This is a genomic window from Enterobacter nematophilus (assembly GCF_026344075.1).
GTDB lineage: Bacteria > Pseudomonadota > Gammaproteobacteria > Enterobacterales > Enterobacteriaceae > Enterobacter > Enterobacter nematophilus.
The window spans coordinates 57,672-115,342 of the sequence record NZ_JAPKNE010000004.1 but is presented as its reverse complement, the minus strand read 5'-3'; the positions used below and the strand labels follow the sequence as shown (position 1 = coordinate 115,342).

Sequence of the window (57,671 nt, the reverse complement as noted above, 5' to 3'; positions counted from 1 at the left end):
TGCGGTGCTGGAACATCCCGAGCGCGTCGAGCGCCTGGGTGTGCGTCGCGGCAAAATAGATGTACCACTTGCCGTCGATATAATGCAGTTCCGGCGCCCAGATTAGCTGGCTCATCGGGCCGGTCTCGGGTTTGCGCCAGACCACCACCTCATCAGCGTCGCGTAGCCCTTCCAGCGAGTCCGCGCGGCGGATAGCCAGCCTGTCGTACTGCGGCACGGAGGCAATAAAATAGTACTGCCCCTCATGGCGTAAAATGTACGGGTCGGCGCGTTGTTCGATAAACGGGTTTGGCCAGTTATGCATTCGGCGTTCCTTATTTAGTCTCAGCGGCTCTAAGTTCCTGATAGTCGTTCAGCTCGCGGTAGTTGGCGCGACGCTTTTCCAGATCGGACTGGATCTGCTTCATGGTCTCACGGTCCACTTTCAGCAGACGCACCACCCCAGCGGTAATTAAGTATCCAATGCCCGGAATGACGGTAAAGAGCAGCACGATCCCGTTAATGGCGTCCGCGCTTTGCGCTTTTGCACCCGCGTCATAACCGTACCAGGAGAGCAGGAAGCCGACCATCGCCCCGGCAATCGCCAGGCCCAGTTTCAGGAAGAAGATGTTGCCGGAGAAGCTGATCCCGGTGATGCGCTTACCGGTCTTCCATTCGCCGTAGTCGTCCACGTCAGCCATCAGCGACCAGTGCAGCGGAGATGGGATCTGGTGCAGGATGTTCAGCAGGAAGTAGAGCACCACGATGGGAACGGTGGCTTTCGGGTCGAAGAAATAGAAGGCGCAGGAAAATACCGCCAGCACGATGTTGGTCCAGAAGAAGACCTTCAGCTTGCACCAGCGGTCGGTCAGCACTTTCGCCAGCACGCTGCCGAGCATCATGCCGACAACGCCCAGGCTGATAAACAGCGTGGCGAAGTGGGTGCTCTGGCCCATCACCCAGGTGACGTAATACATCGTTGCCGCCATACGGATAAAGCCCGGGCAGACGTTGCACAGCGTCAGCAGCAGAATGCGCACCCACTGATCGTTTTTCCACACGTCTTTCAGGTCGTTTTTCAGCTCGTCGTTGGTTTGCACCGCCGGACGCACGCGCTCGCGCACGGTGGCGAAGCAGAACAGGAACATACAGGTGCCAATCAGCGCCAGGACGGTCATCGCCATCTGGTAACCTTTGGCTTTGTTATCCCCGCCAAACCAGTCGGCCATCGGCAGCAGCGTCAGAGACAGCAGCAGCGTGGCGATGCCGACCAGCACGAAACGATACGACTGGCAGGCCACGCGCTCTTTCGGATCGTTGGTGATCACTCCACCTAACGAGCAGTAAGGGATGTTGATGGCCGTATAGGTTAACGAGAGCAGGAAGTAGGTGACAAACGCATAGATAACTTTGCTGTTATAGCTCCACTCCGGGGTGGTGAACATCAGGATGCTAAACAGCGCGTAGGGGAACGCAATCCACAGCAGCCATGGACGAAACCGGCCATATTTACTGCGGGTACGGTCGGCAATCGCCCCCATGATCGGGTCCGTTACGGCGTCAATCACGCGGACGGACAGCAGCAGCACGCCGACCAGCGCAGGCGCGAGGCCAAAAATATCCGTATAGAAATAGTTAACAAACAACATGATGGCGCCGAAGATGATGTTGCATCCCGCGTCGCCCATTCCATAGCCGATCTTTTCTTTTACTGACAGTTTGTTGTTATCCATCGACAGCTCTCCGGTTTACGGTATGGAGAGAATTATTTGCTGGCAAAGGAATATATGCGTTGCAGTATCAGGGCGGTGATATGGATAAATGTGCTGTGGGCGTGAAAGTGTGAAGGAGGTAACAACGCGCGGCACCCGCAAAAGCAGGTGCCGCGGCGGGAGGCTTAGTGCGCCTTCATAGCATTACGGCTTTTCTGGCTGAAGAGGTAGCCAACGCCAAGGATCGCAATCCAGACCGGGATCAGGTAGACGGAAATCGCCATACCCGGCGTGATCAGCATGATCACCAGCACGCCCGCCATAAACAGCAGGCAAATCCAGTTACCCAGCGGATAGAGCAGGGCAGGGAAGCGCGTGGTGACGCCCTGCTGCTGCTTCGCGCGGCGGAACTTCATGTGCGCCAGGCTGATCATCGCCCAGTTGATGACCAGGGCAGAGACTACCAGCGCCATCAGCAGGCCAAACGCCGATTCCGGTGCCATGTAGTTAATCAGCACGCACAGCGCGGTCACGATGGCTGAAACAATGATGGTATTGACCGGCACGCCGCGTTTATCAACGTTGAGCAGCATCTTAGGCGCGTTGCCCTGCTGGGCCAGGCCGAACAGCATGCGGCTGTTGCAGTATACGCAGCTGTTATAAACGGAGAGCGCTGCTGTCAGCACCACGATGTTCAGGGCGTTTGCGACAAAGGTATCGCCCAGCTCGTGGAAGATGAGAACAAACGGGCTGGTGTCAGCGGTCACGCGCGTCCACGGCAGCAGGGAGAGCAGCACGGCCAGCGAGCCCACATAGAAGATCAGGATGCGGTAGATAACCTGGTTAGTGGCTTTAGGAATGCTCTGCTCCGGATTGTCGGCTTCCGCGGCGGTGATGCCCACCAGCTCCAGGCCGCCGAAGGAGAACATAATGATCGCCATCATCATCACCAGACCGGTCATGCCGTGAGGCAGGAAGCCGCCCTGTTCCCAGAGGTTACGCACGGTGGCCTGCGGGCCGCCGTTGCCGCTGAACAGCAGCCAGCCGCCAAAGATGATCATCGCCACAACGGCAATGACTTTGATAATGGCAAACCAGAACTCCATCTCGCCGAACACTTTTACGTTGGTCAGGTTAATGGCGTTGATAATGACGAAGAAGGCTGCAGCAGACGCCCAGGTGGGGATCTCGGGATACCAGAACTGAATGTACTTCCCGACGGCGGTAAGCTCGGCCATAGCAACCAGAACGTACAGCACCCAATAGTTCCAGCCGGAGGCAAAACCTGCGAAGCTGCCCCAGTATTTATAGGCAAAGTGGCTAAACGAGCCTGCGACCGGCTCTTCAACGACCATTTCGCCAAGCTGGCGCATGATCAGAAAAGCGATGAAACCCGCAATCGCGTAACCCAAAATAATACCCGGACCGGCTGACTGGATAACGGATGCGCTGCCCAGAAACAGGCCGGTACCAATCGCACCGCCCAGTGCGATGAGCTGTATATGGCGGTTTTTAAGTCCGCGCTTTAGCTGATCGCCGTGCTGTTGAGCTTCCATTTGAAACCTCGTGTGTGGTTGTTATGTTCACGCTGTGCGTGTGTAATTATGAAAGTCCATATTCTGTATTTATTTCTTTACGGTTAAACAAACCGAAAAAAGCGGAGATGACTTCCGTACGCGCAAGAATAGTGGTAAGCGCCTGCGAATGCACCTGCTTTATGAAGGGATGCTGACCACTTGAATAAAAAGAAAGCATTTGTAAATCGGCCCGCTTATTCTTCCTAACCCAACCTATAGAATAGAAATGCTTATTAAGTGGGCGAATTTTCATTATTTGCCATGTTGAATCGCTTCAGATTGCAAAACCCCTCGTTTCATTATGGTTAAAACTCCCTCTTTGGGAGTAATCAACTCATTTGTGCAAAGTTACATTTCTGAAACGTTATTTCTGTAAGGTTGTTAAAATGTGCAGGGTTTACTGATTTCAATCAAAACCAATATGGACAGAAGGTGAATACTTTGTTACTTTAGCGATACGAACTAGAAATTGGTAAGACCAATTGACTCCGGGCAAAAAGGCGTAAGACAGGGAATATGGCCTACAGCAAAATTCGCCAACCAAAACTATCTGATGTGATTGAGCAGCAGCTGGAGTTTTTAATCCTCGAAGGGACTCTGCGCCCGGGTGAGAAACTTCCGCCAGAACGCGAGCTGGCAAAACAGTTCGACGTTTCACGTCCCTCTCTGCGTGAGGCGATTCAACGCCTCGAAGCAAAGGGCTTGCTGCTTCGTCGCCAGGGCGGCGGAACCTTTGTGCAAAACAGCCTGTGGCAGAGCTTCAGCGATCCGCTGGTAGAACTTCTCTCTGACCACCCAGAATCCCAGTTTGACCTGCTTGAGACCCGTCACGCGCTTGAAGGTATTGCGGCCTATTACGCCGCCCTTCGCAGCACTGATGAAGATCGTGTGCGTATCCGCGAACTGCATCAGGCCATTGAACGGGCACAGCAGTCCGGCGATTTAGACGCCGAGTCCAGCGCCGTCGTCCAGTATCAAATCGCCGTCACCGAAGCAGCACACAACGTGGTGCTCCTCCATCTGCTACGCTGCATGGAGCCGATGCTGGCCCAGAACGTTCGTCAGAATTTTGAATTGTTGTATGCCCGTCGGGAGATGCTCCCACTGGTAAGCAACCATCGCACCCGAATATTCGAGGCGATAATGGCCGGGGAGCCGGAGCAGGCGCGCGAAGCGTCGCACCGTCACCTGGCTTTCATTGAGGAAATCTTGCTGGACCGCAGCCGTGAACAATCGCGTCGCGAACGTTCATTACGCCGCATACAGCAACGAAAGGATTAAGCGCCAGGTACTTTTAGAGCGCGGCAACTAAACGCAGAACCTGTCTTATTGTGTTCTTGCCCAAGAGCACAATGGGACAGGTTCCAGACAAATCAACGTATTAGATAGATAAGGAATACCCCCATGTCAGAACGTCTCCAAAATGACGTGGATCCGATCGAAACTCGCGACTGGCTACAGGCGATCGAATCGGTCATCCGTGAAGAAGGTGTTGAGCGCGCTCAGTATCTGATTGATCAGCTGCTTTCTGAAGCCCGCAAAGGCGGCGTGAAGGTTGCTTCAGGTGCAGGGGCTAGCAACTACGTAAACACGATTGCCGTTGAAGACGAACCGGAATACCCGGGCAATCTGGATCTGGAACGTCGTATCCGTTCTGCAATCCGCTGGAACGCCATCATGACCGTTCTGCGCGCGTCCAAGAAAGACCTGGAGCTGGGTGGCCACATGGCGTCCTTCCAGTCTTCTGCAACCGTTTACGAAGTGTGCTTCAACCACTTCTTCCGTGCAGCGAACGAGAAAGACGGCGGCGATCTGGTGTACTTCCAGGGCCACATCTCTCCGGGCATCTATGCACGTGCATTCCTGGAAGGTCGTCTGACTGAAGAGCAGATGAACAACTTCCGTCAGGAAGTTCACGGTAAAGGTCTGTCTTCTTATCCGCACCCTAAACTGATGCCTGAATTCTGGCAGTTCCCGACCGTATCTATGGGTCTGGGTCCAATCGGTGCGATCTACCAGGCTAAATTCCTGAAGTACCTGGAACACCGTGGTCTGAAAGACACCTCTGAGCAGACCGTTTACGCCTTCCTGGGCGACGGCGAAATGGATGAGCCAGAATCTAAAGGTGCGATCACCATCGCGACCCGTGAGAAGCTGGACAACCTGTGCTTCATCATCAACTGTAACCTGCAGCGTCTGGATGGTCCGGTAACCGGTAACGGCAAGATCATCAACGAACTGGAAGGCATCTTCGCGGGTGCTGGCTGGAACGTAATCAAAGTGATGTGGGGCGGTCGTTGGGATGAGCTGCTGCGTAAAGACACCAGCGGTAAACTGATCCAGCTGATGAACGAAACCGTTGACGGCGACTACCAGACCTTCAAATCCAAAGACGGTGCCTACGTGCGTGAGCACTTCTTCGGCAAATATCCTGAAACCGCCGCGCTGGTTGCAGACTGGACTGATGAGCAGATCTGGGCCCTGAACCGCGGTGGTCACGATCCGAAGAAAGTCTACGCTGCACTGAAAAAAGCGCAGGAAACCAAAGGTAAAGCGACTGTAATCCTGGCCCACACCATCAAAGGTTACGGCATGGGTGATACCGCAGAAGGTAAAAACATCGCTCACCAGGTTAAGAAAATGAACATGGACGGCGTGCGTTACATCCGCGACCGTTTCAACGTTCCAGTGACCGATGAGCAGGTAGAAAACCTGTCTTACATCACCTTCCCGGAAGGTTCTGAAGAGCACAAGTACCTGCACGAACGTCGTCAGGCGCTGAAAGGCTACCTGCCTGCTCGTCAGCCTAACTTCACCGAGAAGCTGGAACTGCCAGCGCTGGAAGACTTCTCCCAGCTGCTGGAAGAGCAGAACAAAGAGATCTCTACCACTATCGCTTTCGTTCGTGCCCTGAACGTGATGCTGAAGAACAAGTCGATCAAAGATCGTCTGGTTCCAATCATTGCCGACGAAGCGCGTACTTTCGGTATGGAAGGTCTGTTCCGTCAGATCGGTATCTACAGCCCGAACGGCCAGCAGTACACCCCGCAGGACCGTGAGCAGGTTGCATACTACAAAGAAGACGAGAAAGGTCAGATTCTGCAGGAAGGTATCAACGAGCTGGGCGCAGGCGCATCCTGGCTGGCTGCTGCGACCTCTTACAGCACCAACAACCTGCCGATGATCCCGTTCTACATTTACTACTCCATGTTCGGGTTCCAGCGTATCGGTGACCTGTGCTGGCAGGCAGGCGACCAGCAGGCTCGCGGCTTCCTGATCGGTGGTACTTCTGGTCGTACGACTCTGAACGGTGAAGGTCTGCAGCACGAAGATGGCCACAGCCACATTCAGTCTCTGACTATCCCTAACTGTATCTCTTACGACCCGTCTTACGCGTACGAAGTGGCGGTCATCATGCATGACGGTCTGCAGCGCATGTACGGTGAAGCGCAAGAGAACATTTACTACTACATCACCACCCTGAACGAAAACTACCACATGCCGGCAATGCCGGAAGGTGCCGAGGAAGGTATCCGTAAAGGTATCTACAAACTCGAAACCCTCGAAGGTAGCAAAGGTAAAGTTCAGCTGCTGGGCTCCGGTTCTATCCTGCGTCACGTGCGTGAAGCAGCGCAGATCCTGGCGAAAGACTACGGTGTGGGTTCCGACGTGTACTCTGTGACTTCCTTCACTGAACTGGCGCGTGATGGCCAGGATTGTGAGCGCTGGAACATGCTGCACCCAATGGAAACCCCACGCGTTCCGTACATCGCTCAGGTGATGAACGACGCGCCAGCGGTGGCGTCTACTGACTATATGAAACTGTTCGCTGAACAGGTTCGTACTTACGTTCCGGCTGATGATTATCGCGTACTGGGTACTGACGGCTTCGGTCGTTCTGACAGCCGCGAAAACCTGCGTCACCACTTCGAAGTTGATGCTTCTTACGTGGTTGTAGCAGCACTGGGCGAACTGGCTAAACGTGGCGAAATCGATAAGAAAGTGGTTGCGGACGCAATTACCAAATTCAACATCGATGCAGAAAAAGTTAACCCGCGTCTGGCGTAAGAGGTAAAAGAATAATGGCTATCGAAATCAATGTACCGGACATCGGGGCTGATGAAGTTGAAATCACCGAGATCCTGGTCAAAGTTGGCGACAAAGTTGAAGCTGAACAGTCGCTGATCACCGTAGAAGGCGATAAAGCCTCTATGGAAGTCCCGTCTCCTCAGGCTGGCATCGTTAAAGAGATCAAAGTCTCTGTTGGCGATAAAACCGAGACCGGCAAACTGATCATGATTTTCGATTCCGCCGACGGTGCAGCAGCTGCTGCACCTGCGCAGGAAGAGAAGAAAGAAGCCGCTCCGGCCGCCGCTGCTCCAGCAGCTGCCGCGAGCGCGAAAGAAGTCAACGTGCCTGACATCGGCGGTGACGAAGTTGAAGTGACCGAAATCCTGGTGAAAGTAGGCGACACCGTTGCGGCCGAGCAGTCTCTGATCACTGTAGAAGGCGATAAAGCCTCTATGGAAGTGCCAGCGCCGTTCGCCGGTACCGTTAAAGAGATCAAGATCAACACCGGTGACAAAGTGTCTACCGGGTCGCTTATCATGATCTTCGAAGTGGCGGGTGCAGCACCTGCTGCCGCGCCTGCACAGGCCGCTGCTCCGGCTGCTGCACCAGCAGCTGCTGGCGGCGCGAAAGACGTTAACGTTCCGGACATCGGCGGTGACGAAGTTGAAGTGACTGAAGTGATGGTGAAAGTGGGCGACAAAGTTGCCGCTGAACAGTCACTGATCACCGTTGAAGGCGACAAAGCTTCTATGGAAGTGCCAGCGCCGTTCGCCGGTACCGTTAAAGAGATCAAAATCAGCACCGGCGACAAAGTCTCTACCGGCTCTCTGATCATGGTCTTCGAAGTGGAAGGCGCTGCGCCTGCCGCAGCTCCGGCTGCCGCGGCTGCTCCAGCACCGGCTGCTGCACCGGCTCAGGCTGCTAAACCAGCGGCTGCCCCTGCTGCGAAAGCGGAAGGCAAATCTGAGTTCGCTGAAAACGACGCTTACGTCCACGCCACCCCGCTGATTCGTCGCCTGGCGCGCGAGTTCGGTGTGAACCTGGCGAAAGTGAAAGGCACGGGCCGTAAGGGTCGTATTCTGCGCGAAGACGTTCAGACCTACGTGAAAGACGCGGTGAAACGCGCCGAAGCTGCACCAGCTGCAGCCGCTGGCGGCGGTATCCCGGGCATGCTGCCATGGCCGAAAGTGGACTTCAGCAAGTTCGGCGAAATCGAAGAAGTGGAGCTGGGCCGTATCCAGAAAATCTCTGGTGCGAACCTGAGCCGTAACTGGGTGATGATCCCGCACGTTACGCACTTCGACAAAACCGATATCACCGACCTGGAAGCGTTCCGTAAACAGCAGAACGCCGAAGCTGAGAAGCGTAAGCTGGACGTGAAGTTCACCCCAGTGGTCTTCATCATGAAAGCCGTTGCCGCTGCCCTTGAGCAGATGCCACGCTTCAACAGCTCCCTGTCCGAAGACGGCCAGAAGCTGACGCTGAAGAAATACATCAACATCGGTGTTGCGGTAGATACGCCAAATGGTCTGGTTGTTCCGGTCTTCAAAGACGTGAACAAGAAGAGCATTACCGAGCTGTCCCGTGAACTTACCACCATCTCCAAGAAAGCGCGTGATGGTAAGCTGACTGCCGGCGAAATGCAGGGCGGCTGCTTCACTATCTCCAGCATCGGCGGCCTGGGTACCACCCACTTTGCGCCGATTGTTAACGCGCCGGAAGTGGCTATCCTCGGTGTGTCCAAGTCCGCGATGGAGCCGGTGTGGAATGGCAAAGAGTTCGTGCCGCGTCTGATGATGCCAATCTCTCTGTCCTTCGACCACCGCGTGATCGACGGTGCTGATGGTGCGCGTTTCATCACCATCATCAACAACACCCTGAGCGACATTCGCCGCCTGGTGATGTAATCGAAAAGCCGGCCGCTCGGCCGGCTTTTTTCTGATAACCTCATGGGGTTTATGAGGTTATGGGTGAAAGCGATAATTCGTGAGCCGTTTGTTGTTTCAAAATTGTTAACAATTTTGTAAAATACGGGCGGATAGAACGACCCGGTGGACGACGGGTATAAATTAAGAGGTCATGATGAGCACAGAAATCAAAACTCAGGTCGTAGTACTTGGGGCAGGCCCAGCAGGTTACTCCGCAGCATTCCGCGCAGCGGATTTAGGTCTGGAAACCGTCATCGTAGAACGTTACAGCACCCTCGGCGGTGTTTGTCTGAACGTCGGCTGTATCCCTTCTAAAGCGCTGCTGCACGTAGCGAAAGTTATCGAAGAAGCCAAAGCGCTGGCTGAACACGGTATCGTCTTCGGCGAGCCGAAAACCGATATCGACAAGATTCGTACCTGGAAAGAGAAAGTTATCACTCAGCTGACCGGCGGTCTGGCGGGTATGGCCAAAGGCCGTAAAGTGAAAGTGGTAAACGGTCTGGGTAAATTCACCGGTGCGAACACCCTGGAAGTGGAAGGCGAAAACGGCAAAACCGTGATCAACTTCGACAACGCGATCATCGCTGCAGGCTCTCGCCCAATCGAACTGCCATTCATTCCACATGAAGATCCACGCGTGTGGGATTCCACCGATGCCCTGGAGCTGAAAACCGTTCCTAAGCGTCTGCTGGTTATGGGCGGCGGTATCATCGGTCTGGAAATGGGTACCGTGTACCATGCGCTGGGTTCAGACATTGACGTGGTTGAAATGTTCGACCAGGTTATCCCGGCTGCCGACAAAGACATCGTTAAAGTCTTCACCAAGCGCATCAGCAAGAAATTCAACCTGATGCTGGAAACCAAAGTGACTGCCGTTGAAGCGAAAGAAGACGGTATTTACGTTTCCATGGAAGGCAAAAAAGCACCGTCCGAACCGCAGCGTTACGACGCCGTGCTGGTGGCTATCGGCCGTGTGCCGAACGGTAAAAACCTCGACGCGGGCAAAGCTGGCGTGGAAGTGGACGACCGTGGCTTTATTCGCGTTGACAAGCAGCTGCGCACTAACGTGCCGCACATCTTTGCTATCGGCGATATCGTCGGTCAGCCAATGCTGGCACACAAAGGTGTTCACGAAGGTCACGTTGCCGCTGAAGTTATCGCCGGCATGAAGCACTACTTCGATCCGAAAGTGATCCCATCTATCGCGTACACCGAGCCAGAAGTTGCATGGGTCGGTCTGACCGAGAAAGAAGCGAAAGAGAAAGGCATCAGCTACGAAACCGCCACCTTCCCGTGGGCTGCTTCTGGCCGTGCTATCGCGTCCGACTGCGCAGATGGTATGACCAAACTGATCTTCGACAAAGAAACTCACCGCGTTATCGGTGGTGCCATTGTCGGTACCAACGGCGGCGAGCTGCTGGGTGAAATCGGTCTGGCTATCGAAATGGGCTGCGACGCGGAAGACATCGCGCTGACCATCCACGCTCACCCAACTCTGCACGAGTCCGTGGGCCTGGCGGCTGAAGTGTTTGAAGGCAGCATCACCGACCTGCCAAACGCGAAAGCGAAGAAGAAATAAGTTTCTTCAGATGAAAAAAAGCGGCCAGAGGCCGCTTTTTTTATGCGCTGCGTTCAGGGGGTAACGAGCTGCCAGGTTTTATCCGGATGGTATGCAGTAAGAGCCTGCGCTTTCTGCGCTGAATCACTGCCGAGATCGGACTGATACACCTTGTCGTCCTGGTTTATCACAAAGCTCATTACGCCGGTCTGACCATAGCTGACCGGCCAGGCCACCATCGCGAAACCGTTATTATCCGGCAGGATGCGGAAGCGATAACCATGGTAACCCGCACCCGGCTCTTTCGGACTGAACGCCGGACCAAGCGGGCTTGGCGCTTCGCCAGGCGAAACGGGCCAGTACAGACCGTCCTTCTTCCCTTCAGAGCTGACAATCTTCTGCGCGTATTTCTGGTTCATCGCAAAATAGCTTTGCTGCGCATCCACGTAGGCATGCAGGGCTTCAATGGCGGAGAGCTCGTTGCGCCCAATTTCGCGGGTCAGGATCTCCTCGGCGCCTTCTTTGATGTCAAACTGCCATCCGGAGGCGGTTTTGACCACCGGGATGGGAAGCTGCCAGCCGCTGTCGCCGACCACAAGATGCGCCGTATCCCCTTCGACAACGGTATTATGACGGACTTTCCAGTCACGCAGAAAGCGATCGACCGCATCAGGATCAACGCCTTCAGGCGGCAGAAAATCGCGCCAGTTTTCGCCGAGCAGATTGTTCATCGCGCTTTCGTTTTGCTCGCTGATGGCGCTTGCCAGCGCGTTGGTTGCCTGGTCTGGCGAGCTGAAGGACTGCTGCGCCATAGCGGTCGCCGAGACCATAAACAATACTATTCCACTGAGTAAGTTAAGTTTCATGTCGGCTCCCTTAACGATGACGGAATTCACGGTGTTCAGCGCGTTCGCCAGAGAGCTGGCGCGGCTGATGTTGACGAGCAGCGAGCTGCCGGCTTTGCGCACCGCGCTGCTGCTGGGCTTGCCAGTTACCGGAGCGGCTGTCGTTGCCGCTCAGCGCATTGGCGCGATGCAGCCTGGCTGGCTGTTGTACCGTCTGTGAAGCCCGCTTCTCCTGTCTGTGCGCCGCAGTCTGGTGATTTTCACGCTGCGGTGCACTCGCGCGTTTTACGGTCTGCGGCCTGGTGTCATACCCGCGATAATTATTGCGCTGCGAAATCTGCTTTAACTGCTGCGTCGAGGCCAGACGCTGAGCATCTCGCGTGCCCGCGTGCGGGAAGGTTTTCCCCGTTGATTTTTCCATCTGACTGAGCGCGGCCTGGCGCTGGCTGTCGCGATTAACCGGCTTTTGCTGCGTTGCGCTTAGCCCGGTGGCTGTATTTGTGGAGTGGAAACGGTTAGCCAGCTGGTTATTCGGGTAGGGGACGCCCTCACGATAGGCCGGGTTGTGCTGCCATGTGCGATTGATATCGGTGAGATGCTGTCCGCTGATTCTGTTGAAGTTATCAACGTTAATATTGATGTTGTTATCACCGTTGTGGTTGTAGCCGCCGTGATTATCCCAGTCGTCATGGTGATGATCCCAGTCATCGTCATCATCCCAGTCGATATTGCTGAAAATGGCGTAGGTTGTTGCGACCCCGAGGCTGAAACCTAAGCCTTTGACCAGGCTGTCGGTGAACTGCTCGCCGGGGGAGGGCGGGAGATACACCGGCGGGTAAGTGGTGTTGGGCCAGGTACCGTAAACCGTATTCGGGTTATAGGTGGGAACGTAAACCACCTGCGGATCGGCAGATTCAATTTTAATGACCGTCGGATTGCTGGTTGCTTCCGTTACCGTTGTTGATGTTGTTTTTGCCGGTGCGGGCTTCGTGACGGTGGTAACCGTCTGCTGCGGCGTGGATTGCAGTGCACCCGCCTGTTGCGCTAGCAGGCGCAACCGTTGCACCGAATCCATCACGTCCTTCGGCTGTGCGAGAAACGCATCCCCCAGGTTTTGTACCCACGGAGGATTTTCACCCATCAGCGACATCAGCTGAGGAAATGCGACCAGCGATTTCACGCTGGGGTCCCACGGCTGATTGGCTACCGCCTGAATGGCGGCATCACCCTGCATTTTAGGATTGTCCTTTGACCACTGCGCCGCCTGGATAACGTTAGACGGGTAGGTTGACGCCATTAAAATCTGCGACAGGAGGGCATCTGGATAAAGTGCTACAGGGGCAACCCACTGATCGATTTGCACGGCAGTGTAGGTTGGCGCGACAACAGGGGCGGGCTGGGCTGCAGCAGGCGTAGCCGGTGCAGCTGGCTGTTGAGTAACGGGCGCCGGCGCAGCGGGCTCCGTTGCACGGCTTTGGACAAACATGACGCCCGAGGCGGCAAGCAGCCCGGCACTGCACAGAAGGACGAGCAGATGTGGCTTAAAGGGCAACTTCATAAAATGACTCCAACGAGACAAGCGCTGTGCCGTGAGGCGTTACGGTTGGCGTGAGTATTATTCACCCGCCTTTTACTTTTTTGACTTTTATTGGGAAGCGTTCGGTACGTCCGGATAAAGAGTGTGAGTATTTATTACGCAATTATATGCGATGCGGGAAAAACCGCAGGGAATTCAGAAGGCCGCTCTTGCGAGCGGCCAGCAGCTAGTTGCCGAGGTTGACGACAAACAGCACCGTGATGTCGGATATGCTCCAGCCACCGTGCAGTGCGGTTAGCAGTAAACCGATCGCAACGATCAGCGCAGTGATTCGCATCTCCATTGCATGCGTTCCTGTACAGGCTACGCGGGTTCATTCTTCACCGGGAAAGTCCGAACCAGGCAAGTTGACGTTGCCGCGTAGATGACGGAACTGCTCCCGGGCCCGGTGACTGGTTGCTACACCAGCGGAGCAGGCCGCGGAGAAGAATAGTCATTTCAATGGTTCTGAAGAAGGCAAAAAACGCAATTACATGGGCTTTCATACGAAATGGGAAGGCGCTACGCAAAATCGTGATAGTGGCTTGCAAGCTAACTGGCGGTAATGCACAATATTTTACGTTGATGTTGCCGCAAATCTGCCAGCCCGGTGTGCTACCACCGCAAGGCAACAAATAAACCGCTATCAGGCGGTTTTTTTGTACCCAAAATTCGTCTCGTCTCCCCGCTACACCATGCTTAACGATTCAGCAAATTTTTTAATGTTGCTTTTTTGTAAACAGATTAACACTGTGCAGAAATCCTGCTATGCTGCCCGACGCGGTATCGGGCATTTACCCTACAAACTGCTGTCTCACAGGAGCGTGAAGAGAACGCCCGCCGCATATGACAATGAGAGCGAGGAGAACCGTCGTGCTAGAAGAATACCGTAAGCACGTAGCAGAACGTGCCGCCGAGGGAATTGTACCCAAACCTTTAGATGCAACCCAAATGGCCGCGCTCGTCGAGCTGCTGAAGAACCCGCCTAAGGGCGAAGAAGAATTCCTGTTAGATCTGCTGATCAACCGCGTACCGCCTGGCGTAGATGAAGCTGCCTACGTAAAAGCCGGATTCCTTGCTGCTATCGCCAAAGGCGAAGCCACCTCCCCACTGGTTACTCCTGAAAAAGCCATTGAACTGCTCGGCACCATGCAGGGTGGTTACAACATTCATCCGCTGATTGACGCGCTGGATAACGACAAGCTGGCACCGATTGCCGCTAAAGCGCTCTCTTCCACGCTGCTGATGTTCGATAACTTCTACGATGTCGAAGAAAAAGCCAAATCGGGCAACGTCTATGCGAAGCAGGTGATGCAGTCCTGGGCTAATGCCGAATGGTTCCTGAACCGCCCAGCGCTGGCGGAAAAAATCACCGTGACCGTCTTTAAAGTGACCGGTGAGACCAACACCGATGACCTCTCTCCGGCGCCGGACGCGTGGTCTCGCCCGGATATCCCACTGCACGCCCTGGCGATGCTGAAAAACGCCCGTGAAGGCATTGAGCCGGATCAGCCGGGCAGCGTTGGCCCAATCAAACAGATCGAAGCGCTTCAGAAGAAAGGTTTCCCGTTGGCCTATGTGGGTGACGTTGTTGGTACCGGCTCTTCCCGTAAGTCCGCGACCAACTCTGTGCTGTGGTTCATGGGCGACGACATTCCGCACGTGCCGAACAAGCGCGGCGGCGGCCTGTGCCTCGGCGGCAAAATTGCGCCAATCTTCTTCAACACCATGGAAGATGCGGGCGCGCTGCCAATTGAAGTGGATGTGAGCAACCTGAACATGGGCGACGTGATTGACGTCTACCCGTATAAAGGCGAAGTGCGCAACCACGACACCAACGAGCTGCTGGCAAGCTTCGAGCTGAAAACCGACGTGCTGATCGACGAAGTGCGTGCCGGTGGCCGTATTCCGCTGATCATCGGCCGTGGCCTGACTACCAAAGCGCGTGAAGCGCTGGGTCTGCCGCACTCCGACGTTTTCCGTCACGCGAAAGATGTGGCAGAAAGCAACCGCGGCTTCTCGCTGGCACAGAAAATGGTTGGCCGCGCATGCGGCGTAGCCGGTATCCGTCCCGGCGCGTACTGCGAGCCGAAGATGACCTCCGTGGGGTCTCAGGACACCACCGGACCAATGACCCGTGACGAACTGAAAGACCTGGCGTGCCTGGGCTTCTCTTCTGACCTGGTGATGCAGTCTTTCTGTCACACGGCGGCGTATCCGAAGCCGGTTGACGTGACCACGCACCACACGCTGCCAGACTTCATCATGAACCGTGGCGGTGTATCCCTGCGTCCGGGCGATGGCGTCATCCACTCCTGGCTTAACCGCATGCTGCTGCCGGATACCGTGGGTACCGGCGGTGACTCCCACACCCGTTTCCCAATCGGTATCTCCTTCCCGGCGGGCTCCGGTCTGGTGGCGTTTGCTGCCGCGACCGGCGTGATGCCGCTGGACATGCCTGAGTCGGTGCTGGTGCGCTTCAAAGGCAAAATGCAGCCGGGCATCACCCTGCGCGACCTGGTTCACGCGATCCCGCTGTATGCAATTAAACAGGGCCTGCTGACCGTTGAGAAGAAAGGGAAGAAAAACATCTTCTCTGGCCGCATTCTGGAAATTGAAGGTCTGCCGGATCTGAAAGTGGAGCAGGCGTTCGAGCTGACCGATGCCTCCGCCGAGCGTTCTGCTGCGGGTTGTACCATCAAGCTGAACAAAGAGCCGATTATTGAGTATCTGACCTCCAACATCGTGCTGCTGAAGTGGATGATTGCGGAAGGCTACGGCGACCGTCGTACGCTGGAGCGTCGTATTCAGGGTATGGAGAAATGGCTGGCGGATCCGCAGCTGCTGGAAGCTGACGCAGACGCAGAGTACGCGGCGGTGATCGACATCGATCTGGCTGATATCAAAGAACCAATCCTGTGTGCGCCGAACGATCCGGACGATGCGCGTCTGCTCTCTGACGTGCAGGGCGATAAGATCGACGAAGTGTTCATCGGCTCCTGCATGACCAACATCGGCCACTTCCGTGCTGCCGGTAAGCTGCTGGATACCCACAAAGGCCAGCTGCCGACCCGCCTGTGGGTGGCGCCGCCAACCCGTATGGATGCGGCGCAGCTGACCGAAGAGGGCTACTACAGCGTGTTTGGTAAGAGCGGTGCGCGTATCGAAATCCCTGGCTGTTCCCTGTGTATGGGTAACCAGGCGCGCGTGGCCGACGGTGCGACGGTGGTCTCCACCTCTACCCGTAACTTCCCGAACCGTTTAGGTACCGGTGCGAACGTCTACCTGGCTTCTGCGGAGCTGGCGGCGGTTGCGGCGCTGATTGGCAAACTGCCAACGCCGGAAGAGTACCAGACCTTCGTGGCTCAGGTGGATAAGACGGCGGTGGATACCTATCGCTATCTGAACTTCGACCAGCTCTCTCAGTACACCGAGAAGGCCGACGGGGTTATCTTCCAGACGGCAGTATAAACAGCAAAACCGTCTCTACGAGACGGTTTTTAGTGTTTGCACCCTCTCCCCGTGGGTGTACGGTCCGGGGACATAGTGAACACTTGTTCGGGGACATGGTAGACACTTACAACTGAGGCATAAGAATCCGTTTATGGAGCCGCTTATGCCCTGGGATGCGAGAGATACCATGTCATTACGTACCGAGTTTGTGCTGCTCGCCTCGCAGGACGGGGCGAACATCCGTTTCCTCTGCCGTCAGTACGGCATTTCTCCTGCCACCGGCTACAAGTGGCTTCAGCGCTGGGCTCAGGAAGGCGTATCCGGCCTTCAGGACCGCTCCCGCGCACCTCATCATTCCCCGAACCGCTCGTCAGACGGCATCACGGCCCTGCTGCGCATGGCCCATGACCGCCATGAACGCTGGGGCGCCCGCAAGATTAAGCGCTGGCTGGAAGACCAGGGGCACCGCATGCCCGCCTTCAGCACCGTCCATCACCTGATGGCCCGCCACGGCCTGCTGCCGGGCGTTTCACCGGGCATTCCGGCCACGGGACGCTTCGAACACGACGCGCCGAACCGCCTCTGGCAGATGGATTTTAAGGGCCACTTTCCCTTTGGCGGTGGCCGCTGCCATCCGCTCACCCTGCTGGACGACCACTCCCGTTTTTCCCTGTGCCTGGCGCCCTGCACCGATGAACGGCGTGAGACCGTGCAGCAGCAACTGGTCAGCGTGTTTGAGCGCTACGGCCTGCCGGACAGGATGACGATGGACAACGGCTCACCGTGGGGAGACACCACCGGCACCTGGACGGCGCTGGAGCTGTGGCTCATGCGTCACGGTATCCGGGTGGGCCATTCCCGGCCTTATCATCCGCAGACGCAGGGCAAGCTGGAGCGTTTTCACCGCAGCCTGAAGTCGGAAGTGCTGCAGGGAAAGTGGTTCGCGGACAGAGGTGAGCTGCAGCGCGCCTTCGACCACTGGCGGACGGTCTACAACCTTGAACGCCCGCACGAGGCGCTGGATATGGCGGTACCGGCCTCGCGGTATCAGCCGTCTGCCCGGCAGTACAGAGGGAGCGTAACGCCGCCGGAATATGATGAAGGGGTGAAGGTCAGGAAAGTGGATGTCAGCGGAAAGCTGAGCATAGAGGGTGTCAGTCTGGGCGCAGGCAAGGCGTTCAGGGGAGAACAGGTCGGGCTGAAGGAGACGCAGGAGGACGGCTGCTATGAAGTGTGGTGGTACAGCACGAAAGTGGGGGTGATCGACCTGAAGAAAAAGTCGATCACCATGGGTAAAGGATGTTAAAAAGTGTTCACCATGTCCCCGAACACCTGTCTACCATGTCCCCGGACCGTACAGTGGGAGAGGGACGGGGTGAGGGCGTCAGGCCGCAGGGTCTTGCTCTCACCTTTTTATTTTCATTCCTCCCACCTCTCCCGCTTTTTTTCTTCCTCTCTGCTGCGATAATTACCCTAATGGCTTTGCAGAGGAAAACGCTATGGATTACGAATTTCTGCGCGACATCACCGGCGTGGTGAAAGTGCGTATGTCGATGGGGCACGAAGCCGTTGGACACTGGTTTAACGAAGAGGTGAAAGAGAACCTCGCGCTGCTGGATGAAGTCGAACAGGCGGCGAAGACGGTAAAAGGCAGTGAACGCTCCTGGCAACGCGCCGGGCATGAATACACCCTGTGGATGGATGGCGAAGAGGTCATGGTGCGCGCTAACCAGCTTGAGTTTTCAGGTGACGAGATGGAAGAGGGGATGAGCTACTACGACGAAGAGAGCCTGTCGCTGTGCGGCGTGGAGGACTTTCTTAAGGTAGTGACAGCCTATCGAAAATTTGTGGGTCAATCCTGAGCGAATTTAATCATTTCAGGGCCGGACGTTTATGTCCGGCTTTTTTTTACCCTGGAATCCTGCGTTTGATTTTTATTAATCATTTAAAACTGTGATCTGGCGCGTTTGTGGAATTTATTTGATTAAATATAATCTTTATGATTTTATTTAATCACAGCATAACAACAGGCGGGAAGACCATGAACATCAAGAAGGCTATAGAGCGTGTACCCGGCGGCATGATGGTCGTGCCATTGGTGATCGGCGCCATTATCAATACTTTTGCCCCGCAAGCGCTTGAGATCGGCGGGTTTACCACCGCGCTATTTAAACATGGCGCTGCGCCACTGATTGGTGCCTTCCTGCTCTGCATGGGGGCGGGAATTAGCGTGAAGGCTGCGCCACAGGCGCTGTTACAGGGCGGTACGATTACGCTCACCAAGCTCCTGGTTGCCATTGCCATTGGCCTCGGAGTGGAACAGCTTTTCGGTGCAGAAGGGATCTTTGGCTTAAGCGGCGTGGCGATCATCGCTGCGATGAGTAACTCGAATGGCGGGCTTTACGCCGCGCTGGTTGGTGAATTTGGTAACGAGCGTGATGTGGGAGCGATCTCCATCCTGTCTCTGAACGACGGGCCGTTCTTTACGATGATTGCGCTGGGCGCTGCGGGGATGGCGAACATTCCGATCATGGCGCTGGTCGCGGTGCTGGTGCCGCTGGTGGTGGGGATGATCCTCGGTAACCTCGATCCCAACATGCGCGACTTTCTGACCAAAGGGGGGCCGCTGCTGATCCCGTTCTTCGCTTTTGCTTTGGGCGCGGGGATCAACCTTGAAATGCTGCTGCAGGGCGGGCTGGCGGGTATTCTGCTCGGCGTGCTGACCACCTTCATCGGCGGTTTCTTTAATATTCGTGCCGACCGTCTGGTGGGCGGAACCGGTATTGCGGGGGCTGCGGCGTCCAGTACCGCCGGAAACGCTGTGGCCACGCCACTGGCAATTGCCCAGGCCGATCCCTCTCTGGCGGAGGTAGCCGCCGCGGCTGCACCGCTGATTGCTGCATCGGTGATCACAACGGCGATCCTGACGCCTGTTCTGACCTCGTGGGTTGCGAAGAAACAAGCGCGTCAGGTTGCTGAGGAGAAAAAAGCATGAAGATGCTCGTTATCGCCGACGACTTTACTGGCTCTAACGATACCGGCGTACAGCTGGCAAAGAAGGGCGCGCGCACGGAAGTGATGTTAACGCCGGATCAAAAACCGTCGCGTCGCGCTGATGTGCTGGTGATCAACACGGAAAGCCGCGCGATGCCAGCAGCGCAGGCCGGGAAAGCGGTAGCGCAGGCGTTAGCGCCATGGTGCGATGGAAATGTACTCCCGTTGATTTATAAGAAAATCGACTCCACTTTTCGCGGCAACGTGGGTGCTGAAGTCATGGCGGCAATGCGGGCTGCAAACCGGACGCTGGCAGTGATCGCGGCGGCTATCCCCGCAGCCGGACGCACTACACGCAACGGATTGTGTCTGGTTAATGGTACGCCACTGCTGGAGACCGAATTCGCCAGCGATCCGAAAACCCCCATTATCTCCTCGCGTATTGCGGCGTTGATCGCGTTGCAAAGCGATATCCCGGTATATGAAGTGTTTCTCGAAGACGTTCGTCGGGGCCAACTCAGCGCACTGCTTACGGCTTTTGCCGCCGAGGGTGAATGCATGGTGGTGGTGGATGCGGTGGAAGACCGCGATCTGCTGCTGATTGCGCAGGCTATTTGTGAGCAAAAAGAGATGCCGCTATTGGTCGGCGCTGCCGGGCTGGCGAATGCGCTACCGGCCAGGATGTTCATGCAGGAAAAGCAGGATCTTCCGGTACTGGTAGTGGCGGGCTCAATGAGCGAAGCCACGCGCCGGCAGGTTGAAAAAGCGCTCTGCCAGGCACGCGCCAGCGTCGTGGATATCAATGCATCGCGGCTGGTTTCGGCACAGGCCGAGCAGGAGATGGCTGCGGTAGTGGAGCAGGCTTGCGCGCTGCTGAGTCGCCAGCAGCACACCATTTTACGTACCAGCCGGAGCGCGGACGATAGGCAGACGATCGACGAGCTGTGTAGTCAGGCAGGGGTCAGCCGCCAACAGCTCGGCGGGATGCTTAGCGAACGCCTGGGGACGATTACGCTGCGCATTATTGAGCAGGCTCGTATTGGTGGACTGTTCCTGACCGGAGGGGATATCGCCACCGCGGTTGCCAGCGCGCTTGGGGCAGAAGGCTATCGCATTCAAGGTGAGGTGGCGCCCTGTATTCCCTGTGGGACATTCGTAAACAGTGAAATCGACGATCTGCCGGTTATCACTAAAGCAGGCGGATTCGGTTCAGACAGCACCCTTTGTGATGCGCTTTATTTTATTGAGGAGATGTACAGTGGTAACTAAAACAATTGCGATTACGATGGGCGACCCGGCGGGCATCGGTCCGGAAATTATTGTCAAAGCGCTTTGTGACGACGAGCTTAATGGTGCCCCGCTTGTGGTGGTGGGATGTCTCCAGACCCTGAGACGTCTGCAGGGCAAAGGGCTGGCGGAAGGTGTCACCTTCCGCGCGATTGCCGACGTCGCGGAGGCGCGTTATACGCCAGGCGTGATCCACGTCATCGACGAACCGCTTGCCCAGCCAGACGCGCTTGAACCGGGTAAAGTGCAGGCCCAGGCGGGCGATCTCGCCTACCGCTGCGTGAAGAGGGCGACAGAAATGGCGATGAAAGGAGATGTACACGCCATCGCTACCGCACCGCTTAATAAAGAGGCGCTACATCTGGCCGGACACAATTATCCGGGGCATACCGAACTGCTGGCGACGCTGACTGAAAGCCGTGATTACGCAATGGTTCTCTACACCGACAAGCTGAAGGTCATCCATGTTTCGACCCACATTGCGTTGCGCAAATTCCTCGATACGCTGAATGGTCAGCGCGTTGAGACGGTCATCGGCATCGCGGATCGCTTCCTGAAACGCGTCGGCTTCGCCCAGCCGCGCATTGCCGTAGCCGGCGTCAATCCCCATGCGGGCGAAAACGGTCTGTTTGGCGATGAAGAAATACGCATTGTATCGCCAGCCATCGAAAACATGAAAGCGAAGGGAATCGATGTTTACGGTCCCTGTCCGCCGGACACCGTATTTTTACAGGCGTACGAGGGGCAATATGACATGGTCGTGGCGATGTACCACGACCAGGGACATATTCCGCTCAAACTGCTTGGCTTCTATGATGGGGTGAATATTACGGCTGGTCTGCCGTTCATCCGTACTTCTGCCGATCATGGAACCGCGTTTGATATAGCCTGGACGGGAAAAGCAAAATCTGAGAGCATGGCCGTATCGATTAAACTGGCAATGCAACTGGCGTAATTTCCTGTTATGAAAGGGCAACACCGTCTGGATAAGATTGTGGCGTATTTGAAAAATCATACGCTGGTGACCGTGGAACAGCTGGTGGATGCGGTAGATGCATCACCTGCAACGATACGACGGGATCTGATCAAACTGGATGAACAGGGCGTGATCAGCCGCAGCCACGGCGGTGTTGCTCTGAAACGCTTTGAACCTGCTCAGCCTACAACCAATGAAAAGCAGTTACGATCGCCGGCGGAAAAGCGGGCGATTGCGCGTTTTGCCGCCTCGATGGTTCAGGCGGGCGACGCTGTGGTGCTTGATGCCGGCACGACCATGCTGGAGCTGGCAAAATGCCTGACTCATCTCCCGCTCAGGGTGATCACCGTCGATCTGCATATCGCTCTGTTTTTATCCGAGTTCCGTCAGATTGAAGTCACCATTGTTGGCGGCCGAATTGATGACAGTAGCCAGTCCTGTATCGGCGAGTTTGGTCGCAAGATGCTACGTAGCGTCTATCCCGATATCGCCTTCATGAGCTGTAACAGCTGGAGCGTGGAAAAGGGGGTGACTACCCCGACGGAAGAAAAGGCAGGACTGAAGCAGGAGATTATCGCTAACGCTCAGCGCAAGATCTTACTGGCGGACAGCAGCAAATATGGCGCTCACTCGCTGTTCAACGTTGCTCCGCTGAGCCGCTTCACTGATATTATTACCGATGTGAGTTTGCCTCTGCCCGTTCAGGCCGATCTAAAAGCGCAATCCGTTGCCCTTACGTTAGTACAGCCTGAACTTTAACGATATCGCTATCCGAAACGTCGTTACACGGCCGGAATGTTGCGGCCGTAGTAGATTTCGCGCATCTCTTTCCAGAGCAGGTCGGTGATGACCTTGCGCTCTTCTTCACTTAAATCTTCCGGCCTGGTGTGGAACATGTAGTGCTTAAGGTCGAACTCTTTAAGCATCATCTTGGTATGGAAGATGTTTTCCTGGTACACGTTCACGTCCATCATGTCATACAGCGATTTCATGTCCTCGGACATAAAGTTCTGAATGGAGTTGATCTCGTGGTCGATGAAGTGCTTCATGCCGTTGATATCACGGGTAAAACCGCGCACGCGATAATCAATCGTGACGATGTCGGATTCCAGCTGGTGGATTAAATAGTTCAGCGCGTTCAGCGGGGAAATTACGCCGCAGGTCGACACCTCAATATCCGCACGGAACGTGCACAGCCCGCCTTCCGGGTGGCTTTCCGGGTAGGTGTGAACGCAGATATGGCTTTTGTCCAGGTGGGCGACGACCACTTCCGGCAGCGGTCCCGGGTGTTCAGTTTTGTCGATAAGCTGCGGGTCGACCGGCTCTTCGCTGACCAGAATGGTCACGCTGGCACCCTGAGGTTCATAATCCTGTCGGGCGATATTCAGAATATTGGCACCGATGATCGAGCAGGTTTCTGAGAGGATCTCGGTCAGACGGTTGGCGTTGTAGAGTTCATCGATATAGGCGATGTAACCATCGCGTTCTTCCGCTGTTTTGGCATAGCAGATATCGTAAATACAAAAACTCAGGCTTTTAGTCAGGTTGTTAAAGCCATGTAGTTTAAGCTTTTTCAATTAGCTCACCCCCTTAGTGGATAATGCGTCTTGCAGGTACTGCGGCAGAGCAAACGCTGCGGTATGAATAGCCGGGTTGTAGTACCGACACGTGAGGCCGGCCTGATGGAAGCGGGCCTGGATAATTTCTGTAGAGAGATGGCGCAGCACGTCGTTATCCGTCGCCCAGGCAAAGGTCATGATCCCGCCGTAGTACGTCGGAATGGCCGCCTGATAGAAGCTGACGTCGCCGAAATAGGTGCTCAGCTTACGATGGCTGTCGAGGGCTTCATCCTGCTGCAGGAAGCAGACGCCATTTTGTGCGACGAAGATACCGCCAGGGTTCAGGCAGCGCTTGCAGCCTTCGTAGAACGAGGAGGTAAACAGCGACGCGCCGGGGCCGATGGGGTCGGTACAGTCAGAGATAATCACGTCGAAGGTCTGCGCGGTCTGGTTAACGAAGTTAACGCCGTCGTCAATGACCAGCTTGAAGCGCGGATCGTCATAGCTACCGGCATTGTGGTTAGGCAGATACTGACGGCAGAACGAGACCACGCCCGCATCGATCTCCACCATGGTGATGGTTTCAATGGACCGATGACGGGACACCTCGCGCAGCATCGCGCCGTCGCCGCCGCCGATAATCAGAACATGCTTTGCGTGTCCGTGGGCCAGCAGCGGAACGTGGGTCATCATCTCATGATAGATAAACTCGTCGCGCTCGGTCGTTTGCACTACGCCGTCCAGCGCCATCACGCGGCCAAAGGCGGCGTTTTCGAAGATGATGAGATCCTGGTGATCCGTTTTCTCATGATAGAGCACGTTATCAACGGCAAAGTACTGACCAAACTGGTCATGCAGTGTTTCATGCCACAACGTGTGGTCGGCCATACGCGGACTCCTCCTTTGTTAACATCCGTAACGCTCACAAAAATGAGCGAAACATGATAGCTAACTATAACCGTGGTTGCACGGTTATAGGTTGAACAGGGGGCGTCGGGAAGGTTATTTCACGTAGGCGAGCAGGCTGAGCGAATCGCGAGCCAGCGCTTTGCATTTTTTAGCCGTGGGAATGCCAATACCGCTCAAGTCGCGGTAGCTGTCTTCACCGAGCGCCTTCATGTCAAAGCTGTCGTAGTTGCTGAGATCCCACTGGTTCTGCTGGGCGAAAAAGACCAGCGCGCGGCGAATTTGCCCGTTGGGTAAATTCTGGTAGCCACAATCATTTTTCAGGAATACAAAAACCGCCGTTAAATCGGCCATATCTTCCGCTTCATTTTCACTGAGCGCATAGCTGTTCGCACACATTGCCATCAGGCTTCCGAACAAAATTGTCCTGAAAAACGTCTTCATTGCTTCTACCACTTCTTCACGGAAAATTAACGTTAGCACACTTGATGCCAGTGCGACGATCTTTATTATTGCCGCTTTACTTGACCTTCCGGTAAGGGGAGGGTTTATGCTCAAAAGATCGCCTGCTGGAAATAAGGAAATGAACATGCAACGTCGTGATTTTTTAAAGTATTCCGCTGTGCTGGGGGCTGCCAGCGCATTACCACTCTGGAGCCGCGCGGTTTTTGCGGCGGAAAGGCCTGCCTTACCCATCCCTGACTTACTGACCGCGGACGCCCGTAGCCGTATTCAGCTCGTTGTTCAGTCCGGTAAAACCGCCTTCGGCGGGCACAGTGCCACAACCTGGGGCTACAACGGCAATCTGCTCGGCCCGGCGTTGCAGCTACGCAAAGGGAAGGCGGTGACGGTGGATATCCACAATACGCTTGCCGAGGAGACGACGCTGCACTGGCACGGGCTGGAAGTGCCGGGCGAGGTGGACGGCGGACCGCAGGGCATCATCAAAGCGGGTGGTACGCGCAGCGTCACCTTTACGCCTGACCAGCGTGCAGCGACCTGCTGGTTCCACCCGCATCAGCATGGTAAAACGGGCCATCAGGTAGCGATGGGGCTGGCGGGGCTGGTGCTGATTGAAGACGATGAAAGCCGCCTGCTGCGCCTGCCGAAACAGTGGGGCATCGACGACGTGCCGGTGATTGTGCAGGACAAAAAATTCAGCGCGGACGGGCAGATTGACTACCAGCTGGACGTGATGAGCGCGGCGGTCGGCTGGTTTGGCGATACGCTGCTGGCCAACGGCGCGATCTACCCGCAGCATGCCGCCCCGAAGGGCTGGCTGCGCCTGCGCCTGCTTAACGGCTGTAACGCGCGTTCGCTGAATTTTGCCGCCAGCGATAAGCGCCCGCTTTACGTAGTAGCGAGCGACGGCGGCCTGCTGTCGGAGCCGGTGAAGGTGAGCGAGCTGCCGATGCTGATGGGCGAACGCTTCGAAGTGCTGGTGGACATCAGCGACGGCAAGCCGTTTGACCTGGTGACCCTGCCGGTCAGCCAGATGGGGATGGCCGTGGCGCCGTTTGATAAACCGCATCCGGTGCTGCGCATTCAGCCGCTACAGGTCACGGCCTCCGGTACGCTGCCGGACACCTTAGCCGCGCTGCCTGCCCTCCCGTCGCTGGAGGGGCTTACGCAACGCAAGCTTCAGCTCTCCATGGATCCAATGCTCGATATGATGGGCATGCAGGCGCTGATGAAGAAGTACGGCAATCAGGCGATGGCGGGGATGCACCACGGCCAGATGATGGGCCATATGAATATGGACCACGGCAAAATGGGCGGCATGGAGCACGGCGGTCACGGGTTCGATTTCCACAACGCCAACAAGATCAACGGCAAAGCGTTCGATATGAACACGCCGATGTTTGCCGCCACGAAGGGGCAGTTTGAGCGCTGGGTGATTTCCGGCGAAGGCGACATGATGCTGCACCCGTTTCACATCCACGGCACGCAGTTCCGCATTCTCTCTGAAAACGGTAAAGCGCCGGACGCACATCGCGCGGGCTGGAAAGATACGGTGAGGGTGGAAGGCGGCGTCAGCGAGGTGCTGGTGAAATTTGACCACGAAGCGCCTAAAGAGTTTGCCTATATGGCGCACTGTCATCTGCTGGAGCATGAAGATACGGGGATGATGCTGGGGTTCACGGTATAAAGCAGCGCGGCCTGATGCCCTCACCCTGACCCTCTCCCACGGGGAGAGGGAACAAACACAAAAACGGCAACCGAAGTTGCCGTTTTGCTTTTATTTTGCGTCGTCCGGCAACGCATACGCGACAATATAGTCGCCCATCTTCGTGCCAAACGAGCCGTGACCACCCGCAGAGATGACAACGTACTGCTTGCCATTCACTTCATAGGTCATCGGCGTTGCCTGTCCACCGGCCGGCAGACGGCCTTGCCACAGTTTCTCACCGTTGGTCATGTTGTACGCGCGCAGGTAGTTATCTGCGGTCGCCGCGATGAACAGCACGTTACCGGCGGTGGAGATAGGGCCGCCCAGCATTGGCATACCCATATTGAACGGCACCGGAACCGGCATCGGGAACGGCATGCTGTCCTGTGGTGTACCAATACGTTTTTTCCAGACGATCTGGTTGGTTTTCAGATCCAGACCGGAGATGTAACCCCAGGCCGGCTGTTTACACGGCAGACCAAACGGAGACAGGAACGGGTTCAGGGTCACGCCAAACGGCACGCCATACTGCGGCTGAATACCCGCTTCGGTACCGCTTCCTTTCGCGTCTTTCGGCTGCTCCATCGGGTTACCCGGACCGCGAGGGATCAGACGGGAAACGAACGGCAGCGCCATTGGGTTGGCAATTGCCACCTGACGGTTAGGGTCGACGGAGATACCGCCCCACTCGAACATCCCCAGGTTGCCCGGGAAGACCAGCGTGCCTTGCTCAGACGGCGGCGTAAAGATGCCTTCATAGCGCAGCTGATGGAACATCACGCGGCACACCAGCTGGTCAAACATGGTGGCACCCCACATGTCTGCACCGCTGAGGTCTTTCTTCGGACGGAAGCTCAGGTCAGAGAACGGCTGGGTTTTGCTGACGTAATCGCCTTTAGCCGCACCCTGCGGAACCGGTTTTTCCGGGGCAGGCACAACCAGTTTACCGTTGCTGCGATCCAGTACGAAGATGTTGCCGGTCTTGGCCGGTGCGTAAATGACCGGCACGGTTTTGCCGTTAACGGTAATGTCCGCCAGCGTCGGCTGGGACGGCATATCCATATCCCACAGATCGTGGTGAACGGTCTGGTAGCTCCACGCCAGCTTACCGGTGGTGGCGTTCAGTGCCAGGATAGCGCTCGCATAGCGTTCCTGCTCCGGCGTGCGGTTACCGCCCCAGATATCCGGCGTGGATACGCCCATTGGCAGATAGACCAGGTCCAGCTTCGCGTCATACGCGGCAGGCGCCCAGGAGTTTGGCGAGTTGAAGGTAAAGGTGTGCTCGTCCGATGGGATCGCGTTTGGATCTTTCGCGCCCGGGTCGAAGGCCCACAGCAGTTTACCGGTGTTCACGTCAAAACCGCGGATAACGCCGGAGGTTTCACGCGTGGAGAAGTTATCCGTTACCGAACCGGCAATCACGATAGTTTTATCGGTGATGATTGGCGGCGAGGTTGGCTCATACAGACCCGGCGTGGTGTCAGGCATGTTGGTCTGCAGGTTCAGGATACCTTTGTTCGCAAAGGTTTCGCACAGCTTGCCTGTTTCGGCGTTGATGGCGAACAGACGGCCATCGTTCACCGGCAGCATAATGCGGCGAGGACAGTCGGCAATGACTTCCGGGCTGGCATTATCGGCACGCGCTTCGTGGTAAGAGACGCCACGGCAGGTGACATGCTGGAAGGACGGATTGGAGTTCAGCTGTGGATCAAAGTGCCATTTCTCTTTACCGGTGGCCGCGTCGAGCGCGAACAGACGCTGGTGCGCCGTACACAGGTAGAGCATGTTGCCCACTTTAATCGGGGTCACTTCGTTGGTCAGCTCGCCAGGATCGTTCGGCATTTTCAGGTCGCCGGTACGGAATACCCAGGCTTCCTTCAGGTTTTTCACGTTGTCCGCGTTGATCTGCTTCAGCGGGGAGTAACGTTGACCTTCCTGGTTACGGCCATAGGCCGGCCAGTCACCGTCCGCCACCTGCGAGATAGCTGCCGCAGGCGTGGATTCCGCATTCAGCGTACCGTTGATCTCCTGCGGGTCGTTAAAGCCGGCCCAGGTAAGAATGCCGCCGCTGATTAACAGCGCTACCACCAGCGCCGCAACGGCACCGCTGGAAGGGACAATCAGGCGACGCCAGACAAACGGCAGGATCAGCCAGATACCGAAGAAGACCAGGATGTCGCTGCGCGGGGTCAGGGCCCAGAAGTCGAAACCGACTTCCCAGACGCCCCAGATCATCGTGGCGAGGAGCAGTGCGGCATACAGCCACAGTGCGGATTGTTTTCTACGCCAGAGCAGGACGGTTACGCCAAGCATAACCAGGCCCGCAATCGGGTAGTACCAGGAGCCGCCGATCGCGACCAGCCACACGCCACCGATTAACAGGTACAGGCCGCAGAAGGCGGCGAATAGCGCTGTTAGTGTCACCAGTAGACGCGGCTGTTTAGAGTTTGTTTCAGCCATAGAAAGTGTACTCGTCAGTTTTTGTTAATAATTTGCTAGCAACTAATTATAGGTATTAACAAGTGTGATCGGAATCACAATATTTGCTTTTTATAACTCATACGCCAGGCTTATCCATTTGCTGATATAATGGCTGGCTTGCGTTTCAATGCCTGGAATCAATTCATTCGCATTGAGAGATTTTCATTAAAATCATATGGTTAGTAATATGAAACATACTGTTGAAGTGATGATCCCGGAAGCCGAGATCAAAGCGCGTATCGCCGAACTGGGTCGTCAAATCACCGAACATTACAAGGACAGCGGCAGCGAAATGGTGCTGGTCGGTCTGCTGCGTGGCTCTTTCATGTTCATGGCGGACCTGTGCCGTGAAGTGGAGGTGCCACACGAGGTCGATTTTATGACCGCCTCCAGCTACGGCAGCGGCATGTCCACAACCCGTGATGTGAAAATCCTGAAAGATCTGGATGAAGATATTCGTGGCAAAGATGTGTTGATCGTTGAGGATATCATCGACTCCGGCAACACCCTTTCAAAAGTGCGCGAGATCCTGAGCCTGCGCGAGCCGAAGTCGCTGGCGATTTGTACGCTGCTGGATAAGCCGGAGCGTCGTGAAGTGCAGGTGCCTGTGGAGTTTGTCGGTTTCTCCATCCCGGACGAGTTCGTGGTGGGCTACGGCATTGATTACGCGCAGCGTTATCGCCATCTGCCGTATGTTGGGAAGGTAGTGATTCTGGACGAGTAATTGCGGGCTGATACCCTCATCCCAGCCCTCTCCCACGGGGAGAGGGTGAAAACCCCCGGCTTTATTTATGGTTCACATGCTTAAGCTTGAGGTTGGCAATCCCCGAACGGTAACGCTGCTCCAGCGTTTCGCGGTTGGTGGCGGTGACTTCCAGATTGCGCAGCAGGCCATCGTGAATACCGTACGCCCAGCCGTGAATTGACACCTTCTGCCCGCGCTTCCACGCCGACTGCATGATGGTCGAATGCCCAAGGTTATATACCTGCTCCATCACGTTGAGCTCGCATAGGGTGTCCATGCGTCTCTCCTGCGGCATTTCGCCGAGCAGTGAACTATGTTTGAACCAGATATCGCGAATGTGCAGAAGCCAGTTATCAATTAATCCCAGCTCCGGGTTTTCAACCGCCGCCTGCACGCCGCCGCAGCCGTAGTGGCCGCAAATAATGATGTGCTCGACTTCCAGAACGTCAACGGCATACTGAACCACGGAAAGGCAGTTGAGATCGGTATGAATCACCAGGTTGGCGACGTTGCGGTGAACAAACAGTTCGCCGGGCTCAAGGCCGGTCAGGCGCTCGGCAGGTACGCGGCTGTCGGAACAGCCAATCCAGAGAAAGCGCGGGTTCTGGGCTTGTGCGAGTTTTCCAAAAAATCCGGGGTCTTCCTCCACCAGCATTTTTGACCATAGTGCATTGTTGCTAATGAGTGTATCTATGTCGTTCATGGAGGTTAGCGACCTGTAACCGAGTAATTGCGTTGCGCTACTATAGGGTAACCCGACTTTTAATGAAACCACACAACGTGTGTAAGAACTGAAGGTAAGTTAAATTCATGGCAATTGCACTGGAGCTTGAGCAGCTTAAAAAAACCTATCCGGGTGGCGTTCAGGCGCTACGCGGGATAGATCTAAAAGTAGAGGCCGGGGATTTTTACGCGCTTCTGGGGCCGAACGGGGCGGGAAAATCCACCACTATCGGGATCATCAGCTCGCTGGTGAACAAAACCTCCGGCCGCGTCAGCGTGTTCGGATACGATCTGCAAAAAGATGTGGTGAATGCCAAGCGCCAGCTGGGGCTGGTACCGCAGGAGTTCAACTTCAACCCGTTTGAAACGGTGCAGCAGATTGTTGTGAACCAGGCGGGGTATTACGGGGTTGAGCGTAAAGAGGCGCTGGAGCGCAGCGAAAAGTACCTGAAACAGCTCGACCTGTGGGAAAAGCGTAATGAGCGTGCGCGGATGTTGTCCGGCGGGATGAAGCGCCGCCTGATGATTGCCCGCGCGCTGATGCACGAGCCGAAGCTGCTGATCCTCGATGAACCGACCGCGGGCGTGGATATCGAACTGCGTCGTTCCATGTGGGGCTTCCTGAAGGATCTCAACGACAAAGGCACCACCATCATTTTGACCACCCACTATCTTGAAGAAGCAGAGATGCTGTGCCGCAACATCGGCATTATTCAGCACGGCGAGCTGGTGGAGAACACCTCAATGAAGAACCTGCTCTCCAAGCTGAAATCCGAAACCTTTATTCTCGATCTGGCGGCAAAAAGCCCGCTGCCGAAGCTTGAAGGGTACCAGTATCGCCTGGTGGATACCTCGACGCTGGAAGTGGAAGTGCTGCGCGAGCAGGGGATCAACAGCGTGTTTTCACAGCTGAGCGCGCAGGGGATTCAGGTCTTAAGCATGCGTAACAAAGCGAACCGACTGGAAGAGCTGTTTGTCTCTCTGGTACATGACAAACAAGGAGACAAGGCATGACGCATCTTTACTGGGTCGCGCTGAAAAGTATCTGGGCGAAAGAGATCAACCGCTTTATGCGTATCTGGGTGCAAACCCTGGTACCGCCGGTCATCACCATGACGCTCTATTTCATCATCTTCGGTAACCTGATCGGTTCCCGCATTGGTGAGATGCACGGTTTTACCTATATGCAGTTTATCGTGCCGGGCCTGATCATGATGGCGGTGATCACCAACGCCTACGCGAACGTGGCCTCGTCGTTCTTCAGCGCTAAGTTCCAGCGCAACATTGAAGAGCTGCTGGTGGCGCCGGTGCCGACGCACGTCATTATCGCCGGTTACGTGGGCGGCGGCGTGGCGCGCGGTCTGTGCGTGGGGATCCTGGTCACGGCGATTTCGCTATTCTTTGTGCCGTTCCAGGTCCACTCGTGGCTGTTCGTGGCGCTCACGCTGCTGCTGACGGCAATCCTGTTCTCGCTGGCTGGATTGCTGAACGCGGTGTTTGCTAAGACGTTTGACGACATCAGCCTGATCCCGACCTTCGTGCTGACACCGCTGACCTATCTTGGCGGGGTATTCTACTCCCTGACGCTGCTGCCGCCGTTCTGGCAGGCGCTGTCGCACCTGAACCCGATTGTCTACATGATCAGCGGCTTCCGCTTTGGCTTCCTTGGCATTACCGATGTTCCGCTGTTTACCACGGTAGCGGTGCTGGTGGTGTTCATCATCGCCTTCTACCTGCTGTGCTGGTATCTGATCCAGCGCGGGCGCGGTCTGCGTAGCTAATTATTATCCCGGCACCGTTAAGGTGCCGGGAGCATGTTCACTCCCATGCGTAAGTGATGTTGTTCTGAAGCTCCGGTGGCACGTTGCTCATATCGCCACCGTATTCCCCCCAGACGATCACCTTTCCATCATTGCGCAGGGCGCAGAAGCCATAAATTGAACCGTAAATAGCGCGGATGTCATACAGTTCACTGGCTACAGGCGTGGTATCCCCCCCTTGATCAGGATGACCCCATGCAACTATGCTGCCGTCGTTCTTTAGCGCAGCCATGCAGTCCGGCGAAGCACAAATGTGAATTACTCCGGTAAGATCGTCTGGTTGTTGCACATAGTGAGGATTGGAAAATTTGCCCCAGGAGTATACTTTTCCTTCAGGAAGCAGAACGGCACCGGTGTGCTCCTCTCCCATTTGCACATCAATAATATCCGTACGATTGGCTATTTCTGGTGGAATAACATTTGTATTCCATCCCCATTCGACAAGCATATTATTGGCTCTTTGTGCTGTAAAACCGCTATAGTATGGGTAGATATTGATTATATCATTCAGAATAGCTATATCTTCTGGTAGTGTTCCTCCTCTCTCACTATCTCCCCATGCAGATATTTTTCCACTTTCGTGCAAAACGATAAAAACAGCATCGTTACCAAATATCCTTTTTGCATCAGATATGTCATTTAAGTACGCGGGTAACTCGCCTCCCTTTAATGGATCTCCCCATGCAACGATGTGTCCATTTTCTTTAATCGCGGCAAATGCGCCATTAGTTGCCTCTATTGCAACAAAATCAGCCATTTCTGCAATCTGCTCGGGCATAGGCCACTGATAACCAGGATCGCTCCACTGTACAATTTGCTTATTTTCTCGCAATGCGAGGAATGCCCGTTTGCCATCGCTCCATGTAGTGAGACATTTAACGACGCTGACATCATTCAGCGCGGCCACATCATCCGGTATGGGGTCGTCAGACGTTTTTCCCCATACAAAAATTTGATTGAGGTTATTAATACCAACTGACGTATCATCAGAGCCATAAACAACCTTAACATCATGATTACGGTCACTGGTTGGCGTGGCGTCAGCTTCTCCTGGTAACCCCCATGCCACCACCTTGCCATTATCCTGAATGGCTGCGAAAGAAGATCCTGCACCGCCGATATTACTTATATTTACCAAACTACCTCGTACATAGAGTTCCGAGTTTACTAACAATCTTTTCGTCGGTTTTGTATCGGCAAACATACTACCAGTAAATATATCATCAGGGGCATCTTCATAACACCAATCAACGACTACAGGTTCCAGAGTATTTTTATCTAATGCGACAAGTTTTCTTTCATTATTAGCCCAGGACATACCGACCTGTGTACGTCCACCCATTATTTTTAAATCAAAATTTTCTGTAGTATGTTCCATTCTCTTCACCTTGTTTATAAATGACGTTATAACATTTTCACTTAATATTTGGCTGGTAAAGTTACTTATACTTAAAGGTTAATAGTGTAATTTTAATGTTTTTAGTTTGATCGTTGTCACGCTTAACCTCCTTTTAAGCCGTTATACTTTTTCACCCAATAAAAGGAGAGGTCAGATGCTTGGTTGGGTTATAACCTGTCATGATAACGAAGCTCAGAAGCTGATTGAGCATCTGGAAAAAAAGTATAGCCCACTGGCTCAGTGCCGCGCGGTAAACTACTGGCGTGGGCTCAGCACCAACATGCTCAGCCGGATGATGTGCGATGCCCTGCATGAAACGGACACCGGTGATGGCGTGATTTTTCTTACCGATAAATCCGGTGCTGCGCCTTACCGGGCCGCGGCGCTGCTGAGCCACAAGCATAATAATTGTGAAGTGATCTCCGGTATCAGCCTGCCTTTACTCGAAACCCTGTATCCTTTTCGCGCCTCATTAAGCAGTGCTGAATTTCGAAATACCATTGTGGCGCAGGGATCGCCGGAAGTGAGCAGCCTGTGGCATCAGCAGCAGAAGAACCCGCCTTTCGTTCTGCTTCACGATCTGTATAAGCATTAAACATTGGTATTGATGTCGCTTTTGCTACAATGGCGACTGATTTCCCGTGTCGATTTATATCCTATGTTCATGCGCGTTATCTTTCTCCTTTTGCTGCTGGTTTCCGGCGGGGCGTCTGCCAGCCTGATAAGTCAGCAAGGGCTTCCTGCTCAATATATGCAAACCACTGAGGATGCGGCCATCTGGGCTCAGGTGGGTAACTCCGTGGTTAACGTGGGCAATATCCGCGCCGGGCAGATCCTCGCGGTCTTTCCCGCCGCGGCGGATTATTATGAATTTCGCTTCGGATTCGGCACGGGATTTATCGATAAAGAGCATCTGGAGAAAGTGCAGGGCAAGCAGCGCGTTGAGGACAGCCTGGGCGATCTGAACAAGCCGCTCAGTAACCAGAACCTCATCACCTGGAAAGATACGCCCGTCTATAACGCGCCCAGCAGCGGAAGCGCGCCCTTTGGTACCCTTAGCGCCAACCTGCGTTATCCCATTCTGAACAAACTTAAAGACCGTCTGAATCAGACCTGGTATCAGATCCGCATCGGCAATCGCCTGGCGTGGATCAGCAGCCTGGATGCGCAGGAAGATAACGGCATTCCGGTTCTGACCTACCACCATATCCTGCGCGATGAGGAGAACACCCGTTTTCGTCATACCTCCACCACCACCAGCGTGCGCGCGTTCAGCAACCAGATGACCTGGCTTCGCGACCAGGGTTACACCACGCTGACGATGTACCAGCTGGAAGGCTACGTGCGTAACAGGATGAACCTGCCCGCGAAGGCGGTAGTGATTACGTTTGACGACGGCCTGAAGTCGGTGAGCCGCTACGCGTATCCTGTGTTGAAAGAGTACGGCTTCAACGCGACGGCGTTTATCATTTCGTCGCGTATTAAAGGCCATCCGCAAAAGTGGGACCCGAAATCGCTGCAGTTTATGAGCGTTCAGGAAATCAAAGGCATTCAGGATGTGTTCGACATTCAGTCTCACACTCACTTCCTGCACCGCGTGGACGGGTATAAACACCCGATCCTACTGAGCCGCAGCTATCATGTGATCCTGTTTGATTTTGAGCGTTCTCGCCGCGCCCTGGCGCAGTTCAACCCGCGCGTGCTGTATCTTTCGTATCCGTTCGGCGGCTACGATAATAAAGCGATCAAGGCGGCGAACGATGCCGGTTTTCATCTGGCGGTGACGACGGTGAAAGGGAAGGTGAAGCCGGGGGATAATCCGTTCTTACTGAAGCGCCTGTATATCTTAAGAACGGATTCGCTGGAGACCATGTCGCGGCTGATCAGCAATCAGCCGCAGGGGTAGGTTAGTAGTAATTTATCGAGAAGGTCGCAACGCCTTTATAATTACCGGCTGTAAGTGGTTCGTTATAGTTTCTGCCCATATCAGCCATAAATGGTAAATTTACTGATGAGTTCGTACCTACCTGGTACCAATTATCTGAATCGTCACGGAATCCCTCAAGCGATGTGTACGCATAGGCACCGTCGTTAACCACCAGTCCCGAAGTTGGCTCTGTTGTGAACCGTGCCCAAAGTGATATTTGAAGTCCTTTAGCTGCATTGGAAGTCAGTGTATTTCCAAGCAGACTTTTATCACTGCCTGTAACGGCAGAGCTCACTTTGAGCTTAACGGCACCAACGTTATTACAGCCCTGAAGTTGTAGGTTGAAAGCCTTGTATGGGAAAAAACCTTGCCTGATAGAAGAGAACATCGCTTCGCCGAAGTCGACGTTATTTGTGCCGTTGTTAACGGTCGCGACCTTACAGGTGGAAGCTGATACCGGAATACTGAAACTCGACGTGGTGACATCGAAATACCAGGGCTTGTTGTTACTGTCGGTATGGTTACCGATTGACATCCCCCCAATGCGTGCAGAGGCTTTAGGGGTAATTTTCGTTGCGCCATTCATGTTGCCCGTAAACTCACCGTTGTTCTGGTAGAGCTTAATCTGAATTTTCCAGTTATGGCTTACATTCGGCGCATGAACGCCCAGCGATTCCCATCTTCCAAGGGTGGGGGAGAACCAGGCTCCGGGGTTATTATCGCTGTAGACCCGCACCGCATAATAAATTCCCGTGATATTCGTCGGCCACACAGCGGTATCGTTATCAGCACCTTTATTATCGTAGGTGATGTTTTCCATCGTGTCGCCATCGTCACCGGGATCGCATTCGGACCAAAGTGCAGGCGTGAGGGAGGCGTCATACACCTCACCAATCTCCATCATGCCTGAATATCCTGCGAACGTGTTGAAATAGACCGGCGTACCTGAGGAACCGTTGATAATGGTCGACGAACCGCCTTCGCCATAAGCGCCAAAGTGACATTCACCAGCCAGAGAAGCACTGGCGTAAGTCAAAAACAGGAGTGCCGTCATCATCTTTATAATGACGTGGCAATGCTGATATCCCTTTTTATTCATGAGTAATTTCCTTTTCTACTCTATTTATAGGTTGCGTTAACGATAACTCTGCTTGTGACTTTACCTGCCGTGACCGTACCGGTATTTTGCAGGCGCGCGTAGAATGGGTATTCTTTTGCCCAGTCATCGGTATTGGTATCAAGCGCAACGCTGGAGGTTCCATCCGAATTTAAGACGTTGGTATTCAATGCCTTTGAAAAGATAACCACGCCCGTGTTATCCGCACCGCCTTCAGCCACGCTGGTCTCGTTAATAAAGACCTGGTGAGATCCCGTTGGCCAAGTTTTACTTTGCGGCTGAAAGCTAAAAATAAGCTTTGTAATGGCTTCGGCACCACCCGCACACTCTTCCACTTTTACCTTAAACTCGGTGCCTGATGCAGCATCCGTTGGTTGCAGTCGCGTACTGCCGTCTGAATTATAAAACCATGACTTTCCCACCGTTGGTAAATGTACTTTACCGTCACCGGAAATGGATACCTGACATGTGTTTTCAATAATGTTGGCATTAAGCGTAATATCCATGCCTGGTTCTTCTGCCAGGCATGGGGCAGACCAATGCCAACTGAGTAGCCCTGCCAAGAGTGTGAATCTTTTCAGGCTATTATTTTTTATATTTCGCAACATGGCTGCCCCGTCTACATTACTTACTGATAAGTTACAACAAAGGTGACTGGTGCACTGACGTTACCTGTCGTGACATTGCTGATGGTCTTTCCTTTCGCAATGACAATACGGGCAGCTAAGTCCATCGTTCCTGTGCCACTGCTGATGGTGACGTTTTGCTTCGAGGTTGTTTTACAGCTTAAGAGCGTGCCGCTGCCTGCTGTTCCTTTCCAGACCTCAAATGCCGCTGCATTGCCTGCATCGAAAGAGTCGCCATCTTTTGCATCGCCAGAACAGTTACCGCCCGTCCCTTTTGTTGTCTCTACTGAAGCAGATTTAACGCCAGCGCAGCCGCTAAAGGCAATTTTGAAAGGTTCACTGCGACTTTGCGCCGTCAGGTCAGATTTATACACGTCGCCAAAAGCCAGCGTGCTGATCGCGGTGCCGGCAGCGTTTTGTACCTGCGCCGTACATGTGCCAACTTCTACCGTTGAGGTAAACGTTCCTGATACGCTTGTGGTGCCGGTAATGGCGCTGGCCGCGCTGGTAAACATGCCGGCAGAAACAGCCAGAGCAATCAATGTGGAGGATGTCATTTTCATTAGTGCGTTTCCTTCCGCTTATTCGTAGACAAAGTTAAAAGTTGCCGTGGCGCTAAAATTACCCGCTGTTGCTTTCCCTGCCTGGGTTTCGACTATGCGAGCAATAAGAGGAACCTCTTTGCTGCTAATTTCTGAAGTTGTCCAGACCAGACGTTTTGTATCGTCAGTCGAGTTAATTACAAAAGGCGCATCCGGTGCTGAGACACGAGCAATACTGACGCCCAGATAATCTGATGGAGAAGATGATGCGGCGTTGATTATGACGGTATCGACATAACCCGATGCAGTGCCTGTGATTGTCGTTTTTAGCGCAGCAAGGCTGCTCGGGCACTCAGTAATTTTCAGCTTGAACTGGGTGCTGGCAGCATCTGAGCCACTCATAATATCACCCAGGTTGGTTTTCCCGCCCGTACCGATTGGAATAGTATTGTTGGTGCCATTACCCGTACCCCCTTCGATTTTCATGTCACAGGTGGTTTCACGCAGTGAGGCTGTGAAGCTGACGTCAAGATCGACAGCCTGCGCTGGCGACTGCAATGTCATGATCAGCAATGCGCTGAGCGGTGCGAGTGATAAAACTTTCTTCATTAAAATAACTCCCTGTATAAAAAAATTACATTTGGCATGTTTGATTGTTAAGCAGCGTGGTCAGCCCGACTTTCTGAGCGGATGGCGTAATGTGATAATTAACGGTGCATGAGCTGCCTGCCTCACTCCCCCAAACCACACGCAATTTACCGCTCTCCTCTACACCACGGACATAGGCCTGACCTGCCTGACCGACGGAGCCAACAGATTCACCTTTTTCGTTAAGCACATCTGCTCCGAGTGGAATAAAGCTGTTATCTGAACGATGCAGTTCGAGCAGCAGTGAACGACCCTGATCGGTCTCAAAATCGACGCGAAGAATGGCCCCGCTACGAGGCACAGCCACCGTACTGGTACTTTTGACTTCAACGTCCGCGTCCATTTCTGAAATATCAATACCCACCGTGTTTTCACGGTATGCGGTGAGATAAGGCATGATGGCATAGCCAGAACTACCGATGACGCCATCACCAATGCTGAGATGCGCGCCCTTGGCGCCCGGTGCGTTTACCAGCGCCAACGTATCCGTATCGCCAATACTGCCTGGCGCAAGCGTAATGCCGCCGGAGTGGACCAGCATGCCGCCGCTGTAGCTCAATGAATACTGGCGACTGTTGTCATCGCTCGCTGATGCTGAAAGGCTCAACGGCCCATACTGGCTGTTGTAGCTGCCGTAACCGCCAATTTGATTCAGGTCTCCGCTGTCAGAGTGGTTAGTGCTGGCGTTCACGCTGTAGTTAAAGCGATAGTCTTCTGAGTTGCCGTTTGCACTGGTATTGAATGTCGTGCTGTCTTTAAAGTCAGAGTTCACGCTCATATTGACGCTTGAGAAGCCACCCGGGTGTTTGTTATTACCCAGCAGATTCTCCAGCGGGATGTTCAGGCTTAAATAAAGGCTGTCATCCTTCTCGCCGTATTCGTCATAGCTTCGCTGCAGTGAGATACTGTAACTACCTAGCCAGAACGAGTTGTTGTAGCCCATGGAATACTGTGATGTTGAGCTCGACTCCGTCCAGTAATCCTGCCAGCTTCCGTTAACGTACAGAGAGCCGTAATCATCCTTACCGACGGTAAGCGGCTGACTTACGTTAACCTGAACCTGGTTTTTCATACGCTGGAAACGGTTATAGACGTCTTCACTCGTGTGATCTGGGTTACGTGAGGTATCCCGGTATTTAATATCCTCTGAAAGAGAGGCTGCGTCGTTCAGCGTCAGGTAATCTTCCGTCGAGAAGCGATAGGCCGCGACGTTGAATGAGGTGTTGGTATCACTCAGTAACTTACTCCAGGAAAGACGATAACTTTGCCCGGTCAGTCTTCCCACTCCGTCTACATCGGCATCAGAATGGGTGACGTCAAGTGCAAACGCACCTATTCCCGTGTTCATGGCAATACCCAGCAGGCCAGATAAATAATCTGTGTCCATATACTGCATCCCGGCGTAGCCGGTGAAGGTATTGCTCAGGCCATAATAGCCAGTAAGATAAGCAACGCGTGGTTTGTCTTTCAGACCATTGTCATTAAGCTCGCCAGCGCCAATGTCCCAACGTCCATAGCCGGGGCGCAGCATTTGGCTCACCGAAGAGTAAGGCACAGAGAAATTACGCTGGCTACCATCAGACTCTTCGATGGTGACGATCAGATCGCTGCCGTAACCGGTGGTGCTGAGGTCGTCGATCTCAAATGCGCCAGGCGGTACGGTACTTTCATAAATCTTGTTGCCATTTTGGGATATGGTCACTTTTGCGTTAGTTTTTGCAACGCCGCGGATGGTTGGGGCATAGGTCGAGACACCGCCTGGCAGCATACGGTCGTCGTTGTACATACGCACACCACGCAGGTTGATGGCGTTAAATGTGTCGCCACGGGTATAGGAATCCCCTAACAACAGCTGAGCGCGCAGAGCAGTAACATCACGCTGAAGGTAGGCTTCCTGGCTGCTATAGTCAGTGCCTTCATCCTCAGACCAGTTGAGGGTGCCGCGAGAGCGTAAACGCCATGGCCCCATATTCAGCCCATACTTCAGGCCCGCATAGGCAGTATCTTCTGAACCGTAGGCACTATCTGAATGCCACGCGTTAAGATCATAAGAAAGTATGCCCGCGGTGATACCATCCTCCCAAAGAGAAGGATCAACATAACCACCCGGGTGGCGCTCAACATAAATCTGAGGCACGCTAAGGCTCAGCTCCTGCGTGCTCGCATCGAAGTCCCATGAAGAACCAGACAGTTGGTCATTGAGTGATACGCAGATTTCATGGCCATCTTCTTCTTTGCTAAGGGCGTCTTTTAAAGGCTCAGCTTTGATGCCAACTTGCAGCAAAATTTTAGGCGTAAAGCAAGGTGTGGCACGTGTTGTACCATTTTCTTTAAAGGTAAAATCCGTCAACAGTTTCTTCTGGCCGTTAAGCAATATCTGCGTTTTAAAGGTGCCAGGCACCACGGGGTTCCCGCGAGAAAAGCGGCTTACGTCGATATTCGTCCCTGTGTTAAACAGAAACTGATCGTTGAATTCAACCTCTTCATTAGAAGAGGTTGAAGCTGAAGCATCGGCAGCCAGGGCCGATGTTTGCAAGGCTGCGCAAATGGCAAGGCAAAGAAAAGATGGGCGAAGAAACATTGCTATCACTAGTCCGTTAGCTGCGAAAGTTGGTTGCTGTTATTTATTTAATTTATTTGCGCTTCATGCGGCTCTGAACCACCAAAGTCATTGATTGTGTTGTACATGACTTTGGAAATACGTGCGCTTGCAGCTTCTTTTACCTGATAGGTCTGGCTGTCAAATGGCGCAATATAATGAGGTTCAATATTAATTTTTTTACCGCCGACGGTGGCCTCTAATTTCGCTAATGACACGTAATAAGGCGAATCATTACGGGCAATTAACGACGCATTACTTTGTGTCCATTTCAGCTGGCCAGCAGCAATAGAGGCATCTCCGGTCAGACCTTTAGGACGGAAGAACATTTTTATGCGGGTACGGAATGCCAGCTGCAATAAGTTTTGCGCATCACCGCCTTTCGCTTTTGGTGGAATTTCAAGCACGTTGAACCAGTAAAGGGATTCTCTGTCTTTCGGCATAGGTTGGCCCAGCCAGGTAATACGAACCGTCTGGCCTTTTGCCGCGTCAACGCGTGAAACAGGTGGTGTTACAATAAAAGGAAGTTTTAATTCTTGCGGGTTAACTTCGTCACGGCCATCATCAAGCCAGGTCTGTACCAGCAGGGGTTTGTTACCCCTGTTTTCCATTTTTACCGTCACATCTTTTGCGGTCTCAGGGTAAATAACCCGAGTGCCAGAAATAACGATATCCGCTAAAGCGGAATAAGAAAAACAGCAAGTGGTGCTCAATAACAGAGCAGCAAGAGTTTTTTTAAACGGGCGCATAATATTCATCCTTAAACAAAAAATGCGCCCACCTCATCCGTGAGCGCATGTATTAATTAATCAATTGATTATTTGTAGCTCATGGTGAAGGTAACGTTGCTGCTGACCTTACCAGAAGAAACATCATTGGTGCCTTTCACCCAGTCAGCGCTTGGAACGTACGCAACGCGGTAAGCCAGGGTGCCTTCGCCTGAAGTCAGAGTAGCTTCCTGAGTGTCGTTACCTGGCTGGCCGATCAGAACGCGATCGGAGCTTGCAGAAGTGTTGTTATAGAGCGCCAGGCTAACGTTGTCAGCGTGACCCGCTACAGTTGGGTCAGCTTTCAGAGTACCGTTGGTCAGTTCAGCGAACTGCTGAGAGGAGAAGGTCGCCGTCGCTTTGGTCAGGGTATCCGGGCACTCGCTCAGGTGAAGTTCGAACTCTTTAGAACCAACACCTTTATCAACAGTGGTGCCTTCAACATCAGATACTTTTACAACTGGCAGGGTAACGGTAACGTTGTTTGCTTCTACGCCGTTATTGGTAGTAACAACGCAGGTGGTATCCGTTACTGCGCCATCAAAGGTGATCAGGCCAACATCCGCAGCCATTACTGATACAGAACCCATTGCCATTACAGCTACAGCAGTAGCCAGAATAGTTTTCTTAAACATATCTATAACATCCATTTATTCGTTATTAGAAAAAAGCTTAATTTTTCGCGCTTAGAGATAAAGCGAGGTGAATATAATATTCTTTTTAGGCAAAATATATTAAGAAGTGCTTGAATGATTTTGTAGTTTAACTGAAGTTATTTTTGATGATGTTGAAGATAATTAGTCTTGCGGAAAATCTCTTTAATATCAGCTAGTAATTTCGTGCGATGTTCGATTTGCCTGAAGGAAGTGTGGTTTTGTTAGTAAACATTACGCAAGAAATAATTGTGAGTGAAGCGATATTTGCTCATGAATTTTTATGCGTATTTTATTTTGATGTATTTGGTGAGGATATGATTCACGTTGGAAAAAAGCAAGATAAGGGGTTGTTTAATACGGGAAGCGAATGATTAATAGAGGTATGTTTCTGAATGTAAGTTAAATTAATGTGGGAGGGGTATAATTCATGTGAATTGTTGGGCTGAATAAATTATCCAGCCCAATAGAGATTCAGGCTACCTGAACAGGAATCGCCTTCGCAGTGCGCTTCATGTCGTTGTCGCCTTCAAAATAGGCCACTTTTGGCTGCCAGCGACGCGCTTCTTCGTCAGACATCATCACGAAGCTGGCGATGATCACGATATCACCCACGTCCGCACAGTGCGCCGCCGCGCCGTTAACGGAGATGATTTTGGACCCGCGCTCGGCGGCGATGGCGTAGGTAGAGAAGCGTTTGCCGTTGTTCACGTTCCAGATATCAATCGCTTCGTTTTCAAGAATACCCGCCGCGTCGAGGAAATCCTGGTCAATGGCGCAGGAGCCTTCATAGTGCAGGTCGGCCTGGGTGACTTTCACACGGTGAAGCTTACCTTGCAGCATTTTGCGAATCATTACGTTTACCTTTAATTATCCAGGGTGAAGAACTACGCCAGCTCAACCACTTTATTGTCGATAAGGCGTGCCTGGCCGAGCCATGCCGCCACCAGAATTACCGCGCGTTTGCTGGTCTGCGTCAGTTCAAGCAGGGTATCAGCGTCGCGGATTTGAATGTCGTCAGCGCGGAAGCCTTTGTCGTTCAGCGCCTGCTCTGCAAGGGCGACGATCTCTTCTGCTGCCAGCTCTTTCGCCAGCAGCTGTTCCGCCATGGCGTTCATGACCTTGCTTAAGCCCGGCGCGATCTTGCGCTGGTCAGCGGTCAGGTAGCCGTTGCGGGAGCTGAGCGCCAGACCGTCTTTCGCACGCACAATCGGTACGCCGACGATCTCAATATCGTATCCCATATCGGCAACCATCTTGCGGATCAGCGCCAGCTGCTGGAAATCTTTCTCACCGAAGCAGGCAACGTCCGGCTGCACCAGGTTAAACAGCTTGCTGACGATGGTGGAGACGCCGCGGAAGTGGCCCGGACGGCTTGCTCCTTCCAGCATGGTAGAAATGCCGGGGACATCAACGTACGTCGCTTCGTCGGTGCCCTGCGGGTAGATATCCGCCGGGGCCGGTGAGAAGACGATGTCCGCGTGGCGCTTTTTAAGCTTCTCGCAATCTTCCTGCAGGGTGCGCGGATAGCGCGCCAGATCGTCGGCGCGGTCAAACTGCATAGGGTTAACGAAGATACTGACCACCACGATATCTGCGCGGGCTTTTGCTTCGTCCACCAGCTTCATATGGCCGTCATGCAGGTTACCCATGGTCGGGACCAGTGCGATACGTTTACCTTCCTGACGCGCGCGACGAATATGCTGGCGAAGCAGCGGCAGGGTTTCAATGATTAGCACAACGAGACTCCTTAATGGAAACTGTGTTCTTCACCCGGGTAAACACCGGATTCAACGTCGGCAATATACTGCCTGACCGCAGCGCGCATGTCGCCCGCTTCAGTGAGGAAATTTTTGGCAAATTTCGGGATATGCCCGCCGGTAATACCAAAGGCGTCGTGCATCACCAGAATCTGCCCGTCAGTGACATTGCCGGCGCCAATACCAATCACCGGAATGGAGAGCGCGTCGGTGATGCGTTTCGCCAGCTCAACCGGCACGCACTCCAGCACCAGCAGCTGTGCGCCGGCGGCTTCCAGCGCCAGGGCATCCTCAAACAGCGTCTGCGCTGCGTCGCCGCGGCCCTGCACCTTATACCCGCCAAAGATGTTGACGGACTGCGGGGTCAGGCCCAAATGACCGCACACCGGCACGGCGCGCTCGGTGAGCATTTTCACCGTCTCCACCAGCCAGGCGCCGCCCTCAATTTTGACCATGTTAGCGCCCGCGCGCATCACCGCCGCCGCATTTTCAAATGCCTGCTCTGGCGTGGCGTAGGCCATAAACGGCAGGTCGGAAAGCAGAAGGCAGGTCGGCGCACCGCGGCGCACCGCACGGGTGTGATATGCAATATCTTCGACCGTGACCGGCAGGGTGGAATCATGTCCTTGTACCGTCATCCCTAACGAATCTCCGACCAGCATGACGTTGATACCCTCTTCAGCAAACAGTTTTGCGAAGCTGTAGTCATACGCGGTGATGGTGGCGAAGCGTTTTTTTTCCTGTTTGCATTTCTGCAGTAAGGAGATGGTGGTTGGTTTCATACTGTTTCCTGATAGCCCAAAAGCGAATCTTTGCGCATTCTAACAGTAACATTCGAGGGAACAATGATTTTAGGCAACCGATTAACCACAATTATTCTGAGGTCAACCGGTGAGGGAAGAGGCTCACCAGCGAGCGGGTCTTTCCGCGCCGAGGTTGTCCAGAACGGCCTTGAGCGGGATGCCTTCCGGGAAAGTAAGATCGGGTGCCACTTCAAAGAGCGGCCAGAGCATAAAACCACGGTTTTTCATGTCGTAATGCGGTACGGTGAGGCGTTCAGTGTTAATCACCTCATGGCCGAACAGCATAATATCAAGATCAAGCGTGCGAGGTCCCCAGCGTTCGGCTTTGCGAACCCGCCCCTGCTGCAGTTCGATGCGCTGAGTGTTGTCCAGCAGCGTGTCGGCATCGAGGGACGTTTCCAGCACCACGGCGGCGTTCAGATAATCAGGCTGATCCTGCGGGCCGAGCGGCGGCGTGCGGTAAAACGAGGATACCGCCACGATCCGGCTTTGCGGGATCTCGCCCAGCGCCTGTACGGCAGCGTTAACCTGCTCCAGCGGAGAGGCTAAATTGCTGCCGATGGCGATATACGCGAGTGTCATGCCGTACCTTCACGACGCGGCGCGCGTTTGCGCGGACGACGATGACGGCGACGCGGGGCTGGCTCTTCATCCAGCCCGGTCAGCATATCTTTTTGCTCCGGCGGGGCGGAAACCTGGAATTCAGCCCACCACTGCGCCAGGCGCTGCAGCTCCTGATTGCGTTCAGTTTCCGCACGCAGCGACAGCAGGTCGAAGGCGGCGCGGAACTTTGGATGCTCCATCAGCTTCCAGGCGCGTTTGCCCTGGCGGCGGGACATGCGCAGCTGAAGCTGCCAGATGTCGCGCACCAGCGTGGTAATACGTTTCGGGATTGCCAGCGTGCGGCACCCTTCGTCCAGCACGTCGTTCGCGGCCAGCGCAAAGGCATCGTAATAGGCGAGGCCGCTCTCCTGGGTGATTCTTTGAGCCGTTTCCAGCAGCGGGTACCAGAACATCGCCGCAAACAGGAACGCCGGGTTCACGCGCATATCGTTATGGATGCGGGTGTCGGTATTTTTCAGCACCTGCGCAATCATGCGCTCCATTGGGCTGTCACCGTTTTCGGTGAAGTACCGGGTAATGGTCGGGAACAGCGGCTGGAACAGGTTGTATTCGCGCAGCAGATTGTAGGTTTCAAACCCGTAGCCGGCCTGCAGCAGCTTCAGCGCCTCTTCAAACAGGCGGGCAGGTGGCACGTCGTTAATCAGCGTCGCCAGACGCGGGATCGGCTCTGCGGTCTCCGGGCTGATGCGCATGTTCAGCTTGGCGGCAAAACGCACGGCGCGCAGCATGCGCACCGGATCTTCGCGATAGCGCGTTTCCGGCGTGCCGATCAGGCGGATCAGACCCTCTTTCAGGTCCTGCATGCCGCCGACGTAATCGCGCACGGTGAAATCCGCCACGCTGTAATAAAGGCTGTTGATGGTGAAGTCGCGGCGTTGGGCATCTTCTTCGATAGAGCCGAAGATATTGTCGCGCAGCAGCATGCCGTTCTGGCCGCGCTGTGACGTGGTGCGATCGGATGCGCCCGCTTCGTGGTGGCCGCGGAAGGTCGCCACTTCGATGATTTCCGGCCCAAACATCACGTGAGCCAGACGGAAACGGCGGCCAACGAGACGGCAGTTACGGAATAATTTACGCACCTGCTCGGGCGTGGCGCTGGTCGTCACGTCGAAATCTTTCGGTTTTTTGCCCAGCAGTAAATCACGCACCCCACCGCCAACGAGATAGGCCTCGTAGCCCGCTTTATTCAGACGATAGAGCACCTTGAGGGCATTTTCACTGATATCTTTGCGGGAAATATTGTGCTGCTCACGCGGAATAACCGACATGTGTGGCTGTGCAATAGCGTCGTTCGCCATGCTCTCTTCGCGGCTTAGCACTTTACGGCAAAAATTAGCGACTCGGGTAAAAATGGTACACCTCGTAGTGTGTTTTGTTATGAAAAAAGCGGCTAATCATAGCTCAGCGCAACGCATTTGAGAATGCTGGATTTTTGGCACTGCCGCGAGCGTCCAGTTGGCAACGGCCATTTTCAGCAGTTCGTCAATGCGCAGATCCTGCCATTCGTTGGTTACATTCTGGTTGAGAAATCGCAGCGCGTCGATCAAAACAGGACGCGGATCGCCGTCTGGCAGGGCCGGGGCGTGGTTCTGCTTGGAGAGCTTAACGCCCTGCGCATTGACCGCCAGCGGCAGATGAATGTAATCCGGCGCCGTCCAGCCAAACTGATGATAAAGCGAGATTTGCCGTACGGTCGGTTCGACCAGGTCCGCCCCGCGCACAATTTCCGTGACGCCCTGGAAACGATCGTCAACGACCACCGCCAGGTTATACGCAAACAGACCATCACGACGATGAATAATAAAATCTTCACATGCCAGACGTTTTTCCGCCTGAATCTCACCGCAGAGCCGATCGTGGAAGCGGGTGACTGGCGCACGCTGTAGCAAGCGTACGGCGGCATTTTCTGGGGGAAGATTCAGCGTGCGGCAGTGGCCGTCATAAACTCCTCCCACGCCCTGAATACGCGCGCGGGTACAGGTGCAGTTATAAGAGAGCCCCTGAGCGCTGAGCCAGGCCAGGCGTTCCCGATAGGCTTCATGACGCTGTGACTGCCACAGAACGTCGCCGTCCCAGTGAAGACCGTAATGTTCCAGCTGACGCAGAATGGTGTCTGCAGCACCGGGAACTTCACGCGGAGGGTCAATATCTTCGATGCGGACGAGCCATTTGCCCTGACTGGCGCGAGCCTGCAGGTAGCTGCCGAGCGCGGCAATTAATGAGCCGAAGTGTAATTCACCGGAAGGAGATGGCGCGAAGCGCCCAATATAGTGTGATTCAGACATATCAACAGTAACAAGGCGGGAGAGACTCCCGCCTTTGGAGTGTATAAACAGCGCTGGCGTTAGCCGGCCATCTGTTTTTCGCGGATTTCGGCCAGCGTTTTACAGTCGATGCACAGATCGGCGGTTGGACGCGCTTCCAGGCGACGAATACCGATTTCAACACCGCAGGATTCGCAGTAGCCAAAATCTTCGTCTTCGACTTTTTTCAGCGTTTTCTCGATCTTTTTGATCAGTTTGCGTTCGCGGTCACGGTTACGCAGTTCGAGGCTGAACTCTTCTTCCTGAGCGGCACGGTCTACCGGATCCGGGAAGTTAGCAGCTTCATCCTGCATATGCGAAACGGTGCGATCCACTTCATCCCTGAGTTGATTACGCCATGCTTCAAGAATACGCTTGAAGTGCGACAGCTGGGCTTCGTTCATATACTCTTCGCCCGGCTTCTCTTGATACGGCTCCACCCCAGCGATGGCGAGAATACTCAGGGACGATGTTTTACGGTTTTGCCCTTCTTGCATGTTGCTTCTCCTTAACACGCACTATCGATCCCCGTGTTGGGGGAAAAATCAGGTCGCTATAAATAGCAGATGCTTTTCCGTATGGCAATTATCTAAACGTAACACTTGACAAGCCTGTGAGGAAAAGCGTATTTGCGCACGCGGCCAGAACACTTATTCATCAATCGTCTAATCCCTTATAAGACAATGGGAAGAGACGATCTCAGAGTCATATTATCGGCAGAAAGTTCCGCTTTATAAGCTAAAACCTCTACCCCCTGCTTTTGTGCCTCATTCAACAGTTGTGCGTATTTAGGATCGATATGGCGGGCAGGGGAAAACCGTTCAATCGCTGTATGCAACACCGCAAACAGCAATACGGCGCGTTTGCCCGCCGCCGCAACACTCATTAGCTCTCGCAGATGCTTCTGCCCGCGTAGCGTTACCGCATCCGGAAAGAAGCCATTTTCCTGTTCCGCTAACGTCACTGATTTTACTTCAATATAGCACTCAGGCCGGTCTTCCGCCTGTAACATGAAGTCAATTCTGCTGCCTTCATCGCCATATTTCACTTCTGTTTTATGCGTACCGTAACCCACCAGTTCGGGAATGGTGCCATTAGTCAGCGCTTCCTTAACCAGCTGATTTGCACGCAGGGTATTAACACAAATAAACGCCCCGTTTTGCGTTTCGGTTATTTCCCAGGTATGGGGATATTTGCGTTTAGTATTTTCTGAAGTGGAATACCAGACCGTGTCACCCGGCGCGGCGCATCCGGTCATTGCGCCGGTGTTGGGGCAGTGCAGGGTAAGCTCTTCGCCTTCCGGCGTCACCACGTCCGCGAGGAAGCGTTTGTAGCGTTGGATCAGCGTGGCGGACTGGAGTGCAGGACTAAACTTCATCAGAGTTCCTTGTGGTGTCGCCCAGCGTCCAGCGCTGTAGAGGCTTGTAGCGGGTGCGTCCCTGTGCAAAGACGGATTCATAAAGCGCGAATTCATTTACCGGAAAAGCCCAGCGAAAGCCCGGTGGCGGAATGGCAACGGCCTGACCGGCATCGCGCAGCAACGTGATGTGCGGATGAAACGGCTGCGGGCTTTGGTAACAGCCGCTGCGCGCTGCCTGCGCGCGAAGCATATTGGCGAGCTGTAACAACCCGCGCGGCGGCTGGCGCGTGCCCAGCCAGACGACGCGCGAACGCAGCCACTGACCCGCGTCGTCGAGATGCAGCGTGAACGGTGGCTGAGAAATTCGCCCGGCCATGGCGGCTAACGCCCGCTGTTTTTCGGCGCTCACGTCACCCAAAAAGGCCAGCGTCAGGTGCAGGTTTGCCGCCGCAACGGGCCGGCCCGCTTCCGGCGGAAAATGTTCCGCGCGCCAGCGAACGATTTGCCGCTGTAGGGTAGTGGGCAATTCAATGGCAAAAAACAGCCGTTTCGACTCAGACATACGGGGGGACTCGGTAATGATATGCGCCGATGCTACAATGTACGCCGACTAATGTTAACCCTCTGGAGCTGTTAGTGTCCTCATTGCCGGTCGCCGTCGTCCTTCCTGAGCTTCTCGCTGCCTTACAACATGCCCCGCAGGTTTTGCTTAACGCGCCTACGGGGGCGGGTAAATCTACCTGGCTGCCGTTGCAGATCCTCAAAGAGGGGAAGATTGCCGGAAAAATCATCCTGCTGGAGCCGCGCAGGCTGGCCGCGCGCAACGTAGCGCAGCGCCTGGCGGAACTGCTGAATGAAAAACCGGGTGAAACGGTAGGCTACCGGATGCGCGCCGAAACCTGCGTCGGCCCGTCCACGCGTCTTGAGGTGGTCACCGAGGGCATTCTCACCCGCATGCTGCAAAACGACCCGGAGCTGAACGGCGTCGGGCTGGTGATCCTGGATGAATTCCACGAGCGCAGCCTGCAGGCCGATCTGGCCCTCGCGCTGTTGCTCGACGTTCAGCAGGGGCTGCGCGACGATCTGCGGCTGCTGATTATGTCGGCGACGCTGGATAACGAGCGGCTACGACAGGTATTACCCGATGCGCCGGTCATCAGCTCAGAAGGGCGGGCATTTCCTGTTGAGCGGCGCTATCAGCCGCTTCCTGCTCATCAGCGCTTTGACGAAGCGGTGGCTGTTGCCACTGCTGACCTTCTTCGCCAGGAGCCCGGTTCGCTGCTGCTGTTTTTGCCCGGCGTGGGGGAGATTCAGCGCGTGCAGGAGCGGCTGGCCTCCAGGGTGGGCAGTGACGTACTGCTTTGCCCGCTCTATGGCGCCCTGCCGTTGACCGAGCAGCGTAAAGCCATCCTTCCCGCCCCGGCGGGGCAGCGTAAAGTGGTGCTGGCAACCAACATTGCCGAAACCAGTTTGACCATCGAAGGCATTCGCCTGGTGGTGGATAGCGCGCAGGAGAGGGTGGCGAGCTTTGATCCGCGCACCGGGCTGACGAAACTGCTGACGCAGCGCATCAGCCAGGCGTCAATGGTGCAGCGCGCGGGCCGTGCGGGGCGTCTTGAGCCGGGAATTTGCCTGCATTTGACCAGCGCGGAGCAGGCTGAACGCGCGGCACAGCAAAGCACGCCGGAGATTTTACAAAGCGATCTCTCCGGGCTGGTGATGGATCTCCTGCAGTGGGGCTGCCCGAACCCTGAACAGCTCACCTGGCTTAATCCGCCACCAGTCGTGAATCTCGCCGCCGCGCGCAGCCTGCTAACCCAGCTTGGCGCGCTGGAAGATGAACGTCTGACGGCGCGCGGTCAGAAAATGGCGGCGCTGGGCAACGATCCGCGTCTGGCGGCGATGCTGGTTGCCGCGCAGGGCGAAGATGAAACTGCCACGGCGGCGAAACTGGCGGCTATTCTTGAGGAGCCGCCGCGTGGAGGCAGCAGCGATCTGGGGCAGGCGTTTTCGCGCAATCAGGGAAACTGGCAGCAGCGGGCGCAGCAGCTGTGCAAACGCCTGAACTGCCGGGGCGGTTCACCCGACGGCGATAAGATTGCCTCCCTGCTGGCGCTGGCCTTCCCGGACAGGATTGCGCGCCGCCGCGGGCTGGATGGTCGCTACCAGCTGGCAAACGGCATGGGGGCGATGCTGGACAGCGATGATGCCCTGACGCGGCATGAATGGCTGATCGCGCCGCTCCTGCTGCAGGGCAGCCAGTCTCCTGATGCCCGTATTTTACAGGCGATTGCCGTGGACATAGATGTCCTGACGCGTACCTGCCCGCAGCTGCTCCAGCAATCGGACATCGTGGAATGGGATGAGGCCCAGGGGACGCTAAAGGCGTTTCGCCGTAGCCAGATTGGCAAACTGATCCTCGGGACGAAACCGCTGGCGAAGCCGTCGGAAGAAGAGTTACACCAGGCAATGCTGAACGGCATCCGGGAAAAAGGGCTGGGCGTGCTGAACTGGACGCCGGAGGCCGAACAGTATCGCATTCGTCTGCACTGCGCCGCGCGTTGGCTGCCGGAGTACGGCTGGCCAGCGGTGGATGATGAGACGCTGCTGGCCACGCTGGAGCACTGGTTATTGCCACAAATGAGCGGCGTGCACTCTCTGCGCGCCCTTAAGGCGCTTGATGTTAAGACCGCGTTACAGAATTTACTGGACTGGTCATTACGTCAACGTCTGGATAGTGAGCTTCCTGGGCATTACACTGTGCCCACCGGGAGCCGGATTGCCATTCGTTATCATGAGGATAATCCTCCGGTGCTGGCGGTTCGGATGCAGGAGATGTTTGGTGAGGCAACCACGCCGTCTATTGCGGAAGGGCGGATGCCGTTGGTGCTTGAGCTGCTCTCGCCTGCGCATCGCCCGTTGCAGATCACCCGCGATCTGGGGGCGTTCTGGGCGGGAAGCTACCGTGAAGTGCAGAAAGAGATGAAAGGGCGCTACCCCAAACACGTCTGGCCGGACGATCCGGCGAATACGGCGCCAACGCGGCGCACGAAGAAGTATTCGTGAAAGGGGAGTGCGGCTAGATGAGTGCGGTCTGATGCCCTCACCCCGGCCCTCTCCCACGGGGAGAGGGAGAAAACACTAAAGACTTTCCTGACAGGAAAGTCTTGCTGTTTATTTTGAGAGATTTCTTCTTTCACAGGCCTGTGGAAGAAAAGAAAATCTGGCCTTTGCGCCTGAAAGTTGCGGAGAAAAAGCATGGCGGGGAATGACCGCGAGCCAATAGGACGTAAGGGAAAGCCCGCGCGTCCGGCGAAAGAAAAGGTAAGCCGTCGTCGCCTCAGAGATGAGGACTATGACGATGACTATGAAGACGATTATGAGGATGAAGAACCGATGCCGCGTAAAGGAAAAGGCAAAGGGCGTAAGCCTCGGGGCAAGCGCGGCTGGTTCTGGCTGCTGCTGAAGCTGTTTATTGTTTTTGTCGTGCTGATCGCGATCTACGGCGTTTATCTGGACCAAAAGATCCGCAGCCGTATTGACGGCAAAGTCTGGCAGCTGCCTGCGGCGGTCTATGGCCGTATGGTGAACCTTGAGCCGGATATGTCCATCAGCAAGAACGAGATGGTGAAGCTGCTGCAGGCTACGCAGTATCGTCAGGTCACGAAGATGACGCGTCCTGGTGAATTTACGGTGCAGGCGAAAAGCATTGAGATGATCCGTCGTCCGTTTGACTTCCCGGACAGCAAAGAGGGGCAGGTGCGCGCGCGTCTGACCTTTGACGGCGATCGGCTGGAAACCATCGAGAACATGGACAATAACCGCCAGTTCGGTTTCTTCCGTCTCGATCCGCGCCTGATCACTATGCTGTCGTCGGCGAACGGCGAACAGCGTCTGTTCGTCGCCCGCAACGGCTTCCCGGACCTGCTGGTGGATACCCTGCTGGCAACCGAAGACCGCCACTTCTACGAGCATGATGGCATCAGCCTCTACTCCATCGGCCGTGCGGTACTGGCGAACCTGACTGCGGGCCGTACCGTGCAGGGGGCAAGTACGCTGACCCAGCAGCTGGTGAAGAACCTGTTCCTCTCCAGCGAGCGTTCTTACTGGCGTAAAGCCAACGAAGCATACATGGCCGTGCTGATGGACGCGCGCTACAGCAAGGATCGTATCCTTGAGCTGTACATGAACGAGGTGTACCTCGGCCAGAGCGGCGATAACGAAATCCGTGGCTTCCCGCTGGCGAGCCTGTACTACTTTGGCCGTCCGGTGGAAGAGCTCAGCCTTGACCAGCAGGCGCTGCTGGTGGGCATGGTGAAAGGGGCGTCGATTTACAACCCGTGGCGCAACCCGAAACTGGCGCTGGAGCGTCGTAACCTGGTGCTGCGTCTGCTGCAACAGCAGCAGGTGATTGACCAGGAACTGTACGACATGCTGAGCGCACGTCCGCTGGGCGTGCAGCCGCGCGGTGGAGTGATCTCACCGCAGCCTGCCTTCATGCAGATGGTGCGTCAGGAGCTGCAAAGCAAGCTCGGGGATAAGGTCAAAGATCTCTCCGGCGTGAAGATCTTCACCACCTTTGACTCGGTAGCCCAGGACGCAGCAGAAAAAGCGGCAGTTGAAGGGATCCCGGCGCTGAAGAAACAGCGCAAGCTGAGCGATCTGGAAACCGCGATGGTGGTGGTTGACCGTAACACCGGCGAAGTGCGCGCGATGGTGGGCGGCGCCGAGCCGCAGTATGCGGGCTACAACCGTGCAATGCAGGCGCGTCGTTCGATTGGTTCTCTGGCAAAACCGGCGACCTATCTCACCGCGCTGAGCCAGCCGAATCTGTATCGACTGAACACCTGGATTGCCGATGCGCCAATCTCCCTGCGTCAGCCTAACGGCCAGGTCTGGTCACCGCAGAACGATGATAAACAGTTCAGCGGTCAGGTGATGCTGGTGGATGCGTTAACCCGCTCCATGAACGTACCCACGGTTAACCTCGGTATGGCGCTGGGTCTGCCGGCCATTGTCGACACCTGGCAGAAGCTGGGCGTACCAAAAGATCAGCTGCACCCTGTTCCGGCGATGATTCTGGGGGCGCTTAACCTGACGCCGATCGAAGTGGCGCAGGCATTCCAGACCATTGCCAGCGGCGGGAACCGCGCACCGCTCTCTGCCCTGCGTTCGGTGATTGCCGAAGATGGCTCCGTGCTGTATCAGAGCTTCCCGCAGGCTGAACGTGCCGTTCCTGCGCAGGCGGCCTATATGACGCTGTGGACGATGCAGCAGGTTGTGCAGCGCGGCACCGGTCGCCAGCTGGGGGCGAAGTATCCAGGTCTGCATCTGGCGGGTAAAACCGGGACCACCAACAACAACGTCGATACATGGTTTGCCGGTATTGATGGCCGTGAAGTGGTGATCACCTGGGTAGGCCGTGACAACAACCAGCCGACCAAACTGTACGGGGCGAGCGGGGCGATGTCGATTTACCAGCGCTACCTGGCGAACCAGTCTCCTGTGCCGCTGAATCTGGTCGCGCCGGAAGATATCGTCGATATGGGCGTGGATGGTTCCGGTAACTTTGTCTGCGGCGGCGGGATGCGTACCCTGCCGGTCTGGACGACCAACCCGGACTCACTGTGCCAGCAGAGCCAGCCTGAACAGCCAACGGGTAACCCGTTCGATCAATCTTCTCAGCCGCAGCAGCCGCAGCAACAACCGGCCCAGCAGCAGAACGAGAAGAAAGACAGCGATGGCGTCGCCGGCTGGATCAAGGACATGTTTGGCGGGAACTAATTAATTTCCTGAATAAAAAAGCCGCTTTATATTTAAGCGGCTTTTTTTTGCCTTTTACACTTTGTAATTTATTAAAAAAATTAAATCTCAAATTAAGAATTTTTAAGTTTATCTATTTTTCATTTAAAACATGCGCTTGGAATGAATAGTGTATCACGAGTCATTGCCCTCTCTGGACATAATGAAGAAAAATCTGATGTAATCTCCTCAAGAAATTCACGGGTTCAAAGAATATTTCTTTCGAGCCAATGGCGTAACATGTTGGATAACATTCTGACGCAAAATATTTGTAGCGAGAATGGATGCCTCTATCATCAAATATAAGGATATTATTATGAATAAGTACGTTGTTTCTTCGTTATTAGCCGGAAGCATTATGGCCGCGCTGTCTCTGCCTGTATTTGCATCCAATGATTCCGGTACGGTGAATTTCGCCGGGAAAATTGTTGCCGATACCTGCGAAATTAACGTTGATGGCACAGGGACTAACTCTTCTACCGTCACTTTCGCAGATACCTATCCTTCGGATTTTGGCGCTGACGGTACGGTTGGCACCTCAAAAGCCTTTAAGATTGAAGTGAAAAAATGTGACCCGCTGGTCGCTAAACTCAACCTCAAGTTCAGCGGCACGACAACAGACGCCGCGAACAAGCGCTTGAAGAACGATCTGACTGGCGCAGGCAATGCGACCAACGTGGGTATTATCGTCAGCAATGATAACGGCTCAAAAGGCGATGTTATTTTCGATGGTTCAATACCGGATGCGGGTACCGATGTGAATAACGACGCGACCGGGGCAACGGCTTCTGTCTTTAACTACACCGCGAAAGTGATTCAGGTAGGTGATACCGCGCCAACCGCGGGCCATTACTCCTCCTCTGCAACATTCGAGGTTGTCTATCGCTAAGCAATGACTGGCAGCCTGAACGGCTGCCTTTTTGGAACATTGTATGAAGACTTTATTTAAATTGTTATGTGGTTGTTTAATTATTTCCTGCTGCTCAGTACAGGCAAGCGTTGTTCTCGGTGGTACGCGAATTATTTATCCATCGAATAAATCAGAAGTTCAGATAGCACTTAAAAATAAAGATCCGCATACACGTTATCTGGTGCAAAGCTGGGTCAGTTATCCCAACGATGCAAAAGCGCCATTCATTATTACGCCTCCTGTTTACAAATTGCAGGAAAATCGTCAAACCCTTTTGCACGTTATTTTTACCGGCGATAAAAAAAGTCTGCCAGCGGACCGCGAATCTCTATTTTTAGCAAACGTTAAATCCGTTTCGGCACTTTCGCCTGAGCTGAAAGAGAAAAATACGCTGCAGTTTGCGATGAAAACGCGCCTCAAACTTTTCTGGCGTCCCGCTCAGCTGAAAGAAACCGATGCGCTGAGCGCTTACGAAAAAATCACCTTCCATCGCCAGGGTGACACGCTGATCGCAAACAACCCGACGCCGTTTTATGTCTCGTTTGGCGAGCTGGCCGTTGGAGGGAAAAGTGTGCCGGTGAAAGAGACCAAAACCACGCCAGGCGCCATTTCAATGATGGTGGCACCGTTCAGCGAGCAGCGTTTCGCGTTATCTGCATCAGCTAAGGGCGCGGTGACCTGGACGGCAATCAATGATTTCGGTGGACAAACCCCGCAGCGCAAGCAGGCTCTTTAAATAATCATGTTGGTATTTTATGTCGTCATCTCTGCTTCACAAACAGGTACTGTCCGGGATCGCGCTGGCGCTGCTCGCCGCGATCCAGCCTGCAAGTGCCGATGACGAATTTAACCTGCGGATCCTTGAACTGGATACGCCGCTCGAAAATACCTCTACGCTAAAAAACTTCATCAATGATAACGGGTTACTCGCTGGAAGCTACCTCACGACAGTCATGTGGGATCGGGATGTTGTGGATAAACGTCCCATCGCTTTCGTGCTGTCTGACGATAAACAGCGCCTGCTGCCGGAGTTGACGAAAGCGGATCTGCGTGATTACGGCGTGAAAGTCGACACGATCCCGGACTTAAAAGATCTGGATGACGGCGCTTACGTCCGCGATATCTCCCATTTTATTGAAAATGCCCGTTATGAATACAATCAGGATGACCAGACCCTGACGCTGGTCATCCCGCAGGCGTATCGCGATCGCGCTGCCGCGGGCGCGATACTTCCAAAATTCTGGGATGACGGCGCGCCTGCCGCCTGGACAAGCTATCAACTCAGCGGTTCTCAGCAGCACTACAGTTCGGGCAAAACCTCTTCGACCTGGCTTGGCCTGGAGTCCGGGATTAACCTTGGGGCGTGGCGGCTGCGGAATAATAGCACCTGGAGCGACGCGTCCGGATGGGAGGCCATTGCCAGCACGTTACAACGCGACATCAAAACGCTGAAAAGCCAGCTTGAGATTGG

General features: G+C 54.6%; 51 protein-coding genes (2 of these 51 cut by a window edge). 23 read left to right on the top strand and 28 right to left on the bottom strand.

All coding sequences use genetic code 11. The features are described from left to right. From OSH03_RS13080 to OSH03_RS13065, 4 genes are all read right to left on the bottom strand, one after another. Nucleotides 1-304, bottom strand: partial view of a glycoside hydrolase family 43 protein gene (locus OSH03_RS13080; RefSeq protein WP_266179260.1) — the beginning only. 647 nt of this gene lie to the left of the window's left edge; 304 of the gene's 951 nt are visible here — the first part of the coding sequence; its start codon is at nt 302-304; its stop codon lies beyond the left edge, outside the window. A gap of 10 nt (nt 305-314) precedes the next feature. Next, nucleotides 315-1,712, bottom strand: a complete 1,398-nt coding sequence (locus OSH03_RS13075; protein WP_266179259.1) for a glycoside-pentoside-hexuronide (GPH):cation symporter — start codon at nt 1,710-1,712, stop codon at nt 315-317. Between the two features lie 164 nt (nt 1,713-1,876). Next, the gene (aroP, locus tag OSH03_RS13070; RefSeq protein ID WP_061099216.1) at nt 1,877-3,247 is read right to left on the bottom strand and encodes an aromatic amino acid transporter AroP; all 1,371 of its coding nucleotides are present in this window, start codon (nt 3,245-3,247) and stop codon (nt 1,877-1,879) included. Nucleotides 3,248-3,293: 46 nt separating this feature from the next. Beyond that, complete coding sequence (locus OSH03_RS13065; protein ID WP_080442035.1) at nt 3,294-3,521, bottom strand: hypothetical protein; 228 nt, start codon at nt 3,519-3,521, stop codon at nt 3,294-3,296. A gap of 263 nt (nt 3,522-3,784) precedes the next feature. On the opposite strand from OSH03_RS13065, the gene pdhR reads away from it, so the two are divergent. The 4 genes from pdhR to lpdA all read left to right on the top strand — a co-directional run bounded on the left by pdhR (nt 3,785) and on the right by lpdA (nt 10,846). Continuing rightward, entirely contained in the window at nt 3,785-4,549 is a 765-nt protein-coding gene (gene pdhR / locus OSH03_RS13060) for a pyruvate dehydrogenase complex transcriptional repressor PdhR (RefSeq protein WP_014882565.1), read from the top strand. A gap of 123 nt (nt 4,550-4,672) precedes the next feature. After that, nucleotides 4,673-7,336 carry a pyruvate dehydrogenase (acetyl-transferring), homodimeric type gene (gene aceE / locus OSH03_RS13055; protein WP_061099215.1) on the top strand — a complete coding sequence of 888 codons (2,664 nt, stop codon included), beginning with the start codon at nt 4,673-4,675 and terminating at the stop codon, nt 7,334-7,336. A gap of 14 nt (nt 7,337-7,350) precedes the next feature. Then, on the top strand, nt 7,351-9,246 hold the full coding sequence (aceF, locus tag OSH03_RS13050; RefSeq protein ID WP_266179258.1) for a pyruvate dehydrogenase complex dihydrolipoyllysine-residue acetyltransferase: 1,896 nt from the start codon (nt 7,351-7,353) through the stop codon (nt 9,244-9,246). 175 nt (nt 9,247-9,421) lie between these two features. Continuing rightward, nucleotides 9,422-10,846, top strand: coding sequence for a dihydrolipoyl dehydrogenase (gene lpdA / locus OSH03_RS13045; RefSeq protein ID WP_023332094.1), 1,425 nt, complete (start codon nt 9,422-9,424; stop codon nt 10,844-10,846). Nucleotides 10,847-10,899: 53 nt separating this feature from the next. Here the strand turns inward: lpdA and OSH03_RS13040 are convergent, their stop codons facing one another. After that, complete coding sequence (locus OSH03_RS13040; RefSeq protein ID WP_266179257.1) at nt 10,900-11,691, bottom strand: DUF2950 family protein; 792 nt, start codon at nt 11,689-11,691, stop codon at nt 10,900-10,902. Nucleotides 11,692-11,701: 10 nt separating this feature from the next. After that, nucleotides 11,702-13,228: a DUF3300 domain-containing protein gene (locus OSH03_RS13035; protein WP_266179256.1), complete on the bottom strand. Its 1,527-nt coding sequence runs from the start codon at nt 13,226-13,228 to the stop codon at nt 11,702-11,704. Nucleotides 13,229-14,119: 891 nt separating this feature from the next. Here OSH03_RS13035 and acnB point away from each other — a divergent pair. The 7 genes from acnB to OSH03_RS13000 all read left to right on the top strand — a co-directional run bounded on the left by acnB (nt 14,120) and on the right by OSH03_RS13000 (nt 22,715). Next, a complete protein-coding gene (acnB, locus tag OSH03_RS13030; RefSeq protein WP_266179255.1) occupies nt 14,120-16,717 on the top strand; it encodes a bifunctional aconitate hydratase 2/2-methylisocitrate dehydratase in 2,598 nt (865 codons plus the stop codon). Nucleotides 16,718-16,862: 145 nt separating this feature from the next. Beyond that, nucleotides 16,863-18,005, top strand: coding sequence for an IS481 family transposase (locus OSH03_RS13025; RefSeq protein WP_420909758.1), 1,143 nt, complete (start codon nt 16,863-16,865; stop codon nt 18,003-18,005). Between the two features lie 193 nt (nt 18,006-18,198). Then, nucleotides 18,199-18,561: a protein YacL gene (gene yacL / locus OSH03_RS13020; RefSeq protein ID WP_061099211.1), complete on the top strand. Its 363-nt coding sequence runs from the start codon at nt 18,199-18,201 to the stop codon at nt 18,559-18,561. A gap of 179 nt (nt 18,562-18,740) precedes the next feature. Next, nucleotides 18,741-19,694, top strand: a complete 954-nt coding sequence (locus OSH03_RS13015) for a 2-keto-3-deoxygluconate permease 1 (RefSeq protein ID WP_061099210.1) — start codon at nt 18,741-18,743, stop codon at nt 19,692-19,694. Beyond that, nucleotides 19,691-20,962, top strand: coding sequence for a D-threonate kinase (gene dtnK / locus OSH03_RS13010; protein WP_266179254.1), 1,272 nt, complete (start codon nt 19,691-19,693; stop codon nt 20,960-20,962). The genes OSH03_RS13015 and dtnK overlap by 4 nt, the downstream gene beginning before the upstream one ends. Continuing rightward, nucleotides 20,952-21,935, top strand: coding sequence for a D-threonate 4-phosphate dehydrogenase (locus tag OSH03_RS13005; protein ID WP_253540732.1), 984 nt, complete (start codon nt 20,952-20,954; stop codon nt 21,933-21,935). The genes dtnK and OSH03_RS13005 overlap by 11 nt, the downstream gene beginning before the upstream one ends. 9 nt (nt 21,936-21,944) lie before the next feature. Beyond that, nucleotides 21,945-22,715: a DeoR/GlpR family DNA-binding transcription regulator gene (locus OSH03_RS13000; protein WP_151413502.1), complete on the top strand. Its 771-nt coding sequence runs from the start codon at nt 21,945-21,947 to the stop codon at nt 22,713-22,715. A gap of 23 nt (nt 22,716-22,738) precedes the next feature. Here OSH03_RS13000 and speD read toward each other — a convergent pair whose 3' ends face one another. The 3 genes from speD to OSH03_RS12985 all read right to left on the bottom strand — a co-directional run bounded on the left by speD (nt 22,739) and on the right by OSH03_RS12985 (nt 24,865). Next, nucleotides 22,739-23,533 (bottom strand): adenosylmethionine decarboxylase, encoded by a 795-nt coding sequence (gene speD / locus OSH03_RS12995; RefSeq protein WP_061099206.1) that lies wholly within the window; start codon nt 23,531-23,533, stop codon nt 22,739-22,741. After that, nucleotides 23,534-24,403 (bottom strand): polyamine aminopropyltransferase, encoded by an 870-nt coding sequence (speE, locus tag OSH03_RS12990; protein WP_266179253.1) that lies wholly within the window; start codon nt 24,401-24,403, stop codon nt 23,534-23,536. 114 nt (nt 24,404-24,517) lie between these two features. Continuing rightward, nucleotides 24,518-24,865 carry a YacC family pilotin-like protein gene (locus OSH03_RS12985; protein WP_014882582.1) on the bottom strand — a complete coding sequence of 116 codons (348 nt, stop codon included), beginning with the start codon at nt 24,863-24,865 and terminating at the stop codon, nt 24,518-24,520. 145 nt (nt 24,866-25,010) lie between these two features. On the opposite strand from OSH03_RS12985, the gene cueO reads away from it, so the two are divergent. Then, nucleotides 25,011-26,570, top strand: a complete 1,560-nt coding sequence (gene cueO, locus OSH03_RS12980) for a multicopper oxidase CueO (protein ID WP_266179252.1) — start codon at nt 25,011-25,013, stop codon at nt 26,568-26,570. A 90-nt stretch (nt 26,571-26,660) separates the two neighbouring features. Here the strand turns inward: cueO and OSH03_RS12975 are convergent, their stop codons facing one another. Continuing rightward, nucleotides 26,661-29,051: a glucose/quinate/shikimate family membrane-bound PQQ-dependent dehydrogenase gene (locus OSH03_RS12975; protein ID WP_253540736.1), complete on the bottom strand. Its 2,391-nt coding sequence runs from the start codon at nt 29,049-29,051 to the stop codon at nt 26,661-26,663. Nucleotides 29,052-29,259: 208 nt separating this feature from the next. Between OSH03_RS12975 and hpt the strand changes: the two genes are divergently transcribed. Further along, nucleotides 29,260-29,796 carry a hypoxanthine phosphoribosyltransferase gene (gene hpt, locus OSH03_RS12970; protein WP_266179251.1) on the top strand — a complete coding sequence of 179 codons (537 nt, stop codon included), beginning with the start codon at nt 29,260-29,262 and terminating at the stop codon, nt 29,794-29,796. A gap of 61 nt (nt 29,797-29,857) precedes the next feature. Here hpt and can read toward each other — a convergent pair whose 3' ends face one another. Further along, nucleotides 29,858-30,520 (bottom strand): carbonate dehydratase, encoded by a 663-nt coding sequence (gene can, locus OSH03_RS12965; RefSeq protein ID WP_014882586.1) that lies wholly within the window; start codon nt 30,518-30,520, stop codon nt 29,858-29,860. Between the two features lie 107 nt (nt 30,521-30,627). Between can and OSH03_RS12960 the strand changes: the two genes are divergently transcribed. Next, nucleotides 30,628-31,554 (top strand): ABC transporter ATP-binding protein, encoded by a 927-nt coding sequence (locus OSH03_RS12960; RefSeq protein ID WP_159515530.1) that lies wholly within the window; start codon nt 30,628-30,630, stop codon nt 31,552-31,554. Then, nucleotides 31,551-32,321, top strand: a complete 771-nt coding sequence (locus OSH03_RS12955) for an ABC transporter permease (RefSeq protein WP_023334536.1) — start codon at nt 31,551-31,553, stop codon at nt 32,319-32,321. Before OSH03_RS12960 ends, OSH03_RS12955 begins: the two co-directional genes overlap by 4 nt. 37 nt (nt 32,322-32,358) lie before the next feature. Here the strand turns inward: OSH03_RS12955 and OSH03_RS12950 are convergent, their stop codons facing one another. After that, complete coding sequence (locus OSH03_RS12950) at nt 32,359-33,738, bottom strand: RCC1 domain-containing protein (protein ID WP_266179250.1); 1,380 nt, start codon at nt 33,736-33,738, stop codon at nt 32,359-32,361. Between the two features lie 175 nt (nt 33,739-33,913). Between OSH03_RS12950 and OSH03_RS12945 the strand changes: the two genes are divergently transcribed. Continuing rightward, entirely contained in the window at nt 33,914-34,354 is a 441-nt protein-coding gene (locus tag OSH03_RS12945; RefSeq protein ID WP_266179249.1) for a PTS sugar transporter subunit IIA, read from the top strand. 63 nt (nt 34,355-34,417) lie between these two features. Continuing rightward, nucleotides 34,418-35,665: a polysaccharide deacetylase family protein gene (locus tag OSH03_RS12940; protein ID WP_151413506.1), complete on the top strand. Its 1,248-nt coding sequence runs from the start codon at nt 34,418-34,420 to the stop codon at nt 35,663-35,665. Between the two features lies 1 nt (nt 35,666). On the opposite strand, the gene OSH03_RS12935 is transcribed toward OSH03_RS12940, so the two are convergent. The 7 genes from OSH03_RS12935 to OSH03_RS12905 form a co-directional block, all read right to left on the bottom strand. Further along, nucleotides 35,667-36,785 (bottom strand): fimbrial protein, encoded by a 1,119-nt coding sequence (locus tag OSH03_RS12935; RefSeq protein ID WP_266179248.1) that lies wholly within the window; start codon nt 36,783-36,785, stop codon nt 35,667-35,669. Nucleotides 36,786-36,805: 20 nt separating this feature from the next. Further along, nucleotides 36,806-37,411: a fimbrial-like protein gene (locus OSH03_RS12930; protein ID WP_266179247.1), complete on the bottom strand. Its 606-nt coding sequence runs from the start codon at nt 37,409-37,411 to the stop codon at nt 36,806-36,808. Nucleotides 37,412-37,431: 20 nt separating this feature from the next. Further along, nucleotides 37,432-37,986: a fimbrial protein gene (locus tag OSH03_RS12925; RefSeq protein WP_414671414.1), complete on the bottom strand. Its 555-nt coding sequence runs from the start codon at nt 37,984-37,986 to the stop codon at nt 37,432-37,434. 24 nt (nt 37,987-38,010) lie between these two features. Further along, complete coding sequence (locus OSH03_RS12920; protein ID WP_266179246.1) at nt 38,011-38,580, bottom strand: fimbrial protein; 570 nt, start codon at nt 38,578-38,580, stop codon at nt 38,011-38,013. Between the two features lie 25 nt (nt 38,581-38,605). After that, entirely contained in the window at nt 38,606-41,200 is a 2,595-nt protein-coding gene (locus tag OSH03_RS12915) for an outer membrane usher protein (RefSeq protein WP_253540743.1), read from the bottom strand. A 47-nt stretch (nt 41,201-41,247) separates the two neighbouring features. After that, the gene (locus OSH03_RS12910) at nt 41,248-41,967 is read right to left on the bottom strand and encodes a fimbrial chaperone (RefSeq protein WP_253540746.1); all 720 of its coding nucleotides are present in this window, start codon (nt 41,965-41,967) and stop codon (nt 41,248-41,250) included. A 68-nt stretch (nt 41,968-42,035) separates the two neighbouring features. Then, nucleotides 42,036-42,620: a fimbrial protein gene (locus OSH03_RS12905; RefSeq protein WP_266179245.1), complete on the bottom strand. Its 585-nt coding sequence runs from the start codon at nt 42,618-42,620 to the stop codon at nt 42,036-42,038. Between the two features lie 239 nt (nt 42,621-42,859). Here OSH03_RS12905 and OSH03_RS12900 point away from each other — a divergent pair, with 239 nt between their 5' ends. Beyond that, complete coding sequence (locus OSH03_RS12900; protein ID WP_266179244.1) at nt 42,860-43,012, top strand: hypothetical protein; 153 nt, start codon at nt 42,860-42,862, stop codon at nt 43,010-43,012. 100 nt (nt 43,013-43,112) lie between these two features. Here the strand turns inward: OSH03_RS12900 and panD are convergent, their stop codons facing one another. From panD to thpR, 9 genes are all read right to left on the bottom strand, one after another. Continuing rightward, nucleotides 43,113-43,493, bottom strand: a complete 381-nt coding sequence (gene panD / locus OSH03_RS12895; RefSeq protein WP_006810068.1) for an aspartate 1-decarboxylase — start codon at nt 43,491-43,493, stop codon at nt 43,113-43,115. Nucleotides 43,494-43,525: 32 nt separating this feature from the next. Further along, nucleotides 43,526-44,377, bottom strand: a complete 852-nt coding sequence (gene panC, locus OSH03_RS12890) for a pantoate--beta-alanine ligase (RefSeq protein WP_266179243.1) — start codon at nt 44,375-44,377, stop codon at nt 43,526-43,528. 11 nt (nt 44,378-44,388) lie between these two features. After that, nucleotides 44,389-45,180: a 3-methyl-2-oxobutanoate hydroxymethyltransferase gene (gene panB / locus OSH03_RS12885; protein WP_061099192.1), complete on the bottom strand. Its 792-nt coding sequence runs from the start codon at nt 45,178-45,180 to the stop codon at nt 44,389-44,391. A gap of 123 nt (nt 45,181-45,303) precedes the next feature. After that, the gene (gene folK, locus OSH03_RS12880; protein WP_266179242.1) at nt 45,304-45,783 is read right to left on the bottom strand and encodes a 2-amino-4-hydroxy-6-hydroxymethyldihydropteridine diphosphokinase; all 480 of its coding nucleotides are present in this window, start codon (nt 45,781-45,783) and stop codon (nt 45,304-45,306) included. After that, on the bottom strand, nt 45,780-47,177 hold the full coding sequence (gene pcnB, locus OSH03_RS12875) for a polynucleotide adenylyltransferase PcnB (protein WP_028015552.1): 1,398 nt from the start codon (nt 47,175-47,177) through the stop codon (nt 45,780-45,782). Before pcnB ends, folK begins: the two co-directional genes overlap by 4 nt. Before the next feature lie 42 nt (nt 47,178-47,219). Further along, nucleotides 47,220-48,110 carry a tRNA glutamyl-Q(34) synthetase GluQRS gene (gluQRS, locus tag OSH03_RS12870; RefSeq protein WP_266179241.1) on the bottom strand — a complete coding sequence of 297 codons (891 nt, stop codon included), beginning with the start codon at nt 48,108-48,110 and terminating at the stop codon, nt 47,220-47,222. A 59-nt stretch (nt 48,111-48,169) separates the two neighbouring features. Beyond that, complete coding sequence (dksA, locus tag OSH03_RS12865) at nt 48,170-48,625, bottom strand: RNA polymerase-binding protein DksA (protein WP_013095632.1); 456 nt, start codon at nt 48,623-48,625, stop codon at nt 48,170-48,172. Between the two features lie 176 nt (nt 48,626-48,801). Further along, nucleotides 48,802-49,506: a DNA/RNA nuclease SfsA gene (gene sfsA, locus OSH03_RS12860; RefSeq protein WP_151413515.1), complete on the bottom strand. Its 705-nt coding sequence runs from the start codon at nt 49,504-49,506 to the stop codon at nt 48,802-48,804. Then, nucleotides 49,496-50,050 carry an RNA 2',3'-cyclic phosphodiesterase gene (gene thpR, locus OSH03_RS12855; RefSeq protein ID WP_266179240.1) on the bottom strand — a complete coding sequence of 185 codons (555 nt, stop codon included), beginning with the start codon at nt 50,048-50,050 and terminating at the stop codon, nt 49,496-49,498. Before thpR ends, sfsA begins: the two co-directional genes overlap by 11 nt. Before the next feature lie 74 nt (nt 50,051-50,124). Here thpR and hrpB point away from each other — a divergent pair, with 74 nt between their 5' ends. From hrpB to OSH03_RS12830, 5 genes are all read left to right on the top strand, one after another. After that, the gene (gene hrpB / locus OSH03_RS12850; protein WP_266179239.1) at nt 50,125-52,554 is read left to right on the top strand and encodes an ATP-dependent helicase HrpB; all 2,430 of its coding nucleotides are present in this window, start codon (nt 50,125-50,127) and stop codon (nt 52,552-52,554) included. A 192-nt stretch (nt 52,555-52,746) separates the two neighbouring features. Beyond that, nucleotides 52,747-55,272, top strand: a complete 2,526-nt coding sequence (gene mrcB, locus OSH03_RS12845) for a bifunctional glycosyl transferase/transpeptidase (RefSeq protein WP_061099185.1) — start codon at nt 52,747-52,749, stop codon at nt 55,270-55,272. Nucleotides 55,273-55,570: 298 nt separating this feature from the next. After that, the gene (locus tag OSH03_RS12840) at nt 55,571-56,179 is read left to right on the top strand and encodes a fimbrial protein (protein WP_266179238.1); all 609 of its coding nucleotides are present in this window, start codon (nt 55,571-55,573) and stop codon (nt 56,177-56,179) included. Nucleotides 56,180-56,222: 43 nt separating this feature from the next. Further along, on the top strand, nt 56,223-56,936 hold the full coding sequence (locus OSH03_RS12835; RefSeq protein ID WP_151413517.1) for a fimbrial biogenesis chaperone: 714 nt from the start codon (nt 56,223-56,225) through the stop codon (nt 56,934-56,936). Nucleotides 56,937-56,955: 19 nt separating this feature from the next. Beyond that, on the top strand, nt 56,956-57,671 hold the start of the coding sequence (locus OSH03_RS12830; RefSeq protein WP_266179237.1) for a fimbria/pilus outer membrane usher protein. Its footprint extends 1,762 nt past the window's final position; only the first 716 of its 2,478 coding nucleotides appear in the window; the start codon lies at nt 56,956-56,958; its stop codon lies beyond the right edge, outside the window.

Bases quoted from the DNA above. Each gene is read 5' to 3' on its own strand.
- OSH03_RS13075 (WP_266179259.1), bottom strand. From the start codon at position 1,712: ATGGATAACAACAAACTGTCAGTAAAAGAAAAGATCGGCTATGGAATG.
- aroP (WP_061099216.1), bottom strand. From the start codon at position 3,247: ATGGAAGCTCAACAGCACGGCGATCAGCTAAAGCGCGGACTTAAAAAC.
- OSH03_RS13065 (WP_080442035.1), bottom strand. From the start codon at position 3,521: ATGAAAATTCGCCCACTTAATAAGCATTTCTATTCTATAGGTTGGGTT.
- pdhR (WP_014882565.1), top strand. From the start codon at position 3,785: ATGGCCTACAGCAAAATTCGCCAACCAAAACTATCTGATGTGATTGAG.
- aceE (WP_061099215.1), top strand. From the start codon at position 4,673: ATGTCAGAACGTCTCCAAAATGACGTGGATCCGATCGAAACTCGCGAC.
- aceF (WP_266179258.1), top strand. From the start codon at position 7,351: ATGGCTATCGAAATCAATGTACCGGACATCGGGGCTGATGAAGTTGAA.
- lpdA (WP_023332094.1), top strand. From the start codon at position 9,422: ATGAGCACAGAAATCAAAACTCAGGTCGTAGTACTTGGGGCAGGCCCA.
- OSH03_RS13040 (WP_266179257.1), bottom strand. From the start codon at position 11,691: ATGAAACTTAACTTACTCAGTGGAATAGTATTGTTTATGGTCTCGGCG.
- OSH03_RS13035 (WP_266179256.1), bottom strand. From the start codon at position 13,228: ATGAAGTTGCCCTTTAAGCCACATCTGCTCGTCCTTCTGTGCAGTGCC.
- OSH03_RS13025 (WP_420909758.1), top strand. From the start codon at position 16,863: ATGCCCTGGGATGCGAGAGATACCATGTCATTACGTACCGAGTTTGTG.
- yacL (WP_061099211.1), top strand. From the start codon at position 18,199: ATGGATTACGAATTTCTGCGCGACATCACCGGCGTGGTGAAAGTGCGT.
- OSH03_RS13015 (WP_061099210.1), top strand. From the start codon at position 18,741: ATGAACATCAAGAAGGCTATAGAGCGTGTACCCGGCGGCATGATGGTC.
- dtnK (WP_266179254.1), top strand. From the start codon at position 19,691: ATGAAGATGCTCGTTATCGCCGACGACTTTACTGGCTCTAACGATACC.
- OSH03_RS13000 (WP_151413502.1), top strand. From the start codon at position 21,945: ATGAAAGGGCAACACCGTCTGGATAAGATTGTGGCGTATTTGAAAAAT.
- speE (WP_266179253.1), bottom strand. From the start codon at position 24,403: ATGGCCGACCACACGTTGTGGCATGAAACACTGCATGACCAGTTTGGT.
- OSH03_RS12985 (WP_014882582.1), bottom strand. From the start codon at position 24,865: ATGAAGACGTTTTTCAGGACAATTTTGTTCGGAAGCCTGATGGCAATG.
- cueO (WP_266179252.1), top strand. From the start codon at position 25,011: ATGCAACGTCGTGATTTTTTAAAGTATTCCGCTGTGCTGGGGGCTGCC.
- OSH03_RS12975 (WP_253540736.1), bottom strand. From the start codon at position 29,051: ATGGCTGAAACAAACTCTAAACAGCCGCGTCTACTGGTGACACTAACA.
- hpt (WP_266179251.1), top strand. From the start codon at position 29,260: ATGAAACATACTGTTGAAGTGATGATCCCGGAAGCCGAGATCAAAGCG.
- can (WP_014882586.1), bottom strand. From the start codon at position 30,520: ATGAACGACATAGATACACTCATTAGCAACAATGCACTATGGTCAAAA.
- OSH03_RS12960 (WP_159515530.1), top strand. From the start codon at position 30,628: ATGGCAATTGCACTGGAGCTTGAGCAGCTTAAAAAAACCTATCCGGGT.
- OSH03_RS12955 (WP_023334536.1), top strand. From the start codon at position 31,551: ATGACGCATCTTTACTGGGTCGCGCTGAAAAGTATCTGGGCGAAAGAG.
- OSH03_RS12950 (WP_266179250.1), bottom strand. From the start codon at position 33,738: ATGGAACATACTACAGAAAATTTTGATTTAAAAATAATGGGTGGACGT.
- OSH03_RS12945 (WP_266179249.1), top strand. From the start codon at position 33,914: ATGCTTGGTTGGGTTATAACCTGTCATGATAACGAAGCTCAGAAGCTG.
- OSH03_RS12940 (WP_151413506.1), top strand. From the start codon at position 34,418: ATGTTCATGCGCGTTATCTTTCTCCTTTTGCTGCTGGTTTCCGGCGGG.
- OSH03_RS12935 (WP_266179248.1), bottom strand. From the start codon at position 36,785: ATGAATAAAAAGGGATATCAGCATTGCCACGTCATTATAAAGATGATG.
- OSH03_RS12930 (WP_266179247.1), bottom strand. From the start codon at position 37,411: ATGTTGCGAAATATAAAAAATAATAGCCTGAAAAGATTCACACTCTTG.
- OSH03_RS12925 (WP_414671414.1), bottom strand. From the start codon at position 37,986: ATGACATCCTCCACATTGATTGCTCTGGCTGTTTCTGCCGGCATGTTT.
- OSH03_RS12920 (WP_266179246.1), bottom strand. From the start codon at position 38,580: ATGAAGAAAGTTTTATCACTCGCACCGCTCAGCGCATTGCTGATCATG.
- OSH03_RS12915 (WP_253540743.1), bottom strand. From the start codon at position 41,200: ATGTTTCTTCGCCCATCTTTTCTTTGCCTTGCCATTTGCGCAGCCTTG.
- OSH03_RS12910 (WP_253540746.1), bottom strand. From the start codon at position 41,967: ATGCGCCCGTTTAAAAAAACTCTTGCTGCTCTGTTATTGAGCACCACT.
- OSH03_RS12905 (WP_266179245.1), bottom strand. From the start codon at position 42,620: ATGTTTAAGAAAACTATTCTGGCTACTGCTGTAGCTGTAATGGCAATG.
- panD (WP_006810068.1), bottom strand. From the start codon at position 43,493: ATGATTCGCAAAATGCTGCAAGGTAAGCTTCACCGTGTGAAAGTCACC.
- panB (WP_061099192.1), bottom strand. From the start codon at position 45,180: ATGAAACCAACCACCATCTCCTTACTGCAGAAATGCAAACAGGAAAAA.
- folK (WP_266179242.1), bottom strand. From the start codon at position 45,783: ATGACACTCGCGTATATCGCCATCGGCAGCAATTTAGCCTCTCCGCTG.
- gluQRS (WP_266179241.1), bottom strand. From the start codon at position 48,110: ATGTCTGAATCACACTATATTGGGCGCTTCGCGCCATCTCCTTCCGGT.
- dksA (WP_013095632.1), bottom strand. From the start codon at position 48,625: ATGCAAGAAGGGCAAAACCGTAAAACATCGTCCCTGAGTATTCTCGCC.
- sfsA (WP_151413515.1), bottom strand. From the start codon at position 49,506: ATGAAGTTTAGTCCTGCACTCCAGTCCGCCACGCTGATCCAACGCTAC.
- thpR (WP_266179240.1), bottom strand. From the start codon at position 50,050: ATGTCTGAGTCGAAACGGCTGTTTTTTGCCATTGAATTGCCCACTACC.
- mrcB (WP_061099185.1), top strand. From the start codon at position 52,747: ATGGCGGGGAATGACCGCGAGCCAATAGGACGTAAGGGAAAGCCCGCG.
- OSH03_RS12840 (WP_266179238.1), top strand. From the start codon at position 55,571: ATGGATGCCTCTATCATCAAATATAAGGATATTATTATGAATAAGTAC.
- OSH03_RS12835 (WP_151413517.1), top strand. From the start codon at position 56,223: ATGAAGACTTTATTTAAATTGTTATGTGGTTGTTTAATTATTTCCTGC.